Here is a 57,671-nt window from a genome sequence, read left to right as displayed (position 1 = left end):
CGTAAGCTTTAGCATAGACTTCAACAAATTTCATCAATAACAAAGTTGTAATCCACTCATTGGCATGAAAAGATCCATTATAATGGACTTCTTTTTTCCCTTGCCCTATCCTTACAACTGGAATTGAACGGCCCATAACCGTAGTTCCAATGGAATCTACCTTAATGAAAGGATAGCTTTCTCTAAGTGTCTCAAGGTCACTAACCATTTCATTATAACCGTAGCTCTCTCTGGGAATAACGATGGTTCTCTGGGGCGCTGCCTTTGGGACATTTACCACCTGCCCTGGTCTAATCAAGGAAGGGTTTTTTATATTTGGGTTAGCAGCGAGCAGCGAGCTAAGGCTTATTCCATACTTCTGAGCAATAATAAAAAGTGTTTCCCCTTTTCTTACTGTATGTTTTATCACTGGCTCATTGACACCTCCTGAATATTGAATAATTACCCTGTATGTAACTATGGAAAAATATTTATTTTTGACTTATAAGCAGTATATACCCGACTCCGCAACTTCGTGTCAGCACCCTGACTTGCAGTATTAATTTTAGCTCATTATAACCACTTCTCCATGATGAGGCGATGTTCATAGATGATTTCCACATATGCAGTGCGCTCAGATGCACGGACGTATGTAAAGTAAATAAGCCAGTCGCTTCACATCAAAGCAACTGGCTTATAACTTTTTAACTTTTTTACTTTGTAGCTTTTTAATTTTGTAGCTCTTATCTAAATCAAGATCTAAAAATCTAACCATTGAACAATTGATATCCGGGAGATCTGAGCAACTCTCTTAGAAAACATCCTTAACAATTCTCTGTAAATCGCTGGCCGTTCGGCACCGATAGACCTTTGAGCAATTATTTTGATATACTTTCATAACATTATCAGGCTCAGACCATTCCATTACCTCTAAAGGATTCAACCAAAACACCTTACGCACCTTTTCCGAAATCTGGGCAAAATATTCCGGCTGCGCCGGACGATAGTTGTTTTTACCATCTCCCAGTATGATGAGAATAGCTCGTGATGACACTTCTCTAAGTATGTTCTCAGCGAGTTCTTTAAATACCGCTCCATAATCTGAAAACCCCGAACTTGCTTTATGCCCCCAGCTTTTAATCTCTTGTTTCACTCCGCTAAGATCATCATCCCAAACAAACTCACTAACATCCCAGACTGAATCGATAAAAAAGAATACCCGTATTTTTCGAAAACGAGCCCTAAGACACGTCACCAGATGAATTAAAAATTCTACAAATGAGGCCATGGAATTCGAGACATCGCAAAGCACCACCAGTTCGGGAGCACGGGGAACTTTACGCCGGTAGCACAAATGGAAAAGCACCCCCTCCCACTGAACGCTTTGCTGTACAATTCTCCCTATATCAATGGTGCCTTTGTTATAAGATTTCCAACGAGAGCCTGGTCGCAAGGCTAATTTTCGAGCCCATTTTCGAATACTTGTCTTCACGAGTTCTTTTTCTTCTTCAGATAATGAACTTAACGCCTTGAACAACCAGTGTTGCTGCACAAGGGGTTTCCAGCTATTTTCAAGTTTAACTTGGATCATCACTACCTGTTGCTGAATTTCACGCAGGATAAAAGCCCGATTGTTTTGATGGGTATACCATTCGTCCTCAGAAAGAGTACCTCGCTGATAAGCTAAATCAAAGGAATTAATCCACGTATAATAGTCAATATCTGCCAAAACAGTTTTAACAACCTCTTCATACTCTGCCCCACTGCTTGCTAACTCTTCAAGCCGTGAAAATGGAATCAATTTAGAAATGTGACAATGATCAAGAATATCTCCAATTGCAGTCAGGCTGATTCCTCCTGATCCACGCCCTGCTCCTTGGCCTCCAATTCCTTGACTGTCTCTGTTTTCTTCAATATTCTTTTTGTAGGTTGCATCCAGCGAATCGTTCATTTCAGGGGACTCAGCGTTTTCAACAGCGATTTTCCAAACCGTCTCAAATATGCCCGCATCTTGGGGGCGATGAATTAAAAGCGATTTCAATATCTGTTTACATGGTATGTCAGGATATCGAACCAGACAAGTTTGAGCGTCAAGAATATCCTGCGAGGAAATCGGCAAAGAAACCTGCCTGAGAGCGTGAACCAACCTGATAAAAACCCATCCGTCCATAGTCTCCATCCCTTACTGCTCCATTATGCCGGGGTTAAAACCGATTACTCTCAGGATCGCAGTGCTTCGGTTTCCCATTTTTTAAGACGCTCTTCCAGCTTAGCAACATCTTTTGGATATTTCAGCAACACGCTGAGTGTTCCCATTAGGTCTCCATAGTTCAATTCTGCTTTTTGGAGAGCATTCAGCGCACGCGCAAAATCGATGGTTTCAGAAACACTCGGAAGCTTCTGCAAAGGCAACTTTCTTATCTTGGCAACAAACTCACAAACGTCCTTAGATAACCCCCTAGATAGCTCGGGAGCATGCGAACTTAGAATAGATATTTCTCGCTCTAAGGAAGGATAGGTCAGATAGATATGGATACAACGACGTCTTAGGGCATCACTAAAGTCTCGTGAATTGTTGCTGGTTAAGATTACAATAGGTTTAGTTTTTGAAGTAAGAGTTCCCAGTTCAGGAATTGAAACCTGTTGTTCAGCGAGTAACTCCAAGAGAAAGCTTTCAAACTCCTCGTCACTTTTATCTAATTCATCAATCAGCAACAGAACTGGTTCGGGCGAAAGAATTGCTTCCAAGAGAGGCCTGGAAAGCAAAAACTCTTCCGAGTAAAGATCAAATTTTATCTCATCCCAATCTTCTGTCTTGGCAAGTTGCAAGCGCAATAGCTGTTTGGCATAATTCCAATCATATAATGCCTTACTTATGTCCAGGCCTTCATAACACTGCAGCCTTATCAGTCTTCGTTTTTCCGCCCGGGCGAGTGCTAAAGCCAACTGTGTCTTGCCAACCCCCGCCGGACCTTCAATAAGACAAGGTTTTTCCAAGGCCAAAGCAAGGAATAAGGTTGTCGCTGCTTCTTCACCGATAAGATAGCCTTCTTTTTCAAGTTCATGCGCTAAGTCCAAGGGCGATGTCTTCATAATCTCAAATCTCCCTCCATCTCTCCCCAAGGCACTTTACAAAGTCGGTCTCTTACGTTCTGGTACCTTTATCTTCAATAAGCGAACGGACCAAGTTGTAAGAAGAAAATTCTCCGAGACTGAAATAGGCAATAGCAGGCGTTTGTGGAAAGATTCTCTTGACGATTGCTTTAATATCCAGCCCCTTCTGAGAAAGGTTCAAAATTTGGTCTTGCAATTCTTCAAGGTAAGCCAGCTTTTGCTCAACTAAGCGATATCCTTGTTTAATCTCTCCTCCATGAGAACAATATATTGTTTCAAAACTTTCCTTCAACAATGTGCGCAAGGATTCCATGAGTAGGGGTATGTTCTCTTTTCGACGAACAACCCGAGTCTTTTGGTGAAGAAAAAGGTCTCCGCTAAACAACCTGCCTAGCTCCCTGTCCAAAAATACAACATGATCTGTCGTATGCCCAGGAGTTTGAATCACTTCAAAACGAGAATGTTCATTTTCAATAAAGTCAGGCAATGGCTCTGCTTGGAAGCCCATTCTATGCCCCCAAAAAGCTAAACGATAGAAGGGTATATCCCCTTTCTGACGGCAAATACCCAAAGATTCAGGATGAACATAAGCGGGAACTTGGAGTTTTTCTACTAGATATGCTGTATTTCCGGTATGATCTTCGTGAAAATGGGTGTGAACAATTTTATCAGGTTGATTTTGTAGACAAAAATCTAAAATTCCCCTTCGGAGTTTATGGGGACCACTATCAATGAGCATACCGTCAACTATGTAAGCATAAACATTGAGCGTGGTACCAAACATGCGTACTATACTGTTGAAGATTCTTACTTCTTGTTTATCCTGTCCTATGTGACGGGTCAGTATATGGACTGCCATACAAGAAAACCCCATTTCCTCCAGGTTTTACTTAATTATACTATCAGTGAAAAAAAGAGCAATATGAGATTTCCCCCTTACCCTTTCTTCTGTAATTTCTTCCTTACATCGACAATTTTCCCTTGGAGCATTTCTTTAGGACTAAACTTAATCTCAAACGAAGTTTCCAGTCTTCGCAAGTATGAAACTTCTTTTGCGTTGGCAATGGAAATAGCAACTCCCCTATTACCTGCTCTTCCCGTTCTACCGACCCGATGCAGATAAAGCTGGGGATCTTCCGGCAGGTCAAGGTTAAAGACATGGGTAATCCCTTTGATGTCCAATCCTCTCGAAGCAAGGTCTGAAGCCACCAGCAAAGTGCTTTTTCCACTTCTAAAATCATCCATCGCCTTTTTTCGCTCGATCTTATTTGCTCCTCCGTATATTCCTTCTGCATCCAAACCATGAAAATTAAGTTTTTCCACCATTTTTTCGATCTCTTCACTTTTATTAATGAAAATTAAAGCTCGAGTCGGAATAATAATCCGAATCAGCTTCCTAAGAACTTCAACTTTATCTCGCTGTTCTGCTAAGAAGAACATATGCTCAACAGTAGGAGCGATCATTATTTTATCTGTTACCCTAATCACCTCAGGAGTCTTTAATAATTCAGAAGCCCGTTGATAAGTCGTTGGGGGTAATGTCGCTGAAAATAACAAGAGTTGAGTTCTGCTTAAGGTTGTTTTGATCACAGACTTAACATGATGGGCATTATTTTCATCAAGTAAACGATCAGCCTCATCGAGCACTATTGTTTTAATAGTTTGAGCGACAATTTTTTTCTTCTGGATTAACTCTAGAATTCTACCACTGGAACCCACAATAATGTGTGGTTTTTGTTTTAACTTTTCTATCTGGCGCGCTATATTCACGTTCCCGATGATAGCAGTTGACGTGATATCCAGACCAGAGTTTTTTGACAAAGTTTCCATTTCACGTTGAATCTGAATAGCCAGCTCATGTGTCGGTGTGAGAATCATCGCTTGAGTTTCTCGCTTTAAAATATCGATTTTCTGAAAAATCGGGAGCAGATAAGCCAACGTTTTACCCGTGCCTGTTTCTGACTGACCCAATACATCTTTTCCAGTTAAAATAAAGGGTATCGCTTGTTCTTGGATCGCAGTTGGTTCAACAATTCCTTGCAGTTTAAGGGCATTTACCAAAGATTCGTCGAGCCCAAGCTGGTTAAAGGTATTCATGATAATCCATCCTATCTAAATTAAAGTATAAATCCATTATATCCTTTTTCTTGGCATATCAGAAATAAAACGTCATAATAAATTCATTTCTGCTAACATATTCGAAAGGAACCCATCCCACAAGATAGGTTCCTTTGATTTTCTATATCAACCATTATCTATTAGCACATTAGCTACTTTAATGATTTGTCTTATCTTAATTGAGCGTTAAGTTTTTCTTTCTCCATCGAATAGTCCAATCGCTTGATCTCTTGCCCTCTGTCCAATACAACAACTGAAGGCACGATTTTGACATCATACTTTTGGGCAAGATTTTTCTTAGTGGCCGTATCGACTTTCACCACTTTGTAGGGTTCCGACAGTTCTTGATTTGCCTCTTCTAATAAAGTGCTAAACTCCAAGCTTTCATTATTTAAGGCATTGAAGAAAAGCAAGAGCACTTTTTTGTCACTTTTCAATACACTCGTACTAAACGCATTCAGTTCCTCAATATAGCGCTCGGCAGCGACTGCGGCCGTTGCCCCATCACCTGCAGCTGAAACCACTTGCCTTAAATATTTAACCCGATTGTCTCCGACCGCATATACCCCTTCGAGATCCGTTTCCATCAAGTCATTAACGGGAATGTATCCTCTTCTGTCCATCCCAATGCCACTTTCCTTAATAAAATGAGTCGAAGGAATCATCCCAACAAAGAAAAATACGCCCTGGCAAGGAAGTTTAGTCGAACGGCCTGTTTTTAAGTTCTTGATTTTAACCCCCTCGACATTAGCCTCACCCAGGACTTCTTCAATCGTGGAGTTCCATACAAACTCCATCTTTTCATTTTGGAAGGCCCTTTCCGCACTTATTTTATTACAATCGAGAACCGCCTTCATCATGGAGAACAATCACAGTGACTTTGCGAGCAAACTTGGTAATGTACATGCCTTCTTCAATCGCTTGATCTCCGCTGCCAACGACAACAACGTCTTCTCCTTCAAAAAACTCGGCATCACAGGTTGCACAATACGCAACCCCACTGCCCTGAAGCCGCTTTTCACCAGGAATATTTAATAGTCTCGGCTCACTGCCACAAGCAACGATAACCGCCTTGGCAGTGTATTCTTTACCTTTTTTCGTACAGATGATTTTATCTTCTTGAGCAAAATTAACACTCACAACTTCATCTCGTGAAAATTCAACACCAAAGGAATCGGCATGCTTTTTAAAGTCTTTCATAAGATCAGATCCACTGATTTGGCCATAGCCCGGATAATTGACAATTTCTCGTGTAGTATTGACCAAACCGCCAACCGTTCCTTTGTTGATAACCAAAGTTCTCAGCTTCGCTCTTCCCCCATAAATAGCTGCCGTGAGCCCTGCGGGGCCCCCACCGATAATGATTAAATCGTACGTCACATCTCCCATTTTCCTAAATTACTCCCTCTCTTTAGAATGTTTTAGTGATTACGATTCCAGAACCTCCGCAATTTTATCTATGACTTTGTCTTCGTCAACAGCCCCTGCTAGTTTTGCTTGATATTCGCCATCCTTAAAGAAAAGAATCTGAGGAACTCCTTTTAAGGAGAATCTTTGGGACAAGTTTTTATCTTCTTCTACATCCACGTAATAGAATCCAACCCTATCTCGGTATTGCAGTTGAAGCTCCTCCAAAACAGGAACGACCTCTTTACAAACGTGACAGGATTTTCTTGAGAAAATAACGAGACAGGATTCTGCATTATCATAGATGATTTTTTCGAAACTATTAGCATTTAATTGTTCTAAGGACATATCTTCCACTCCTTTAAAATAGTCCATATTAAACATCCATTTATTTTACAAGCTCCTGATTATCTATTTGCTACTTCCTGTATCGACCGTTTTATATTAATCGATTTGGCACGCCGAATATAGAAATCGTTGATAATCTCGAGTTGTTTGTCAGGCTATTGAGTACGGGAGTCAATAAAAGAATAAAGGCAGGCTATTCCACGAAATCAAGTTTATGTGAATTAGCCTGCCTTTTATATTACATTTCTTCGGTTAAAATCTGATAGATTGGTCCACCTTCACAGTGGGCAGGCATTCTTACACCTATTAATGTTGCAATAGTCGGTGCAATATCAACTTGTCTAATGGTTCTAGCTGTTGTAAAGTTTTCTTTAATTCCTGTCCCTGCAGCTAGAAAAATAGGGGAAACAGAAGTATCGAAAGCACCCTCTACAGTGGATAACCCATCACCATGTAAACGGCTAAATCCCTCATCTACAGTGAAGAAGATATCCCCACATTGCGGACCGTTTGTTCCTAATACAACAGCGTCTTTATTCCGCATTGCAAGCCCTATAACACGCTGTCCTTTATATCTATAAGAGTACAGGTCAGACATAATTTTTCTTTCCAGTTCATATTTGTCCGCCGGGTCAACAATGCCATGGGCATCCCGACCCTTTAAGTTAATATAAATATAGTTGCTTCGAGTCTGAACAGCTGTTGTCTTTTCCCAATCTACTTCTTTCAAAGTTTTACCGTTTGCATCCTTTTTCATTACGGTATAACCGAGTTCCTCCATTACCTGTACATTCATGCCGCCATATTCACCAATTTGTGGTGGGAATTCTTCCCCGACCAGTAAACCATGGTCAGCTAGAATCATGATTGTCCATCCTTCATCTAACAGATGTAAGAATTCACCCAAATATTTGTCTGTCTGAATGTAAAACTTCCGGATAAAGTTCTGATTAACTTCAGGGTCAGTATAACTCCAGCGCTCCAGATTTTTAGCTAAATGCCAAAACATATGACCTGCACAGTCAACATTATGCAAATGAGAGAATACTACCTGGTATTCATGTTTTTTAATTAAATGATTTAATGCCTTTGCTTGCCATTGACAATACGAATCCCAGGCTGGTTCATAAACCTTCTCAACCAGGTAAGCATCTTCTCCCCCAACCAAGCTAACAGGCTGAACCGGTCCAACATTTTCTACGACATCTTTTAACAATTCTTTTGGATGCCATAATTTATCCTGGGCAATATCCAATGCATTACTGATCCAAAGTTTCACCGATGTTCCATCCGGAGAAAGTTCTAGGAGTTTCATAGAACGACAGGCGGGTTTTAATACACCCTCTTTATTAATGTCATCTACAATACCGGAAACCATTTTCCCGAGTTCTAATACTACGATTGGCTTCTCTGCCTTCTTATTTTTATAAATTGCTATGCGGTCATAGATGCCATCAGAATTCTTTAAAATCAGGGTGGGTCGTCTTACAATACCATCAGACGTTAAAATAGTAAATTCTTTTGCATCTGCCGGTACAGCTGCCCATCCTTCTGCATTTTTCAACGGGGAATTGACTACATCATAATGAGGAATACTTTCAATGACCATTTCCATGTTTTCTGGTCCCATGATATATTCACGGATTTCACTGCCTGTCATGGCAGCTTCACCATACCATAATTCCATCATATCGGTAGCTGGTTCTTCTTCTTCTTCAGTAATAGCACTCAGATCGGAAATCATGCAGCCAGTACCGGCAGGACGTTCAAGTTTTGGAGCATATATTAATTCTGTAATTTCCTCATTAGCAGCGATAACTTTTTCCCAATCAAGTTGTGCCACACCCATGTTAACAGAACCCGGCTGTGTTCCATCAACAACGTTTAAATTTGGGTTGTCACTGGTCGGAGGCCAAGCGGAACCGGGCCAATGCCATACTAATGTTTTAAGGCCGGCTTCAGTCGTTACGTTCCATAATTGCTCAGCTTCACAGTTTCTGGAATCCATATTATATACAACAGCGTCCAAGCTCTTTGGGGACTGTCGCCAAAAGCAGGTAATACCGTGTGTTCCAGGATAAGCACCTGTCGCTAAGGTCGTCCAGCATGCAGGTGTAATCGTTGGCAGGGCACCTAAGTGGGATAAGTCTTCTCTTGCCGAGCCTTTTTCTATAAATTTTTGTAAGTTTGGCATTATTCCTTCGGCCAAGAACTTCCGGGTTACTTTGGGATCCATCCCGTCGACCCCTAATACCAATAATTTCTGGGTTAATGCTTCTCTTTTCATTATTTAAATCACAACTCCTCAGATGGTTTGAACCGAGTGGAGATTTTCTTACGGGATTGCTTTATGTAGTAATGAGAAGAACTAAAGTAGTTAGCTCGTTCTCCTCATTACTATAATTAATATTTAGCTATTCGGTCATTAACTTAACTATTGACACCATACTCTTTTTCAGTTTCTTCTACTATCGCACGTAATTCAGCTTGAACACTTTCAGACAGGTACTCAGGTTTATAGTTCTCTAAAATTGACCTAGCCACTTCATAGGCCCTTTCCGAAAAATCCTTACCGCCGTCCGCCAGCCAAACATCCCTCATACGACGGTCAATAACATTACTCTTAGATTGTGTACGCATATGTTTGAAGGTGTGCTCTTCGCTAATAAAGTTACCAGCGGTTCCTACCTGCTTAATAACATCTATCGCTAAAGTTTCATCAGACACACTTATACCACAAACAGCCTTTTTAATCATCCTAGCCATCTCATTATCCATTACCATTTGTGCATAGTCATAGGTAATGCCGAGTTCTAACATACCCGCACCATAGATCAGGTTGGACCCTGCCAACGCTGTCAGCATAGCGGTAATTGTAAACTCATGAGATGCCTGGGCATCCGGAAGTTTGCTATCTACCTAGCCACCTGCTACCCAGCTTGGCAGTAAGTAAAACTGGGCAAGTTTCGCCACACCTGCATTGATCATTCCGAGTTCCGGAGATCCAACCGGTGCCGTAGCAAAACGCAGATCCATGATTGTCGTTGAACTGCCATAGATAACTGGTGCTCCCTTGCGGGTTAGCTGGCTTAAGACGATGCCACTTAAAACTTCAGCATTGTGTGTTACAAGACTGCCTGCTAACGTAATTGGAGAGGTAGCTCCAGCCATAGCCATTGATAGTATGTTTACTGCTATACCAGCCCGGGCACCTTCAATAATTACTTCAGTACAGTGGCCTACTAATTGTAACGGGCTTGTCGGGCAAACATTGCACGAGAAGATTGGTCTTTCCCGCAACTTTTCTTCTCCACCGACTATGGCAGCAGCCATCTTCAGAACCTTTTTAAAGTTTTTTCCACCTTCAGTACCGATAAATACATGCTTGGAAGTATTATTGAAGATAACCTCGGCATTATGAACCACAGCAGCCTCTGCCGGTACATCCTGAGGAGCCACCGGACGTAAAACTGCATCCATTTCACTCATTGCATCACAAAAGCGCGAAATATTAGCTACATCCTGCTTAGTAGTCTTCCGATACTCTTTGGTATACGGATCGATGATTGAGACACCTTCACCAAAATTTATGAAATGAACCCTCTTGCCGCCTAAGACAATGTCGTGTTTCGGATTTCGCCCAGCTAATAACACTGTATTAGGAGCAGAGCGAATAGCGTCTTCTACGATGTGAGGAGGTATCTTGACTACGCGAGTTTGAAAATCAACATGAGCTCCCCCTGCCGCAAAAATTTCTAACGCCTCTTTGGATTCCACCTTGATTCCGGTTTTTTCTAATACCTCCAACGTTCCACTGTGGATATCATAAAGTTCATTCTCCGAAAATATATTGAGTCCGAAGCCCTCAAATTTCGAAACTCCTGCTTGAACTTCACTTCTCAATTATTCCACCTCCTATGATTCTTCCTATAAATTTTCGACTCAATATTAGAACCTAATTAGTTTAAGTACATGGTAGCCATTTCTTTAGCTGCCATGGCATCTGCACAATAACCATCAGCTCCAACTTCATCGGCAAAACTTTTAGAAACTGGTGCTCCACCTACAAGAATTTTAACTTCGTCACGCAGACCTTCCTTCTTAATAAGATCAATAGTTACCTTCATATTAAGCATCGTTGTAGTTAAGAGCGCCGATAAACCGACGATTTTAGCATTATGCTCTTTAATAGCAGCCACAAACTTCTCAGGCGATACATCAACACCCAGATCCACTACATTAAAGCCACCGCTCTCCATAATCATCACAACTAAGTTCTTGCCAATGTCATGGAGGTCTCCGGCAACGGTTCCAATGATAATCGTTTTGCTTACAGCAATGTCTGCCCCTGTCAGCAACGGTTTTACTATATTCATACCCTCAGATAGAGCTTTAGCAGACATCATAACTTCCGGTACATACATTTCGCCCGCTTTAAATTTTGGGGTAACAATGTCCATACCAATCAGTAAACCTTTAGAGATAATTTCCATGGGGTTGCCACCAGCATCCACCATTTTTTGGGTTAGGTCTTTTACTGCAGCAGCATTTCCTTTGAATACATAATCGGCCAATTGATCAAAATCACTCATCCTATAATCCTCCTTAAGATTACTAAATAGATCCTCAGCAATTTCTCATACTACAAATTAATAACTCTTACCAAATAAATAATATTATAAATAGATTTCATTGTATAATTCCGTCTATTTATGCCGGGCATAAGTTGAAGTAACCTCAGTGAGAGTTCTATTAATGGACCTTAGCTTTCTCGATAAAATTTAATAAAGCTTTATCGATTGCCGTATCGAGTAAGGATTCAGGCGCATTTTGCAGTATTTGTTTATATCTGCGATTAGCACGAATCACGACATCCTCAGAACCGGAGCCCTTCCAATCACTGTAATTACCCCAGTCCGAAACTGTGGGGGTCCACAGGGAACGGAATTTTTCGAAGGTACTCATGTGGGATAAATAGGTCCCAGTATGCCCCACCTCTTGAATAACATCAACTGACAATGCTTCATCCGAGGTGTCAATCCCCTGAGATATCCGCCTCACTCTTCTGATTAGTTCTTCATCGATTACGAACTTCTCATAGGAGGTAGTCATGATAGCATCTAATACTCCTAAACTTTGTACCGACATCTGAGCTCCGCTCATCATTCCCATCAATAAACTTTGCATAGTTTCATACCCTGCCTGGCAATCCACTGTCTTAGAATGTGTGATTCCTGACATAGTTCTCACTGGCAAGTGGTAGAAATCCAAGCCCATTTGCAAGCTGGCAGTATTGATTAACATAGCTTCTGGCGATCCCGCAGCGTAGGTAGCCTCTTTCATATATCCTGAGGTGGAAGCAGTAGCGTAAACCAAAGGAGTACCAGGATTCACCAATTGAACCAAAACCAATCCCGCGATAGTCTCTGTATTTTGCAAGACCGCTGTCCCCAATAGTGATATTGGTCCGCTGACTCCTGCCATAATACAAGGTGCAAGCAGGATAACTTGATTGCGCTTGGCATATTCAATCATAGTTTCCAAAGTATCAGGAGCATAGGCTAAAGGACTTAAGGAATTTACTAAAACTGCTGTACAGTGGTTCTCTAATAGAAATCCCGGTTGACCCAGAGCAATCTCAACCATATCCAGTTGTTCGCGAACTTGCTGAGTATTAGCGCAGAATCCGATAATTGGTTTCTCTGTGTTTTTCAAAGCCTCGTACATCATAAGTAAATATTTATCGTTGCTGTTAACATCACTGGGATCAACTGGGATTGTGCCTACCAGATCAACCACATCGCTGGCCTGACACAGTTTTTGGATATTGGCATAATCCTCAAGAGTTGCCTCACGACGTCCCCTATCCAAGTCTTGAATATAAACCGGACCTACATTAGGCTGTATTAAAAAACCTTCACCAACGGTGATAGAATATTTTTCATTACGAGCACGCATGCGGAAAGTACGTGGAGCTGTTGCTAAGGCTTGATCTACCATCTCACGAGAAATAAAAACTGTTTTATTTTCAACCCTAGCACCATTTTTCTTGAAGATTTCGACAGCTTCCTCACTATGAAATACTACACCTGTTTCACGAAGAATTTTTAAAGTTGCTTCATGAACCCGCAATAAATCATCCTTCGTTAATACTTCCAGCCTTGATTTTAAAGCCATTATTACACCCTCTCTTATCATAACTTAACGCGAATCTCAAGGTATTAATTGGCCTTAGACCCTTAAAGCCCCTAAGTCAAATTGACTTAAGACAGAGTCAACTTGACTTGCTATAAATATCTTAAGAATTTCCCAAGTTTAGATGTAATTACACCACCTCTCTGTATTCCTTGTTCCAAATATCCCACCGATTCTCTGATAACTGATAACTGATAACTGATTCACTCATTCAGATACATACGATGGTATGGCTTAAACAATTTATTCAATTTAACTCTTAGGGAACTTACATAAATTATAATGCAATTTTCATGCCGTCATAAGATTTTGAATTGCCAAACATAAAAAATGTTCTCATAAGCATAATGACGTTAAATATAAAGCTTAAAGCTCTATTTAGTGTATTATTCCAAACAATATCGTCTAAATAATATCCATTTTTTTGGTTTCAGGCATGAAACGCTAGAATATTCTAAGTCAGACTGACTTATATATTCTAGCGTTGCAGGATTTTGCGTCATCTTAAACGAATAAATCTAATCATCAAATAATTTTGCTTTTTTATACTAACTCTCTATGTAATGACTAGTAAGTGATGAAATACATGTTATTTTCTAATTACGCTTTGATGACATAGCAAAAAGGGAGTTGTCGAAATTGGTAGATATTAACGAAAACAGTTTGGATAGAGAAGAATTAAAAATGATATTAGACAATTCATTTGATGAAATTTTCGTTGTTAACAACAAGGGAATAGTTACCTATGTGAACGAAGTATGCAAGAAACATTATGGTTTAGCCCCTTCCGAGATCATTGGGAAAAACTTTAACTATTTATTAAACGAGGGATACTATTCGCCTGCACTTGCCCCCATTGTTTTTAGAAACAAACAAACTGTTACAGTAGAACAACAAACCAGATCTGGAATCAAACTGGTTGTGACTGCTACTCCAGTTATTAATGAGAGTGGTGAAGTTGACTTCATTGTTATGAACAGTCGCGATATCACTCAAATTGAACAATTGAAACAGGACCTAGATGAAACTAAAAAACTCGTTAAACATTATAAGAACAAAGTTGATGAATTAAGCCAGCAAGTTAGTTATTTTAAAGGATACTCTTTTCGCGATGAGAAAATGAAGTTGTGCTTAGAAGTTGTACAGAGGGTAGCCCTGGTAAATTCAACGGTCTTAATCCTAGGGGAATCTGGGACCGGAAAAAACGTCTTAGCAATGGATATTCATAAAATTAGCGATCGAAAAGAAGGGCCCTTTATTTGTATTAACGGTGCTACTATTCCCGAGCACCTTTTAGAATCAGAGCTATTCGGTTATTGCAGAGGTGCTTTCACAGGAGCAGACAAGTATGGAAAGGTTGGTTTAGTCGAACTGGCAAACGGCGGAACTCTATTTCTTGACGAAATCGGCGAAATTCCCTTGGGAATTCAAGCAAAGTTGTTAGAGCTTATTCAGGAGCATAGATTTATTCCCGTCGGCGGAAAAGAGCATAAGAAAATTAACATACGGATTATTGCAGCAACAAATCGAAATTTAGTTCAATTAATTGAAGAAGGTAAGTTCCGCGAGGATCTATATTACAGGTTGAGCGTTATCGAAATCGATACTCCCCCCTTAAGGGATAGATCCGAGGATATTATTCCATTATTACAGTTCTTCATAAATAAATACGATTTAATGTATAAATACTCTCATAAGTTCGATAAGCAAACTCTTACTATCCTCAAAAATTATTCATGGCCTGGCAACATTCGTGAAATGGAGCACCTAGCAGAACGATTGGTAGTTACAATTCCGGAAGGAAATATTTTACCTGAACATTTACCCAGTAAAATTTTCAAAATACCATCTGTCCCATTAAATGCAAACATGCTGCAAGACGAGCTGTCGAATTGGAAGAATCTCAAGAAATCAAGTGACGAAGAGGCAATCATAATTAGATTATATAACATGCTGGGAAGCTCTTATAAAGTTGCAACCACTTTGAATATCAGCCAGAGTAAAGTAACTAGGATTGTACGTAACTATAAACAAAGCTGTACTACCAGCCAAGAAACTTAAAAGCAATTAAAAGAGTTATACCCAAAACTTGGCTACGACCAAGCCACCAGCGCATGCGGCATCTTTAGAGAGTGCGCCACGGATGGCCAAGTCTTCCGACTTTTTCTAGAAATGAGCTTGGTATGCAGGCGGAGGTATTTTATGAGATTGGAACAATTATCCCTTTTAATCGAAGTAGCTAAATACAACTCTATAACTCTGGCAGCGGAACACGCCTTTATTACCCAACCGGCAGTCAGTTCATCGATTAGCAAACTTGAAGACGAACTAGGGACAGCACTTTTCAAACGTACCACGCAAGGCGCTTACCCGACAGCAATTGGTGAGATGATTATTGAAAAAGCACGTTATATTCTGGATACGGTTGAGGAAATTAAACAGATCGCAAACACCTCGGATTTAACTGGCAGCCTATCGGTCGGGATAATACCTAGTATGGGTGACAAGATAATACCACACGTTTTATATCTCTTGAAAAATAAGCATCCTAATATTAATATTGTCTTGACAGTAGCTGAGTCAATAACTATTCTGCAAAATATCCAATCTGGCAAGAATGATCTTGGGATTGTTCTTTTAACTGAAGAAATCCAAGGAAAAGACATTTGCAGAGAGGAATTATTCTCAGATGAATTTTTGATATATGCTGGAAAAGATTCTCCTCTCTCTGCAAAAGAATCAGTCTCTTTGAAAGAAGCACTTGAATATCCCTTTGTTGCCTATAATGACGAATTTACAAAGAATAATGGGGGCATTACAAGTATATTGAAACAGTACGGCGAACCAAATGTGGTGTTTAGATTCTGTAATTTTGAACTCATCAAAAGAGTCGTTTCTCAAGGAATTGCTATATCCTTCTTTCCCAAGTTCATGTCGACTAACGATATATACTTGCAATCAGGAGAAATAATACCTATTCCCATTAGTGATGTTAGTCTAGGGATAACCGTTGGTTTAATAAGGTCGAACCGATACGCTGTTTCTCAAGTAGAAAAAGAATTTATAGAAGCCCTTAAATCCATGTGTAAAATTGCCGCACCCATTTAAAAATAGCAACTAAAACGTAAGAAGTCTCTTTATCTGTGGAAAGAACACTATAAAGAAAACTTGGCCGGCGCCAAGCCGCAGGCGCAGGCGGTTGCCATAGTTGCACTTATGCTTAGAAAGTATAATAACGAAGTTTTATACTTTCTGATAGTACCAAAAAGAGGATGGCCGTGATCAGCCATCCTCTTTTGGATACTTTTACTTATTCAACCTCGTTATTTATTTGACGGCAAAAGGCGGCTTCTGGCAGAAGCCGCCTTTTGCTATTTTCCGGGCTGGTCTTACTGCGACAGCCCTGTTATGATTAGTCTTCTTCCTGATAATCGACAACTTGCACTTTTGTTTCTTGGCCGAAATCCTCCTTAAGCCACTTGCATAAGGACATCCCTAAGATAATGATAATAAATATAATGGGTACGCTGGTGGCAACAGATGAAAGCTGAACTACGGGTAATCCGCCCACCATCATGATAGCCACCCCGATCACAGCAAGGAGTGCACACCAGAAAAGTCTTGTCCAGCGGGGAGATTCCTGATCATTCCTAACCTCTTTGCTAGAAATCATTGAAATAATATACGCATTGGAATCAATGGTAGTAGCTTGGAAAATAAGCATTACAAATAAGAAATAGGGAATCACTATTCCGGTTAAGGGTAAGGTATGCAAGACTTGGCTAATCATTGCCCCGGCACCGGCCTCCACCATAGTCTTATCAAGTGCTATCCCTTGATTAAGCTGAAGATCTACTGCATAGGTGCCGAACACTAAGAAGAACAGTGAACAGCCGATTGTCGTTATAACCATCATATTTATAACAACGTTTTTTATCGTTCTCCCCTTGGAGATCCTGGCAACAAATAATCCGAAATACATGGCCCATGCTGCCCACCAGGCCCAGTAAAATACTGTCCAGTCTTGAGGAAAACCAGATTTGGTAATCGGATCTGTATATAAACTCATCCGTAAAAAGTTAGTAGCCAAAACCCCTAGGCTGTCAACATAAAAGGATAACATAAATAAGGTGGGGCCTACAAGCATAACAAACGCTAATAATCCCATACATAACCAACTATTTAATTCCGATAACTTTTTAATTCCGCTATTTAAACCGGAGTAAGCGCTATAGGTAAATACCGCTGCAACCACCAGTGTGACCGCAACTTTTACCGTCATAGAATTCTCAATACCCAGCATATCGGCGCTTACAGCCGCCATCATAGGTATAACCGTTCCTAAGGTTGTTCCTAATCCGCCTACCAGACCGATAACAACAAAGATATCGATAGCTCTGCCAAGCCATCCATCAACCCGGTCCCCCAATACTCCCCTGCAAGCATAGCTTGGGTAGAAGTAGGGTTTTTTTCTTACGTGAAGCATGTAGGCAAAGGCGATGGCCCCTGGTACAAAGATAGCCCATGCCGTAATACCCCAGTGAAATATTCCATAAGCAATAGAGAATTGCGCAGCTTGCGCTGAAAATGCCTCACCCCAGAAAGGAGGCCACTTAAGATAAAAAATAGGCTCGGCCATGGACCAATAAACTAAACCTGCTCCGACACCGCCAGTGAACATCATCGATATCCAGCTGAAGTCTGAGAATTCAGGCTTATCATCTTTTCCGCCCAATTTTACATTGCCATATCTGCCAAAAGCCAACCAAAGTGAAAACACTACACAGCCCAAAGCAAATAATAACCATAACCAGTCCATTTTATAGGTTATAGCTTTTAATATGGTTGAAACATAGGGTTGCAGTTCTTTACCAAAAATAAGCATTGGGGCATATAACACAACGCATAAAATAGCACTGCCCCAGAAAACAACAGGATTAATAAGAACAGATTTACCTTTAGATTTAGGTATTTTTTCCAGATTCTCTTGTAACAAGTTTTTCACCCTTTCTTGTGATTTAATCTGAGAACCGGGTTTAAGAAGATACGTCAGCTGATAAATTCCACGTGTCTATCTATAGTATGTGTTACGAAAGCAAATCCTTGGTTATTACCTTCTTGGTATTTTCAGGTCAGTGAAAAACAATCCTCCTATGCTGATGCCCGTTAAGAACCCTAGGTTATCGGCCTTAGTATAGCTATTTTTTACCTCACTAGACTTGCATAAAGTTTAAAATGATTTGTCAAGCAAAGAAATACAAAGATATATCATGAAAAATGAGAATAATACCGTTAATCCTTTACTTTTATTCCTCCTTTGATTCAAATATTTCATTGCCCTGAAATGACCATCAAAACCTCCTTTTATAAAATGCTTAACTTCTGTCCCACAACTTTAATTGCAAATTCTTTGCCAATTATCACATAAATTAATATGTTATCTCAGAAAGTTTAATAGCAGTGGACTATGTACGTATTTCAAGGACTTATGCCAAACTTTCAGGCCCTATTTATCAAACGCTTGAAAATCCTTAACTCAGAGTAATTTAAGGATTAGAACTTTTCCATCACAAATTATTAAGTCTCGGCGACTCATTTAAGTCACCAAGACTTAAACGAGTCACCAAGACTTAATTTTCGGAGTATTGCTATTAGTCAAGAAGATTTAAACTTAAGAGGAGGGGAGCCGGTTCAACAATTCCTTGTTGTTTGAGAGCATTAACCAATGATCCGTCGAGCCCAAGCTGATTGAATGAGAATGCTTAGATAACATTATATCCTTTTTTTCTCTGAAGAGGCAGCTTCTAGGGTTTTGTGTCGGCTCTGTACGACTAAAAGACGCCCTAATAAACCAATAGCACTCACAGCCAATCCCAGAACTAAACCAATCCAATAACCCGTTGCCCCGAGCGTAGTATAACTAGCCATATAGTATCCAGACGGTAATCCAATAACCCAGTAGGAGATACAGGCCATGAGGAACGTAACATTGACATCTTTATAGCCCCGCAGCGCTCCCTGGATTGGAGCTGCAATGGCATCAGATAGTTGGAAGAATAAGGCAAAAACCAGAAAATGCTGGGCCATTTGAATAACTGCAACTTCTCGAGAATATAAAGAAGCCACTTGTTCACTAAAGAGCAAAAGAACTGAGGCACAAATACAGGCCATTCCTATGGACATCCCCATGCCAAGATAGCTGTACTGACGCGCATCCCTATGACGCTTAGCCCCAACTTCAAACCCCACCACAATAGTTAATGCCGAGGAAATGCTAAGGGGTACCATATAGAGCAGTGTAGCGAAATTCATAGCTACCTGATGAGCGGCAATAGTCACAGTATTAAACGTGCTCATCAGTAAAGCAACGACCGCAAAGATACTGGTCTCTACGAAAATTGCAAAACCAATCGGCAGACCAATCTTTAATTGCTCTTTCCATTCCTTGAGCGATATACAATACCAATGTCTGAATACTTGATAGGGTGTGAAGGATTCCTGACGCAGGATAATCGTCAGGGTTATAAGCAACATACACCAATAAGTAAGTGCCGATGCTACACCAGCCCCAACACCGCCTAAGGCTGAAAAACCAATTTTCCCAAAAATAAGAACATAATTCAGGGACACGTTAATTGGTAATGACAATACGGCAATCATCATAGTTACTCTGGTTTTCCCCAACGCATCGATAAATGCCCGCAAAACTTGATATACAAAGAGTGCCGGAATTCCACAGGCAAGTGCCAACAAGTAACTGCGTGAAATTCGAAGTACGTTATCCTCCAACCCCATGAGCGAAAGAATTGGATCTAAAGCAAAGGCCCCTCCAGCTATAACTAGAATTGAAATCAACAATGCTAAATAAATCCCCTGCATTACTTGGAAAGCTATATCTTTTTTATGCCTCGCCCCAATTAATTGAGCAACAATTGGAGTTACAGCTACGAAAATTCCGCCTATACCAGCACCTATTGGCACCCATACGCTGGAACCGATTGCGACTCCCGCCAAATCTGGAGTGCTTGCTTGTCCAGACATGACAGTATCAAAAAAACTCATGGAAAACATTGTAACTTGTGCAACCAGGATAGGCCACAAAATTGCGAACAATTGTCTAATCCTTTGCAGGAGCGAAAATGTCTGTTTCATGAGGTCTCAATTTCAAACTTCAATTTAGCTTCAGACTGATCTTCCCAGATCAAATAGGCCGAGAAAGACTTTCCCGATTTCGATTTAAAACCTTTAATCAACGGAGTCTTCCCCTTCTTCAACAAGCTTTTGATTTGATTTGGAGTAAGCACCTTACCACAGATCGGAGTTTTCCAGAGGACAAAATGACATCCTTGTCTCCAATTCGAACACCCAAACCCCTTCTGGCCTTCGATCACCTCTGCACCGCACTTAGGACAGTTCCCTAATGCTAGCACTTGACTCTTGTTTGTTACTTTATTTTCATCGACCTGCTTCGAGGACTCTCGAACCTTATTTTCTTTCTTACGAGCAGTTCTTGCTCTTGGCTCCTCTTTTCCTTTACCCTTTATTGAAGCATGTGCCGTCGGTGCAAGAGCCAAAGGGGTTTTACCGTGTCGTTGTTCGAAGGAACGCAGTTCCTTAATAATTCGTCCAATTGCATCTTCTACTTCTGTCATATACTGTTCGATGCTTAGTTCCCCTTTTTCCACTTTAGAAAGATCAAACTCCATTTGTCCAGTCATTTCCGCACTAATAAGGAGCTGAGCCTGAGGAAGTTTTTCCTTAATCAGTCGAATAAGTTCGACCCCTTTTTCTGTGGGTTTCAAAGCCTTATGATCCTGCAGTATGTATCCCCTGTCAATTAAGTTTTCCATAATAGCCGGACGAGTCGCCACAGTACCTAACCCTTTCCCTTTCAATTGCTGACGGAGCACCTCATCATCAATCTGCTTGCCTGCACCTTCCATGGCTTTGAGAAGGTCTCCTTGGGTAAAGCGTTTTGGCGGTTTTGTGCTCTTTTCTTCGCTGAAAACACGTTTGGTCTGCACATCTTCCCCCTTACTCAAAGGAGGCAGAGTTGCGTTCTCATCCTCTGTCTGCTCCCGCTTGTCCTTCTTCTTGCCTTTTTTGACACCCTCATCCTCTAAATCATCTGGGTCGTAAATTTTCTTCCATCCCAGGCTTAATAATACCTTGCCTTTGGTTCGAAAAGATTCACCCTCGATCATTGTTACTACATCCGTCTGATGATATTGAGCAGGGGGAAACCAAACAGCCAGAAAACGTCGAACGACTAAATCATAGAGGTTCTGTTCTTCACGATTGAGCTTATGAATGGCGACTTTTTCAGTCGTCGGAATGATGGCATGATGGGCAGTGATCGTATTGATTACGCGTTTACCTTTAGGCACACCTAATAGACTGGCTTCATCTGCCAAATTCGAATAGGGCTCTTGGTGTACCGCTTTAAGATGATCTGGCAACTTTGGAACAATGTCTTCTGAGAGATAAGCACAATCAGTTCGTGGGTAAGTAATAGCTTTTTTCTCATAGAGTGACTGGGCTAATTGGAGAACCTTTTCCGCACTAAACCCATATTTTTTGGAAGCAGCAATCGTCAGCGAGGTTAGATCAAAGAGCAGGGGCGCAGGCTCCTGTACGTTTTTTTGTTCTATTTTAGTAATTCTTCCTAGTTTTCCTTGAGTTCTGGCTACGATCTTCTCGGCAACTTGAGAATCTGTAATCCGTTTTGAGTCCTCGCTTGGATCAAACCATTTACCGAGATACTCCCCATTTGCACTCGAAAATTCAGCCCTGACTTCAAAGAACGGCTGAGCAACGAAGCGTTCAATTTCCCATTCTCGCTCGACAATCAACGCAAGTGTCGGGGTCTGTACTCTCCCTATAGAAATAACATTGGGTTTTTTCCTTACAGCATCGAAGCTCCCAAATAAGGCGGTAAACCCTTCTGTCAAATTCATTCCGAAATCCCAATCTGCAAGCGCGCGGCCATTTCCTGCAGCTGCCAATCCTGCCACCGATTCTGCGGAACGAAGGCTTTTCAATCCTTCTTGTATAGCCGCAGTTGTCAGCGAGGAAATCCACAGCCTCGACAAGGGCTTATTACACTTAGCGGCATCCCATACTTCCTGAAAAAGCAACTGCCCCTCCCGGTCAGCATCCGTTCCACAAATAATCTCTCCAATGTCCGAAGACCTTAACCAATTTTGGATTACTTCATATTGTTTAGCAGCTCCGGGTTTAACCACCCGACGAAAGGCCTGCAAACTGGGTAAGACTGGTAAACGATTTAAACTCCAGCGTTTCCCTACTTGATCCAAATCCATATATGCTTCAGGACGCTCTAGCTCTAAAAGGTGTCCATAGCACCATGTGATCACATATTTTTCATTTTCCAGGTACCCGTCGCCTCTTCCTCTTGCTCCCAGTGCTGCAGCGTATTCACGAGCTTGCGAAGGCTTTTCTGCGACTATAAGTGTTCTTTCCATTCCTAAGCCTCTCTTTATACATTAACTGTCTGTAAACTTGTTACGATATAACATGATGAAGTCTAAATCATATACTGAGCAACATGTTTTAGATATTATAATCTCAAACTATTATATCTTAACACAGAGACATTTTATAGGATATATGGGGCAGCTTTTATCTCCGACCCAATTGATCCGCCCTATCATCGAAAGTGGAACATATAAGAAATAAAAAAACAAAAGGTGCTGATCATATCTCTACGGTCAGGCACCTCTAAATAAGACTTGGCAAACACTACTTTTAAAATATTAAATTATTATTCTAGATACCTCACATCACGCTTCTGAACTCCAAGACCCTAGATAAGCTTCCTGCTCTTCCGTTAATTTATCAATCGATAAACCTAGTGATTGAAGTTTTAACATCGCTACTTTTTCATCTATTTCTGTATTTACTTGATAGACCTTAGGCTCTAACTTCTTATAATTCATTGCAATATATTCTAAAGACAGAGCCTGTAAAGCAAATGTCATATCCATAACTTCTGCAGGATGCCCATCGCCGGCAGCCAGGTTAACCAATCGGCCTTCGGCCAGAACATATAAGTTTTGACCGTTAGGAAGGGTGTACTCTGTAATATTAGTTCGTGCAGTTCTTTCGGAAACAGAGATTTCTTTTAATTGGGCTACATTAACTTCAATATCGAAGTGTCCTGCATTACACATAATCGCTCCAGATTTCATGACAGCAAAGTGCTCCTTATTGATTACATTCATATTGCCGGTAACTGTTATAAAGAAATCTCCGTGCTTTGCTGCTTCAACCATAGGCATTACTTCGAATCCATCCATCAAAGCCTCGTTTGCTTTGATAGGATTAATCTCGCAAATGATTACTCGCGCTCCTAATCCTTTAGCCCGCAGAGCAACTCCTTTACCACACCAGCCATACCCAGCAACAACAGCTGTTTTACCAGCCACTACCAAATTAGTCGTGCGCATGATTCCATCCCAAACGGATTGTCCGGTACCATATCTGTTGTCAAATAAATACTTGCATTGAGCGTCATTGACGGCTACCATCGGAAACTTAAGAACCCCATCTCGAGCCATAGAATGCAAACGTAAAACACCAGTTGTCGTCTCTTCGGCTCCGCCCTTAACTTTTTGCAGGAGTTCAGGACGAGTTGTGTGGATGGTTGAAACTAAGTCTCCCCCATCATCGATGATAAAATCGGGTTCGGTATCGAGCGCCAACTGCAGATGAGAATTATACTCTTCTTCTGTCGCATTGTACCAAGCATGGGCCCCGATCCCACTTTGAACAAGAGCAGCCACAACATCATCTTGAGTAGAAAGAGGATTGCTGGCAACCACAGTCACCTCTGCCCCTCCAGCTTTAATCACCTGTGCGAGATAAGCAGTCTTAGCTTCTAGGTGCAAACAAATTACAACTTTCTTTCCTGCAAAAGGCAATTGTTTTTCAAATTCCTTACGTATACTGTTAAGCACTTGCATTCGAGGAATGATCCAATCAATTTTCCGCTGTCCTTCTGATGCTAATGATAAATCTCGAATAGTATAATTTAAATCCATTCTATGATTACCTTCTTTCTTGATTCGCGTTAAGGAACTAGAATTAAAGTATTTTCAACATTAACTCAATTTCAATTCAGATAAAATACGGTCTGGTAAGTATCTATTATATGCAATTAGATCAATTATGTGTTGTCCTTACTAATTATACTCTAAAATTATGAATTTCTTCAACAATTCTTAGATCACCCTATTGTATACGGCTTATTAGAAATAAACAAGGTGGGAGTCTCCTTTGAATTGATCAATGACTCGTCTGTCACTTTTGACCATAACCTTGAAGATAGAAATTTCGCATTCCGTCAATATCCCCTTGGGATAACTCAATTGCTCCACCCATCATTTGCGCAAGAAGAACGATTTGTGCTGATTTTTCAACAACTTGACATATTTTAAATGCTTCATCCAAATCGCGCCCGACCCCCAACATACCATGATTAGCTAACAACACAGCATTTCGGCCTTCTAGTGCTTTAACGGTATTGATGCCTAGTTGCTCTGTACCAGGTAATGCGTATTCATTGACCCGCACATTGCCGCCTGCTATCTGGACTAAGTCTTCAATTGCTCCCGGAATTTCTTTTCGCGCGACTGCCATTGCAGTTGCATAAGCACTGTGAGTATGTACAATGGCCTTGACATCTTCACGTGCTTTATAAATCGATATATGCAAAGGAACTTCAATAGAAGGCTTTCGAATACCATTAACTATATTTCCTTCTAAGTCCATTACCACGATATCTTCAGGCACTAAGTCATCGTAATTCATTCCGGTAGGAGTGATCGCTATGTAATTCTCTCCAGAAATCCGACAACTAATATTCCCCCAAGTCCCAACCGTTAGGTTCGTTGCAAGTATTTCTATCCCCTTTTCGATCACTTTTTTGCGAGCAGTCAATAGTTGGTTCATTTCTTAACCTCCTTTGAAATACCTTCAAAAAGCTCTCCATTCTTTCATCAGAAAGGAGAGGCTTTTCTTAAATATTGCAATTTATATCCTAAACCGATACCCCGCGCCCCAAACCGTTTCAATGTATTGATAATTTGGCTCTTTTGATGTTCCTTTCGTGCAGTACGTTTCTACATATTGAGGATTAGATAAGTCACTCTCAATTTTTTCGCGTATTCGAGCGATATGAACTGTGACTGTGGCAGAGTCACCTAAAGCATCCAAACCCCAAACACGTTCAAATAACTCCTCACGCCCAAAAACCCTGTTTGGATTTTGAGCTAAATACAAGAGTAAGGCATATTCTTTCTGGGCCAGATTAACTTCCTTGCCGAGAGCAAAAACTCTGCGTGAATCCTTATCGATTTTAAGTCCGCGAATCGTCAAAATGTTTGACTTCTTAACCCCTTCGCTAAACCGAAGTTTGAGCCTCTCATAATTTTCCAAATGGGCTTTTACTCTCGCCACCAGTTCGCCTGGACTAAAGGGTTTCGTTATGTAATCATCAGCCCCTAAACTTAGCCCTTTGATCTTGTCAATTTCTTCTTTTTTAGCGGATACTAAAATAACAGGTACATCTTTATCTTCTTTCAAACTTCGTAAAATCTCTAAACCATCCATTCCCGGCAGCATAATATCCAGAATGAGCAGATCAACCTCATTCTCTTGGAACGCTCTTAATCCTTCAATTCCATTGTCATGGACGCTAACTTCAAAACCGGCAACTTCCAGATAGTCCTTTTGTAACTCTGCAATACTTGAGTCATCTTCAATGATTAATATCTTCTTGTTCATTGCTTTCCCCCATCATCATGACTTACTGAGCGAGATCATGATACTGGTCCCTTCTTTTCCATGGCTGACAGCCCATACCCTTCCATTATGCCCTTCAATGATCTGCTTTGCAATGGCCAGTCCTAACCCGCTGCCTTTGGTTCGAGCTGCATCCGCCCGATAGAATCTATCAAAAATATGAGGTAAATCTCCTTCATTGATCCCGGAACCATTATCACGAAGCTCAACGATGATACTGGCAACAGTTTCTCTGAGAATGATGTTAATATCACCTTGATCATTGCTCATGTACTTACGAGAATTATCCAGAATGTTCATAATGACTCGTTTCATTCTTTCTCGATCTAACAGGACATTTCGCTTATGATTCAGCTCATTGTGAAAGGAAATCACGATATTATTACTTTCTAACTCCGGTTCATTTTCTAGTATACACTGCTGGAAATACTCTGCGATGTCTACTCTCTCAAAATCAAAAGGAATCTGGTTTAAATCCAGTTTGGCATAAAGTAAAAGATCGTCAATCATTTGATCAATTTGGTGAGCCTTTAAGGCTATAGTCTTTAAATAGCGTTCCACTTTATCCGGATTACTGGCTATCCCATCCAAAATACCTTCTACATAGCCTTTGATGGAGGTTACAGGGGTCTTTAAATCATGAGAGATACTAGAAATGAGCAACTTTCGATTATCCTCATACTTCAATTGAGTGTGTACTGACTCTTTTAGCTTAATGCGCATAAGTTCCAAATCACGACACAACTCTTGAATTTCCCGATCCCCTTCCTCAACAATCGAGTAGTCGAGATTCCCTTTAGCTATTTCTGCAGCAGCACTTTGCAAGGTATATAGAGGATTAATAATACTTCGTGAAAATTGATAGGAGACAATAATATTCGTTACCGCAAAGGTAATTAAGAACGTAATAGAAACTAGTGCGATTAAACCCGTAAAACTTGTCTCCCACCGATCTACAGGCACGAGTAACAGCAAACTCCCTTTAGAGCCTTCTTTATACATAAGATCTGTAACAAAGACAGTATATGAAACATCATTGATAACAACAGGCTCGTTCCTTCCCTTAATATTCCCTGCCGCTAAACTTTTGGCCACTTCAATTTTAGAAAACTTCTTGGAGGAAAATTCCACTTCGTCATCCTTGATCAACACAAGCTCCCCATGAATCTCAGCAAGCTGTTCAAGGAGATATTTCATATAACTCTCTTCTTCCAAAACCTCGGGTGTCCGTTTCCAGGTGCTAGTTTCATTGATAAGCTTAACCTTGATCATTGACTGTTTTTGTTGATGTTCATAAGAAATCCCGCTTCCGAATAACTTGTCGAAGACAAAAAAAGCAACCAATGCAACTAGAACAGTAATGATCATAGGAATGATTACTGTCGAAGCATTGGCTAAAATTAGACGTGTTTTGAGTTTCATACCGTCACCTTAAAATTCCTTTTTATCAAAGATATAGAACCCTGCCGTAAACAACATGATCCCAGACCCGAGCATGATTAAAAACTGACGCAAAATCTTTAAGATTGGAAAAGAATTTACCAGAAATAGATTATACCAGTCAAGTTGAGTCGTCAAGAACAAACTTGAATACTGAGAAAAAAGTACACCAAGCACTTTTAAGGCAAGGAATGTTAAAATGGATACAAAAAAGACAGCTATTCCGCTCTTGAAGATATTTGCCAACAGGGCAATAGCTAAGGCCAAAACAGTCAACGGAAGCAAGCTCACGAAGTAGGAAAACACAGTTCTGCCCAATGAATCAAGTGTCGCCGAATTTGTATTAAAGATAAATCCAGCCAGCAGAGAAAAAACAAGGAGCAGAAGAAGAGCTCCCAAGATAAATAAGACAATAGATGTGATTTTTGCTGTGTAGATCTTAAATCGACTGACAGGTCGAGTCAGAGTGATGCGCATACTGTTTTGAGTAAACTCACCTGAGAAACTGTCAATTGCAACTAAGGCTGTAAAAAGTGGCAGAATGGTATTGACCACAACCGATAGAACAAGCATTGGGAATTCTACACTGCCCGTTCCTCTAAGTCCAAATCCGCTTCTTACTCCTACAATCACCAATTGCCCAATAACAATTACTGCAAGAGACAGCAAAATGGCAACTAAGACTTTTTTCTTTTTATAGAGCTTCTCCAGTTCATTAAGAAGCGCTGCTTGAAACACGGCCATTTCTCTCTACCTCACTTACAAAGTAATTCTCAAGTGTCGCATAGTTTTTCAAAATCGTTTGAGTGTTTTCGACATTTAATATTTTTCCATTGTAGATTACCCCGATGCGATTACAGGTTAACTCTACATCATGGATCAAATGACTGGAAATGAAAAATGTAGTCTGTTCCTTTTCCGCTAAATGCTGGATCATCTTGCGAATATCAATCATACCCTCGACATCAAGCCCATTTAAGGGTTCATCAAGAATGACAACCTGAGGTCTCGACAATACGGCTGCTGCAAGTCCCAAGCGCTGTTTCATGCCAAGAGAAAACTTTTTCGACTTTTCATGCTTAAATTTAAGCATTCCCGTCAGTTCAAGAACCTCATCAATTCGTTTATGATCAACACCAGGATAATAGCGTGCTAGTTGTCTTAGATTATCAAAGGCACTCAGATAATGATAAGACTCTGCAATTTCAATCAGACATCCTACCTTTGCCATGGCCTTCTCATACTCTTCCGTTACACTGTGTCCTAAAATTCTAACATCACCCTGTTCAGGTCGGATAAGCCCTGTCATAATCTTCATGGCCGTCGTTTTTCCTGCCCCGTTCGGTCCAAGAAAACCAAAGATATCCCCTTTATAGATGTCCAAATTCAGATCGTAAATTCCGCGACCATTTCCATAAGATTTGGTCAGGTTCATGATCTCAATAACTTTCTCCATGCTCAACCTCCATCGTGAGAAACTAATGCGACTGCCGGGATATATCCCGGCAGTCATCACCTTTTCATTGTGACTTACGCTCTTAATCTAAAACTGGACTAAAGGATGAATTAAACATCAAACCTCTTCCGAAAGATCCATTGAAATTATCAATATTAAAGTTTACTTGGCCTTCATACTCACTCAGATAGATATGACCTCGTACTTTATCTCCAGAATCGTTTGTGCCTTCAAAATTCGCACTCGTTTTTTGCTCTTGTTCAAATTTGGCTTCAAATTTGAAACTGCTCAAACTTGTTGCGTATTCTTCAAATCCGGGCTTAAACTCTGAGTAATATCGGCCCTCAACACTCTTTCCGTCGATTTGAGTAATATCTACAAACCGCTCACCGACTTTGACAAACTTGCTATCTTTCTCAATTATGATGTCGTTTTTGAATTTGCCTACGAACTTCTCTGGATTAGACATTTCAGCATCTCCATATCTGGCAATGTCCTTAACAACTTTCTTCCCCGTAAGATCAGGCTTAGTGACCGTTGTGGTGTTAATGCCCGTCACTTTAACTAGAGCTTCAAGCGATATATCATGGACAGTCCCTTGCTCATCTTTACCCGACAATACTGCAGTTCCCAGGATACTTTCCATCACGCCATCTGCGTTTACTTTTGCTGAACCTTTTACCTCTTTGACAAAGACATCCTTGGTCAGACGAGGCATCTTGCTGTTATTTTGATTGCTATTTTGATTATTAAACTCTTGTTTCAACTGAAACGAAGCAACAGCATTGACTAAAGACGGGATTTGCACCTCTGTTAGAGATCCTGTGATTGCTTTGCTTCCATCCGTATTTTCAGTAACTACGACATGATCTTTAAGACTTCCTACTATCGCATCGACTATTTTTTCAACATCAGCGGCTTCATCTTCCTTGAAAGGATTAGTAAAAGGATCGTCTTTTCTTTCCTTGGTAAATTCAGTCACATAGTAAGTCGGGTCATTCTCACTTACCCGAATCATGGTCGTCTTGTCTGAATAACTCTGAGAAGATCTTTTATCCCCGTTTAAGCTTAAACCTGAAGATATGTTTTCAGAAGCATCCTTTGTTCTATCGACCTTTAGAGTTTCGTTACTAGACTCTAACGTCTTTCCATTATCCTTCAAAGCCATTGAATAATCCAGGGTGAAACTGTCGAACTTTTCACTGGCTTGTTCAGTTGTTAGCTTAATCGCACCCTTAAGTTCATCATACCCGCTTTTACTTGCAATGTCGGCTAGAGCTGTTGTTGCTAACAACAGTGTTCCAACCGTGAAACTTACAAGCATCACTGATTTCTTTTTGAATTTCATCTTGTCAACTCCCTATATATTTTTAAGACCCTATATATATTCTAACCTAGTGGTCTTGATTTTCCCTAAACAGTATATAAACAAATTATAAACTATTCCCTTCCCTCTTAGACATACATTTCAACTGCGGCAAATTAAATTGTTATAGAAAGAAGGCTTCCAAGTCATTAAAGTGAGGGGTCGCTTGGAAGCCTTCCTGATTTCGAAATAATACTTCTTACTCGCAACTGCCTAAAATAATCTAACAGCAGTACAGCATATCACACCTTGTTCCACGGTCCGAGATGAATACAAAAAATCCCGATTAGTAGCTAATTAATGAAGCCATTAAGATCCCAGTTGCTAAGCTTAAACAGAAAGAGAAGAATCCTACAGCAATATTTCCATTCGGAATTTCATGGCGAACTTTGAGCATAGGAGTTAATACCTCAAAGAGCCAGTAAACGATTATCAGGGAGATCGTCCCTGTCAATGTCCAAGCAATCATGTCCCAGATGCCTATAGAGTGGTAAATAGCGGATGCAAGCAAAATGGCTGTTCCTAATACCTTGCCCCCTAAATCAAATGCCACAGCTTTTGCCGCAGAAACTTTGCGATGATTTTCCAGATCATCTCCATCAGCTAGAATTTTAAACTCTTTATAAGGTGTTGTGAATGTAAAAAGCATCACAGAGAAAATCATTAAGGGAATTGTAACTCCTAAATACATTAAAAAGTTTATTAAATACATGAACCCAATTCCACCTCACTCTACTTTTATTCCCGTTGGTAAGAAACACGCCAGATTACCAGTTATTCTCCCTCCGATTCGTGCACTGATGGCCGAAGCTTTACCTCCAACTAAGAAAGATCCCCAAAGTAACCTGCCTGTGAACAGCCCAATTTCTGTATTGCATTCAACGTTTTCCATTTCAACTCGTTTCTGATAAACCATAGGTTGATCCCAATAATCATTGTCTTTGTCCCGTTCTACCAGTGTACCATCCGCTTCATGCAAACAAACAGCACCACCTTCTCGACCAAAGATGGGCTTTGTTACATAAGGATACTTATTTATAAACTGATTTTCCATGTAAGTAGGCAGCATATACTTCTCAATCATCTGGTGTTCCTCAGTGGTATAGAACTCTCCGACTTCATGCAGATTCCAGATAAGGCTAAGGAGTGCTTTCGATTGAGCTACGAACGCTGATGGCGGATTAATGATTGCCAGCTTACCTCTAGCCACGAGATCAAGTACATGGGCACCCGTAGGATATTGATCTTGTTCATCACGTTCCACAGCCAGTTTCTCAAGGGCATGAAGACGATACCAGACGTCAATAGGCACAAGCTGTTCGTCAATTAACGCGCACAAACGATCGCCCGAAATACGCAGATCTTCAAGCGCAACAAATGTTGCCGGCAAACCGGATTGATCCAGCAAATACCTTACTGTATCCCTATCCTCATTGTGCCAGCCTAAAGCACTAAATACTATAGAGTCAGTAGCATAACCTAGCTCCTTGTATGATTCAAGAATTGTCTTAAAGGCTTCTTTGATATGTACTTCCATACCATCATTTATGCTTCTTGCGCCAAAATAGGAGCAGGCTTTATGGTTAGCATAGAAGGCTTCAACAACACTCGTTGGTGTGTCTGAGTTAAACTCAATCATCTTGAGTCCCTCAACCGTATTAATAAAATCAAATCGGCCTATTACCGTGACTATTTCAGGTTTTAGAAGAATACGAGCCGTAGTAAGCACCTCATGAGGTATTCCCAATGCATGTAATAGTGTGTCATCAGCAGTTTGTACCGCATAGACAGTTTTGGCAAAAATTTTACCCAAGGCTTCTGTGGCGAAGGCAATTTCTCCGCGAAATTCTTGAGTAATATAATGAATTCCAGCCAGCCCATATTCTACACCATCCAAGCGATCCCAAGAAAATACAGAACGCATCGGTCCATAAAGTCGTTCTCTGATTTCCTCATAGGACAACTCAGCTTGCACTTGAGCCACCTCCTCCAATCCCGCCATGTGTGCCGCTTGAAATTCCAGTTGAACTCTTTGAACTGCTCCCAGATGAAATACCGGCATTACTATTCGTCGAACCGGGATTATTTGTAGTTCCTGAACTGTCCGTGTTTGGATAACTGGATCCACCGCTAGTAACCCCTGATGGCTGTACAGGACGTATTCTACTGGAAGAATGCTTCCTGGAAAAACCGAACGGGGCTAAAAACATACCAAAAAAGCCATCATCATCGTCATCTTCTTCAACCGTGATTGGATTACCTTCTTGATCAAAAACTTGCTGTTGCTGCGGAGCACATGCAACGGTTCCAAACACTAAAGCAGTTGAAAGAAATAAACTCACCATCTTAGAACTCTTGTTCACCTAGTTTCCCCTTTCAAAATTAATTTAACGTGTTTTAATTGCATAAAGAACATATCTCTGTCGGTCCTCATCGACTTCAAAAGAAGTCTTTTCCCACTCTACACCACCTAATGTTAAGTAATTGCATTGTGCGAGAAGAGCCAAGTCAGATAATGAAGTAAATTCTAAATTTGTTATGATAGGATATTCAGATGCATACTCAATAAATTCTCTTATTTCTAAGACAATATAACCCATAGCCGCTTTCGATAATCGATTGTTTAGTAACGGTTTTTCATCTTCTGAAAGTTTAACATAGATAATATAGAGTGGGACCTCAATTGCATTCGAAGTTTTTTCGTAAACGACACCATCCTTGACCAAGTAATCCGCTAAGAAGCGAACCATAACTTCGTCTTTATCGATAGATTTGAAGTGATAAAGCGCCGGAAAATTCTTTTGCTCGTCGAAGAGCCGATACTCCAGTTGTTCCATATCATTATCCTTTCCCAAACGAGACTATTTTCCTAATATATTCTACATTATAATTGGAAGTCCTGCCCCTCAGGCCACTTTCGAAAATATCGTAAATTCATTTTACAAAATTTTGATGAAAATCACCACCCTTAAAGCTCATCTTAAAAGTATTAATACTATCAATTATCATCTAAAAAAAGAGCCAATCACAAGTGTGATGGCTCTTTTGGTTTGGACTGTAACCGAATAAACAAAACCTAGAGGCTTATACGCAACCGGTTGGTTTAGGAAGTCCAGCAATTTTACAAGCACCTTTTCCTGGGCCAGCTGGGAATAGTTCATAGATTTTCTTTTGGTCATAACCAGTGTCTTTAACCATTTTACGAACCATTGGTGCAACACCAAACTGCTCATAATAGTCACGGAGATAGTTGATCATTTTCCAATGATCTTCAGTAAGTTCTTCAACTTCCTCAGTAGCAGCAAGAGCATGAGCTACATCTTCATTCCATGCTGAATGATCCTCAAGAAAACCGTCTTCGTCCAGTTCAACAGTTAAATCGCCGACTTGTAATTGAGCCATAATTCAAATTCCTCCTTATGTGTGTTTATAAAATTGATACTGTTTGAGCTTAAGTTACCGGATTTTGTACTGTCTATCCACATTCGTGATTTTACAGTTTCAATTCGTGCTGGGACAGCACGTTCTGAATGATAATCCCTCACCCCCCAAACAAGCATCAAAGACCATCAATAGCTAACTTTAGCTTGCTTTCTCTTCTCTAACTGATATTGCAACTTTATAGAGTATTGTGATTAGCAACGCTCCAATAGCATAGACACCTAACGTCACCAATATCTCATTAAGAGTCGGTGCATATTCAATGACTCTTTCAAAGGAATTTGGGACAAAACCTGCAACAATTAGGATCATACCTTTATCAATCCAGTTAGCAGTAATGATTGACAATAGGCCGACAGTTAAGGCTGCTCCATTTTTCCGAGTTGGGAAAACGAGCAACGCAATTCCTAAAAATGCTAAGGCAGTGGCTGTCCACATTATGGGAACCAGACTCGTATGACCGTCTAGGCCAAAGAAGATATACCTTAAAGGTGCACTGTATTCTGGGATATTACTATAGAATGCAGTAAATAACTCTAAAATATAGAAGAATACATTGGCAATCATGGCATATCGAACAATTTTTACAAGGGACTGAATTGCTCCCACACCAGGATCTGGATCAAACTTACTGACCTTTTTAACGATAAAGCATAAAAGAATCAGGATTGCCGGACCAGCTGCGAAGGCAGATGCCAAGAAACGCGCTGCCATAATAGCAGATAACCAGAGATGCCTGCCAGGTAAACCGGCGTATAAGAAGGCTGTAACTGTATGAATACTAACAGCCCAAGGGATTGATAGATAAATGATTGGTTTAACCCATTTTGGTGATGGTGCTCCCTTACGTTCAGCACCGAGAGTCGTCCAGCCAACTACTAAGTTTATGAGAAGATACCCGCATAAGACAATCATATCATAAAACATGACTGATCGTGGACTTGGATGGAGGATTACGTTCATAATCCGCATTGGTTGCCCTAAATCTACGAAGATAAATAAGATACACATTATCACAGCTGGTATTGCTAAAAACTCTCCTAGGATAACCATCTTGCCGAATTTCTTAAAGTCATGCAGATAATATGGTAAAACTAGCATAACGGCAGAAGCAGCGACACCCACAAGGAAAGTAAACTGGGCAATATATAATCCCCATGATACATCCCGGCTCATGCCTGTAACACCTAAACCATTGTTAAACTGATTCATATAAGCAAATAAGCCAACAGCGATAACAGCTAATAACAGTGTAACCCAAATCCAATACCTTTTACTGCCCGACAGTGCTTTCTCAAGCATCTTCGCCACCCCCTACCAGGTAGTAAACACTTGGCTGAGTGCCCAATTCCGGTTTACGTCGAATAGTAAATTTCGTGCTGACAATTTTCCGCACTTCTGAATTAGGATCATCTAAATCTCCAAATATTAATCCACCGTTAGATTTTTCCACACAAGCTGGCATGAGACCGTCTGCCAGACGTTCGTAGCAAAAATTACATTTTTCTACGACACCTGGAGTTCTTGTTGGATAATCCGGAGAAATTTCTCCTTCAATAAAGGGCCTTGGATCTCTAAAGTTAAAGCTTCTCGCTCCGAAGGGACAGGCACCCATACAGAATCTGCATCCTATACAGCGATGAAAGTCCATTGCGACAATACCATCCGGTCTCTGGAACGTAGCCTGAGTAGGACATGCCTTCACGCAAGGAGGATTCTCACAATGATTACATAATACCATAAAAGGACTGTGCAATACATGATCATCCAAATATTCGTTATGCCCACCTGCAAAGGTATGATGATAATCATCTTTCCATATCCATTTAATCTCATCTTTTGTGTTTGGGAATTTAGGAACATTATGAAGCTTATGACAAGCTTCAATAACCCCATTAATATCAGCTTCGGTTTTGAATTTACTCATATCGACAACCATAGCCCAACGTTTAGCCGGTAAATCTTTTGGAGCCTTGGCAAATCCAGCTGCTTCAGCAACCTCTTTTTTACGGAAACCGCTAATTATAAAGGAACTCCCTAGTCCCAAAGCAGTGATCATACCAGCTCTTCTCAGAAATTGTCGTCTATTGATGCTCATTTAGTTGCCTCCTTTGGCTCAAAATGGCAACTCCAACATAACGGCTTCACAGCTGAATAATCGTGGCAGGAGGCACAAAATTCAGGTGACTCGTTTAAAGCCGGATTACTCACTCCTGCGGTAGTCGATACTGGATTGTTCAGAACTGCTGGTTTCGAAGCCGACTCAGTTGCATGACATTTTAGGCACGTATCTTGAAGACTAATTTCGAATTCTTTCCCTTGGCTATTAACATAGACTGTCTGACCATTTCGAACTGCTTCTTCTCTCCATTGATTGAGAAGTTGCATATGATTGGCTCGCATAAATTCCGGTGACTCTACACATTGTTGCTCCGATGCCGGCAGTTGTTGGATAGCGGCAGTATTTAGCGCTACATCCGGTCCAGCATTAACTTTCCCCATATTATAGAAGAACGGTATAGTGAAAAGCGCAGCAAAGATAATGAGTGAAGCAAATATTTTTCCGCCTTTATACATTACTCATTACCCCCTTTTCCTGGCAAGTCTTCAAAGCGAAGGTTAGTAGTTCTCTCTTTTTCGCCTTTCATCACCAAGGCATTTGCAACTAGCTCAGTCACACCGGTGACCCCTACCCCTGGATTCCAGTAGTCCATTAGAGCTGGTAAAGCGGCACGGTCAACAGCGCATATGTTGGCCAGCATGTTAACTCCGTGTTTTTCTTTAACGTACTTAACAGCATTGGCCCTTGGGAATCCGCCTCTCATGCGCTGTTCCATATTTTCAGAGGCGTTAAGTCCCGACCCGCTTCCGCAACAGAATGTTTTTTCTCGGATCGTGTTCTCTGGCATCTCATAGAAATTATTGCAAACAGCCTTAATGATTTCTCGCGGCTCCTCGAGCAGTCCCATACCGCGAGAAGGATTACATGAGTCATGATAGGTAACCTTCAGATGGTCATTGCGAGTGGGGTCTAGGTTTAATTTGTTGTGTTTAATTAAGTCAGCCGTAAATTCGGAAATATGAATCATTTTAGTGGATTTAGCATTTTCAAAGACTGTGCCTGTTATTGGCGATACCGGAACCTCCAGGAAGTCTGCAGGACCATGCCAAGTATCCATATATTGATTCAGGACCCTCCACATATGGCCGCATTCTCCGCCAATAATATATTTTACCCCTAATCTTTTTGCTTCTGCATAAATCTTGTAATTGAGTCTCTTCGCCATGTCATTCGATGTGAAGAAACCGAAGTTTCCACCCTCGGAAGCATACGTGCTCCAAGTATAGTCAAGACCAAGTTCGTGGAAAAGCATGAGATATCCCATACAAGTTTGAATCCCAGGTTCACCTAAAAGGTCGCCTGAGGGAGTGACAAACATTATCTCGGCACCTTTTCTGTTAAAGGTAGGATTAACCCTAATACCCGTTATATCCTCAATATCATCTACCATGGATTCAATGTTTCCAGCAATGGCATGAGGCTCTAAGCCAAGGTGATTACCCTTCATGTAACAGGCTGCAGCAGGTCCTGAAATCCAATCAATGTTCAAACCAACTAAATTTAGAAGCTCTCTGCCAATGATCGTGACCTCTGCTTGGTCGATACCGTAAGGACAAAAAACCGAGCACCGACGACATTCAGTACATTGGAAAAAGTAAGACCACCATTCCTTTAAAACGTTCATGTCCAGTTCTCTGGCTCCTGCTAAACGCCCTAGGAATTTCCCTGATTTCGTAAAATACTTTTTGTAGACGGATCTAATCAGCTCTGCTCTTAGAACCGGCATATTCTTGGGATCACCTGTAGCGATATAAAAATGACATTTATCAGCACAGGCACCACATCTAACGCAAATGTCCATGAAAATCTTGAAAGAGCGATACTTACTGAGTCTTTCAGCCATTCCTTCCAAGATGGTTGTTTCCCAACCCTCTGGTATCTTCCAGTCTTCGTCGGCTGGCGACCACTGTCTTGGGTTAGGTAAGCCTAACGTGAGCAGATCTTTTTCTTTTGATCCCCAGCAAAAGGTACCCGGTTTGAACTCAACTGGTGTATCCATCCAATCCGTTGCCGGTGTCTTAAAATCTATCTTAGATAATTCTCCCGGTTTCGGAAGTTTAACTTTCGGCGCCATCCACGATCACTCCTTTTCTACCGGTATACCAGCTTTTTTCATTTTTTCCCTGAACTCGTCTTCATACTGTTCATAAGTATGAACCTCTACTTCGGGATTCCAGGGATTAATGTGTCTGACCATACGATTGTTACTAATCATGTTGCGCGTTGGGCTCATGAAAATCCCGCCCATGTGCATTAATTTACTCATTGGGAAATAGGCAAAGAGAATACTGACTAAGAAGATATGAATAAAAAACATAGGCCCGATTCCTGTTGGAAGCACTGGTTGAAAAGTAGCTAATCCAATTGCTAATTGCTTAACAGCAACAAGATCTACTTTATAGAAGTAACGCATCAGGATCCCCGAGATTGCTATGCTCATAATCATAAACAGTGGAAAGAAATCTGCAGGAAGTGAGATGTATTTCACCTGTGGAACAAAAATTCTTCTGAGGAACAGATACGTAACTGCGACTAAAATAAAAGCATCTGTTAGATAAATGGCAGGCAACCCGATTTGTAACATTCCGTCAACACTCTCAAGAATTTGCACTGCAAACGGAATAGGCTCTAAGAAAAATCTAAGATGCCTGATGATGATTATGAGGAACGACCAGTGAAAGAACAAACTGCCTAACCAAAGCCATTTTGCCGAGCCGTAGGATAGTTCAGGGCCATTCTGCCCTTCCCTTAATTCAGTCTTAGTATTACGGAACAGCGAGCGAAAAAAGAGGACTTCCATAGCCATTCTGACAATAACACCAAAGGCACTTGTGGGGTTCTCAATCTTATTTTGCTTAATCCAAGGGAGAGATTTTTGCTGACCAATGGTTGTAGGGATACGAAACGGCACTGGAGACCGACCCCATTTAACAACTCGGTAAATAAATCCACCTACAAACATGGCAAAGGCTAAATACGGGATAATAATACCAAAGACAAAATGCAAATTTGTAATAAACGCTCCCATGGTGGCGACTAGAATGAGTAAAATGACTGCGAGGAAAGAAAACAAGACTTTCACTCTACGACCTCCTTCCTTTATTTTTGGTCTTTGTGTTCAAATTCTTGATCTGGAATCTCGGACATTAAATTCGCTTTCTTTAACAGTGAAAAGGTCATTCGTTTTAGCTCATCTGTCCTCAGTTCATAGATCTGTTCTCGGTATTTTACATATATATCAAAGGCAGTAAGCGCCAGATCGTCTATCTTTGATTCAAAATCCAATAATGCATCATAGATCTGGTTCTGCCTTATTTCCTTTCCAAGTTCTTCTCGAACTATTGTTTTGAGTTGGAAGACAAAAGCCATTGCCTTTGCGGGTGTGAAATCCTGAATTGCCCTGACCTTAATAATATCCTCAAGGAATGATACGCTTTCCGAAAAGTCTTCCCCTTTAACGAGTACCTCAATGATGCCTTCAATCCCTATTGTAAATGTGTAACCCACCGGGTTTGCAAACCTGTCTTTTTGATTCATCAAAAAACCTGAGTTGTCATTGGGATACGATGCTATCATTGCATCTAACCATCGACTCGAAATGGCGGTTTTTTTTTCGTTGAATATTTCAATAAACTTTACGTCCAATTTTGACCACTCCTTGTAGTTTAAATAGCAAAATCCATTTTGTCTTTTCTACCAGGAACGTTCAAATCCACCATTTAATACGTCTTTGTAACACAATTCAGTCGATGTTGAATAAAGCTCTGTTCAACATCGACCTATCCTGAGAACGTTTTCACATAAATGGTGTCCTATCTCTCCTTTTAACTATGGCTAACCTCTACTCATAAATAGGAGCGCATCCTCCTTTATCGTTAAACTATTAACAAAGGGGTTAGTAAACCAAAGTTCGAGAAATACATTTGTTCTTATTATCACTATCAGTCTAAGTAATTTTACTTAGCTTGTAAAATTCTTATTTCTTATAGATCAATTAGATAATCGTATTGCGATCATTAATAAGAAAGAGCTACGAAAATATGTAGCTCTTTCTATTACTCGGGCGTCCTTGGCCAGCGTTTATCTTATCCTAAGGCACGTTCCAGGATCTCATTGAGACGATTTACCATTCCCCTGGGGTCTACGATAAGTCCTGCAGCGATTTGAGCATTTTCGAATATCTGTTCTGCAGCAATTTTAGCAAAAGAGTCTTCATTTTTACGAGCAGTATCCAAGCGCTTAATCATGGCATGTGCCGCATTTATTTCTAAGACACTGGGGCCTACATTATTAAGATCCTTATTCATCATTTGCATCATCCGTTGCATACTGTTCGTGCCATACGGACTAAGCACTACTGCCGGACTGTCAACTAAGCGCTTCGACTCTCGCACATCAGTTACCTTACTCCCTAATACTTCTTTGAGCCAACTGGTGAGGTTTGAGACTTCTTCTTCCGAGAGAGCCTCTTCCCTTCTATCCTGCTCTTCGGTATCACCTAAATTCAAATCCGCTTCATCTGCAGAAATAAGTCTTTTTCCCTCATGTTCTCTGATTGCTCCAAAGATATAGTCGTCAATAGCTGCATACGTATATATGACTTCAATCCCTTTGTTTCTGAATACTTCCAGATAGGGGCCAGACTCAATAACTTCACGTGATGGGCCATTGACATAGTAGATTGCTGATTGATCATCTTTCATCCGGCCTGTGTAATCAGCCAGAGACACTAGTTCCCCAGCCTCTGTGTTCGAAGACTCAAAGCGTAATAGTTTAATTAGATCTTTTTGGTGAGTATAATCATTGGCAGCCCCTTCTTTAATGAAGAAGTTAAATTTCTCCCAAAATTCTTTGAACTTCTCCGGCTCTGCTGTCGCTTGGCCGTCCAGAAATTTAAGGAAGCGACTTGTAACAACTTTGTTTAGCTTACTGATCAAGGCACTGTCTTGCATTGTTTCTCTTGAAATATTAAGGGGCAATTCTTCACTGTCTATTACCCCTCTTAAGAAACGCAACCATTCAGGCAAAACCAATGGGGACTTTTCTTGAATAAGAACTTTTTTGCAATAGAGGCTTACCCCAGGCTCCGTTCGTCCAAAACCAAATTGTTCGAGATTCTCCTTAGGAACGAATAATAAAGTATTTATATTTAAAGGAGCATCTGAAGAAAAATGCAATCGAAGGAGTGGTTCATCATGAGCATTAGCAATGAACTTATAGAATTCATTGTAGTCATTGTCTAAAATCTCACTTTTATTTTTGGTCCATAGAGCGTCAACTGTATTTACCTTCTGCTCATTGACCATGATAGGATAAGGTACAAAACTGGAGTACTGCTTAATGACTCGTTTGATAGTTTCTTCCTTGGCAAAGTCATAGGCATCCTCCTTCAGGTGGAGAACCATCTTTGTTCCTCTGACGCGATCCTCCCCTTCAGTAATTGTATAACTTCCGACACCGTCAGATTCCCAAGTAAAGCTTTCACCCTCTTGATGATATGAGCGTGTGTAAATCGTCACTTTATCTGCCACCATAAAGGCTGAATAAAAACCAACTCCGAATTGCCCAATGAGGTTAAGATCCTTTTGATCCCCTTTAGCACTTAAATGTTTAAAGAATTCCTTTGACCCCGAATGAGCAATCGTTCCTAAATTCTCAACTAACTCTTCTTTGGTCATTCCAATTCCGGTATCCGTTATAGTTAATGTATGAGAGTTATCATCCGTATCGATATGGATTTCTAACACTGCGTCTTTATCCTTAACCTCAGGTCCTGTTAACTGCGTGTAACGGAGCTTCTCCATAGCATCGGCGGCATTGGAAATAAGCTCTCTTAAGAAAATCTCGCGATCAGTATAAAGAGAATGAATAACAATGTCCAATAATTGTCTGATTTCTGTTTGGAATTCCTTTGTTTCTACTGCGGTACTCATTGTTTACCTCCATCGTTGTTTAAATATGCAGGGGCACCGACAAGTCGAGCCTCTATCCATAGTTTAATCAAATTTTACCAAAAGTGCAAAGTCTTTTGCAACATTCTAGAGTTAAAGTTCTTGCCCATCGCTAGTAAAGCTTGATTTAAGTACTGCCAGCAGACAGCTTTCAAATTGCAGATCATTTTCAGGCATTCTTTTTTTGGGACCTTTCGTTCTGCCCCCGCTTCTGCGGAATTTCGCTTTGGCCTCTCGTTCCTCCAGTAAAAACTCAATAGTGGAAGGGTTAAACTCTCTTCCTATAGGATTTAAACACTTTACCCCTTTCCCCAATAACATGGCCGCCAGACCCCAATCCTGAGTAACTGCTACATCTCCCCTTTGGGCAAGATTTATAACCCGGATGTCTGCTTCTTGTGAAGAGTTACCTACAACAATATGATTGTCAGATACTATGTTATGGTTAAAACTGGCTACGGTCCAGACAGGGATAGCATAATCACCGGCTAACTTCTGGCAAATCTGTAATACTGCCTTCGGACAAGCATCAGCATCGACGATAATTTTCATAATCTCAACTTCTCTCAACCGATATGTATGAAACACCTCTCGAAACGGACCATATTCTCCTATCGGTTAGGTAATTTTTTCAGACCATCTTCTGTCTGGATCACTTTATTCTCCTTAAGAAGTTTACCTAAAGCTCTTTTGAAGGCTGCCTTACTCATGTTAAGACGACTTTGGATTTCGATGGGACTGCTTTTATCATTAAGTGCTAAAAATCCATCGTGATCTTTAATTCCTTGCAGGATCTTCACGGTATCTGATCCCATTTGAATATGCGAAAGTTCTCTCGGAGACAGGTCAAGCTTGCCATCTTCTCGAACTCGGATCACTCGAGCCTCTACTTGATCCCCTTCTTTTAGTTCTGCGAAATACTCATTAAGAGGAATAAGTCCCATGTACTTATTGTCTACAGCAACAAAAGCCCCAATTTCGGGATTTACGGAGTAGACCGTACCAACAACTTTATCGTCCTTTTGATAAGGCGTACTTGCACTGAGATACTCATAAATTTCTGTCGTAGCACTCAGTCTCTGACTCTTATCTAAATAAACTTTAACTAAATAACTTTTTCCTACTTCAATCGGATACTTCTGTTCCTTAAAAGGCAGAAACAATCCTCTCTCTAAACCCCAATCTAAAAAGGCTCCAATTTTTGTCTTGGCGTTGACCTTAAGGTAGGCTAAATCCCCTAATTTAGCCAGCGGTTTTCTAGTCGTGGCGATTAATCGTTCTTCAGAATCTCGATACATGAAAACCTCTAATTCATCTCCCTCTTTAGCGCCCTCTGGTAATTGTTTAATCGGCAACAAGATATTATCGTGCCTTACGCCTGTACCCGCATCTAAATAGGCACCGAAGGATGTAAAGTTTGCAATCTTAAGTTTATAAAATTTCCCAATTTCAATCATTGTTAGTTTCCTTTCCCTAATGCAATATACCATTCTAATTCTTAGTCCATTAATAGACACACCATGTATTCCCATTCATTATAGCGAAAGGGGGCTCATGGTGCAAAATAATTCAGCTGCCAAAGGTAGTATGTCTTATTTACATATCATTATAATCGTTTAAGTGTTACATTTGCCTTGAAACAGGTTATAAAGCAAAAAGGATTAGCCTAGAGGCTAATCCCAAGTATTTGGATCTATAAAAACATTCTTTTCTGGATCTGAATGACTAATGCTTATGAAAATCCATTATCAAAAGTAATTTGATCTATCAGGCTGCTCGTGACAATTTGGACGACAATATTGACACCCATTGGCGCAACATGGGCCGAATAAACTTAGATTATCTTGTTGTACATTGCGCTCTTCATCACTGAATGACATTCTTGACCATGCTTCTACGGAACTCATTTCGTTCTGATGAGCAAAGGCTTCTTCTTGCAGAGTTTTCATAGACTCAAAATCTCCTTTTCACTAATCTAACATTTAACTTAGAATTGATCGAAGCTATCCATTTTATACTACTAGTATATTTAGTAGGTGAATTAAAATTCTGAATTTTATCAAAAATATTACTATATTGTTAAAATATCACTTTCTTAACCATTGATCAAGAGCAAATTTATTAGTTTCACGATTTAAGTCTGCCAAGCTGGTTGTCAGGGGTATCTCCTTTGGACAGGCACGTACACAGTTTTGCGAATTGCCGCAATCAGCGATTCCACCTTCATCCAGCAACGCCGCCAATCTTTCATGTTTATTCATTTCACCCGTAGGATGGGTATTAAACAGACGAACTTGAGAAATAGCAGACGGACCTATAAACTTAGAACGTGAGTTGACTTGTGGACAGGCTTCCATGCAGCATCCGCAGGTCATACACTTAGATAATTCATAGGCCCACTGTCGCTTCACTTCAGGCATCCTAGGGCCTGAGCCCAAATTATAAGTCCCGTCAATAGGGATCCAAGCATGGACTGTTTTCAAGTGATCGAACATGATCTGCCTGTCAACCATTAGATCGCGTACTAAGGGAAATTTGGTTAATGGTTCAAGAACAATCGGCTGGTCAAGTTGGTCTACCAGTGCTGAACACGCCTGCTTACCCTGTCCATTAATATTCATGGTACAAGCTCCGCAAACTTCCTCTAGACAGTTACATTCCCAAACCACCGGGGTCGTCTTTTTACCAGATGCGGTAACCGGATTTTTCTGAATCTCCATTAAACAAGAAATTACATTTGACTTTTCACGATAGGCTATTTCGAACTCTTCCCAATGGAAGGGTTTATTTGGTCCGTCCTGGCGGCGGATTTTCAAACGTATAGTTTTTTGCTCAGCCATCTTAAACCCCTCCTATTTATCAATATCGTAACGACGGGCACGCAACGGAATCAATGAGACATCAACTGGTTCATAACTTAGTTCTGGGCCGCTCGTTGTCCACGTAGCAATGGTTGTTTTTAACCAGTTTTTATCATCTCTTTCTGGATAATCCGGCTTATAGTGAGCCCCTCTGCTCTCATTACGGTTTAAAGCTCCTAAGGCTATGACTCTGGCTAATTCCAGCATGTTCCAAAGTTGCCGAATAAACGTTCCTTCCTGGGTTCCCCATTCGATGTTGTCACTTCTTCCGATATTATGCCAACGTTTCATGAGACTTTGAAGCACAGCGTCTGTTTCAGCTAATTTATCGTTATAACGTACGACAGTAACGTTCAGAGTCATAATATCACCAAGTTCTTTATGAAGAAGATAAGGGTTTTCCGGCCCTTTCATAGCCTGTATCTTAGCCCATTGATCAACTTGATGTTTCTTTTCTTTCTGAAACGCCGGCTCATGAATGCTAGGAGTCTGTTTTTTATTATTGTTCTTAATATATTCCATCACCTTCGGGCCAGCTACCATACCTCCGTAGATAGCGGAAAGCAACGAGTTAGCCCCAAGACGGTTTGCTCCATGATACTGGTATTCACATTCCCCAGCAGCAAAAAGTCCCGGAATATTTGTCATCTGGTCATAATCCACCCAAAGACCGCCCATAGAGTAGTGAACTGCCGGAAAAATACGCATAGGCACTTTCTTCGGATCATCCCCAACAAACTTCTCATAGATTTCCAGGATTCCACCCAATTTAAGTTGCAGACGGTGCGGATCAATGTGCGACAGATCTAGATAAACCATATTTTCGCCATTAATACCAAGCCCCTTGTCGAAGACCACTTCATAAATCGCACGAGTCGCAATATCCCTTGGAACCAAATTTCCGTAAGCTGGAAACATTTCCTCAAGGAAATACCAAGGTTTCCCGTCTTTATAAGTCCATACGCGTCCACCTTCTCCCCGAGCAGATTCAGACATTAGCCTAAGCTTGTCATCACCCGGGATAGCAGTGGGGTGAATTTGGATAAACTCACCGTTCGCGTACTTCACTCCTTGTTGATATAATGCTGAAACTGCACTTCCGGTACAAATTGTGGAATTTGTGCTTTTGCCAAAGACCGCTCCCGGGCCTCCGGTAGCAATGATCACGGCGTCAGACGCAAATGATTCAATGCCCATATCTCGCAGATTTTGAGCAACGATCCCTTTGCAATCCCCTTCATCAAGCACAACCGAGAGTAATTCCCAGTGTTCGTATTTTTGAACTAATCCTTCAACCTCATAACGTCGAACTTGCTCATCGAGCGCATAGAGAAGTTGCTGACCAGTTGTAGCCCCGGCAAAGGCTGTCCGACAAAACTTTGTTCCACCAAAACGGCGAAAATCAAGAAGCCCCTCAGACGTTCGACTAAACATCACTCCCATTCTGTCCATCAAATGGATAATTCCTGGCGCTTCATCGCACATGGCTTTTACGGGCGGTTGATTAGCGAGAAAGTCTCCTCCATAAATTGAATCATCAAAGTGATTCCATGTAGAGTCTCCCTCTCCTTTGGTATTGACTGCTCCGTTAATTCCCCCTTGGGCACAAACGGAATGCGACCGTTTGACAGGCACTAAAGAAAATAAGTCGACGTGCGTACCAGCCTCGGCCATCTTAATCGTGGCCATAAGTCCTGCTAAGCCGCCTCCCACTACGATGACTTTACTCATCCCCTGACCCTCCACTCTTTCATGTCAATTTTGTGCAGATGATATTGATACCGGTGTCTAAGCAATTTGCTATTATTTTAGAAAAGCAAAGATATCCGACATTCCGATTGCAGACAGGAGAACAAAAACAACTCCTAACGTATATAACCAAACTTTCTGTGAATGCGGTCCAATGGTCAAACCCCATGTAATCGCAAAAGCCCATAGACCGTTAGTGAAATGAAAGATTGAGAACAATACGCCCAAAACGTAAAAGAGCAGTCCCAGAGGCTGACTCAAAAATTGTGACAACGCTGAAAAATTTGCTTCTCCGAAACGCAAAAGATAAACATGAATAATTACAAAGACAAAAGTGTAAAGACCAGAAATTCTTTGGATAATATAGAACCAATTTCGGGCGTATTTATATCTTAAAATATTGGCCTGCCCGGTATAGACCACCCATGTTCCATATATCGCATGCACGGCGATAGGTATAAATATGACGACAAGTTCAATAATGAAAATCCCCGAGAAACTCTGCATGGTACTTATAATCAGGTCATACTGTTTTGCCCCCCCAAGGGCTGTTAAATTAAGAATCAAGTGAAAGGTCAGAAAGAATCCGATTGGCACCAAACCTAAAATAGAATGAACTCGTCGAATTAAAAAGTGGTAAGGGCTTTGTGTCGTACTCATATTCTCAATCCTCTCTTCCGAACTCATTTGTCGAGTAATTCAAGTATTTTTTCTGTAGAGTGAACATCTTTGTCTAATCCTCCATTTATGTTTTTGCTTCTATATCTATAGATAGCAATCTCCGTGCCAAATAGATAGAATATAATCACTTTTCTGATTTTTATTAGTAAAAATTTTTTTATCCTTTTGTTTAGCTGATTCCAGTTATACTTTGAAGTAATATAATTTTGATTCAAAGTACAACTGCAACTTTAAATGAATAGCTGGCAACAAAATAGTTTATAAATTCTAGAATCTATAAAAGATAGTTCTAAAAATTATAATAGTAAATTATATATTTTTGTACCTAGGTCATCATCTTCAGTTTATTATAAAGAGTTGCCAAGGAGATCCTTAAGGCCTTAGCTGCTTGCTTCTTTCCTTCTACAGAGTTACCATAACGCTCCAAGGCCATGCGGATTAGTTGCTTTTCCATTTCTTCAATGGGGATAAGTCCTTCGATTGTATGCTCTTGCTGTGAGGTTAAAGGAAAATCCACAAGATTAAGGAGTTGTTTATGGGTAATTATTTCTTCATCTACCGTTACCATAGCCCGTTCTATGACATTTTGAAGTTCACGAATATTGCCTGGCCAGTCGTATTGCATTAACACTTCTTCTGCTCGTGTTGTTAGTCCTTTAACGTGTTTTCCAAACTTTCGGTTAAACTTAGCTATAAGGGAATGCACATAAGCTGGAATATCATCCTTATGATTTCGAAGTGATGGCAAACGCAATTCTAAAACATTGAGACGGTAATAAAGATCTTCTCGAAAATCCCCTTGTTTGACCATCTCGAGCAAATTGCGATTAGTTGCAGCAATTACGCGAACATCCACTTTGATTGTTTGTGACCCACCTACCCTTTCAAACTCCATTTCCTGGATGACTCGCAATAACTTAGCTTGTAAATAAAGGTTCATATCACCAATCTCATCTAAAAAGATGGTTCCACCATTAGCTAACTCCATCTTTCCCAGTTTTGTTTTCAACGCCCCTGTAAATGCACCCTTTTCATGTCCAAAAAACTCACTCTCGAGCAGTGTTTCCGGAATAGCAGCACAGTTGACCTTGATAAATGGTTTGTCAAGACGCAAACTTGTGCCATGAATTGCGTGAGCAAACAACTCTTTTCCAGTACCGGATTCTCCTGTAATAAGAATTGTTGTATTGCTTTTGGCAGCCTTTCGAGCCAAATCCAAAGCGCTTTCGAATTCAGGATGACTTCCAATTAGATCATCAAAGGTATACGAGCTGGTGGAGATCTGATTAATGCGGGTTTGTAAATCGTCAATCACTCGATTGGATGCTTTCAACTGTTCCATTAATTTATAGATATCCGTCAGAGGTTGAAAAACGACGACAGCACCTTCCATTTTGCCTTCAACGACTATTGGAGATGCATTAGCGACTACCTCTACATTAGCTCCTCCGACAACTGCACGATGAGCAAATACTGCTTCATGCGTACGAAGAGAGCGAGCTAGAGCACCATTGGGAGAGACTTCAAAAATATTGTTGCCTATTCTGCGACTTGCGGGAATTGAAGTTACGCGACTAAACGACGGGTTGACATATTTGATGCTCCCATCAATACCAGCTACTTCGATGGCTTCCTGGACAGAGTTCAGAATAGCATCGAGTTCGCCTTTTAAACGTTTAATATCCGCTAACTTTTCCTTTTCTTCAATAAGAGACATCATTAGATTAGCTCCTTGAGCTTCAATCACTGCACAAGATTTTTCTTTATCTCGTTCTATTTGTTTTTGAACATCTTCAATTCCCGTAGCCTCAATAATTACATCAAGATTGGGGACCTTTAAAAAGTCTCGAAGGGATAAACAAGTAGATATGCCATCAAGCTGTGCAATCTTAATCCCCTGAGCATTTTCACGACAATCACATACTGCTGTAATCTCAATATGTTCTATGCTGCGTAACGTCTTATAAATGGATGCCCCCCCTTGGCCCATTCCAACAATACCTACTTTTACTTTATGAGCCATCAGTTAAACCTCCAAAATATTCAACGATACTTTTATTCACTGCATTTTCTTATTAAAATTATTCGATCCTTAGGCTTAAAATCCTGCTGTTATTTTGTAATTTTTAGAATTATTCGACATATTGATCATCGGATACATCTAATAAAATTTCGCCTCTTCTTAAGGTGAAATCTCTTGAAAATACAAACCCGGTCGTTAATACGACCAGGTTCAGCGACTTGTTAGCTTTTTGCCTGACGGCCTAACGAAAGCTTTAAATAAGGCGTCTATGGGAATAACAATTAATCCATTAATACGCGTGGGATATAGAGCGACAGCTCGGGGAAAATAACAAACAGGATCATTGCGGCAATCATCAAAACTATAAAAGGAATGACCCCTCTAACAACTTCTCCTAAAGGTTCCCTAGCCATTGAACTGACAACAAATAGATTTAAGCCTACAGGCGGAGTGATCATCGCTAATTCCATATTTACAGTCATGACAATAGCAAAATGAATCGGATCAATGCCTAATTGCTTAATAATCGGTAATAAGATTGGCAAAGTAATTAAAATAACCGATACTGCTTCTAAGAAAGTGCCCATTACAAAGAAAACGAGTTGAGTGACCATAAAAAACAAGAAAATATTTAGATTTGCATTACTTATCCAATCAGCGACTTTATTAGGTATTTGATTATTTGTTAAATAGAGTGCAAAGACTAAAGCTGCAGCGATGATCAGAAAGATCATCGAAGATGTATTTATTGTTTCCCTTAAAATCCCACGAATGTCTTTAAAGTGAAGTTCTCGATATATGAAGATGGAAACAACTAGAGTATAAAAGACGGCAACCACCGCTGCTTCTGTCGGGGTACAAATTCCAGAGTATATACTTCCTAAAATAACCACAGGCAACAGAGCCGCAGGTATGGCCTTTAGAGAAGCCTTCCATCGTTCAGACCAAGTGTATTTTTTCCCATGCCCATAGTTGTGCTTTTTAGCATAGATTATGGCAGAAACTACTAAGATACTTCCTAAAATCAAACCAGGTATTACTCCAGCCATAAACAACTTTCCAATTGATTCATCCGCAGTAACACCATAAACAATCAAAGGTATGCTGGGTGGAAGCAATATACCAAGAGTCCCGGCTGCTGCAATTAGTCCCATTGCATAGCGTTTTGGATAACCGCCTGCCACCATAGCCGGAAGCATTATAGCTCCGATGGCTGCCGCAGTCGCAGGACTAGATCCAGATATCGCTGCAAAAATCATGCAAGCCAAAATAGTAACTACAGATAACCCCCCGGGTAAATGCCCAATCCAAGACCGCAAACTCTCAATTAAGTATTTTGAGACTCCCCCGCGAGACATCAAAACTCCAGCTAAAATATAGCCTGGTATCGCCATTAATGTCGCCGAATTCAGTCCAGCGAACATCCGTTGAGGAATCATCATTAAATTAAACGTTTCCGTAGTGACAATAAGCGCAATTGTCGACATTGCCAAGCTTATGGCAATAGGAACGTTCAATAAGAAGAAAACAACGAAAAGCATAAACAATAACGCTACTAACATCTTATTACATCCTTTCCGCCACTTTACCGGCCCCGCCGGTATTACGTGAAGCTTCATAGAGTTTGATTACAAAGCGAAACGTTAATAGTGCTCCAGTCAGCGGAAGAATACTGTAAACCATATACAGAGGAATTCCTACGTCTGTAGACACTTGCCCTGTATTGTGCGTGAACGAGACCAATTTATAGCCATAATAACCCAGGAAAAGACTGAACGTGATTCCAACCGTATGTGCAAACAAGGTTACATAGTACTGCACCCTTTTCGACAAGACATTAAATAACATATCTACCTTGATGTGATGATCATTGCGCAAGGCGACACTTGTGCCAATTAACGTCCCCCAGATAATCATGTATTGAGAAATCTCATCAACCCAAGAACGTGCATCATTAAACACATAGCGCATGATAACCCCGTAGAAAATCATCGTAACACCAACCGAAAGCAGGCCCCCAGAAACGATGTCCTCCAAGAATTCAAAGACTCGCCAAAACTTTCTCATTCATTTCACCTCAAATCTTATGCGATCACACTGGGATAACTTTTGATAAAAAAGGGTTCTCGCAAGAAGAACCCTCTTTATCTCTTTAGAATTCGAAGAGACTTGCCTTATTTCTGTCCGGCTTTAATGGCAGCATCGATTAACTCTTTGCTGAGGACACTTTCAAATTGGGCATAAACTGGTTTCATCGTTTCTCGGAAAACTCCCAGTTGAGCAGGAGTTAGCTCTGTGAACTGCATTTTCCCACTATTTTTTAGGTTATCCATACTTTTTTTATCAAGAAGTTCTGCTTGTTCAACTGCATATTTGGTTGCTTCAGCCATCGAATCATCTAATGCTTTGCGGATATCCGGCTCTAGTCCTGACCAAAAACTCTTATTGACAATGATCATATAATCGAGCCGGCCATGATTTGTGACTGTAAGATGCTTTTGAATTTCTTGATATTTCTGAGTATCAATATTATTAAAGGTATTCTCTTGTCCGTCCACCGTGCCTTGTTGCAGGGCAGCATAGGTTTCACCAAAAGCAATGGTCGCAGAACCAGCTCCTAACGATTTAAACTGAGCTTCCAAAACTTTTCCTGCCTGAGTTCTGAACTTTAAACCTTTAAAATCTTCCGGGCTTACTAATGGACGCTTATTATTGGTAAATTGCTTAAAGCCATTTGGCCAGACAGCTAACCCTTGCAGATCATATTTATCTAAGGAATTCATGAGTGCTTTCATTTGATCTGAAGCAAAGAATTTATAAACAGCTTCATTATTTGGGAATAAGAACGGAAGATCAGTATATTGGAATTTGGGGTTCAACCCGACTAATTTTGTAACTGATGGTGCAATGATTTGCACATTACCTGACTGAGCTGCCTCCAATTCCTCCTTATCTCCATAGAGCTGAGATGAGGGATATACTTCGACTATTACTTTTCCATTCGTTTTTTGTTCTGCTAATTCCTTAAACTTTAAAGCTGCCTGCCCCTTTGGGGTATCGGGAGTCACAACATGAGCAAATTTAACGATGATCGGTTTCACTTCTTTATCCCCAGCGGTAGTAGCGGGCTTTCCTCCACATCCAACTAAAGAAAGTGTTAAGACAAGCACAGTGCTTAACGCTAAAGCCATTGGTTTTTTTCTAAACATTTTCTCTCCCCCTCTTATTTATTCATACAGTCATTACCTGAATTTCTATGTTCCGTTACCAGCCTCACCTCCCAATCTAATTTTTAAAATCTTCTCTTTCGGCTCACTCCATTTCTTTACTTAATTTCTTTACTTCGGTAAGAAATTCTGACCCATTTTCATTTTCAAATTTGGTATAAACAGAGGAGAAGTCTTTTTTCCAAATCACTTTTTCCTGAGGGGTTAAAGAGTAGATATTGAGCATCTTCGATTTTTTAATTTCCTCTAATTGTTCTCTGTCTAATTCTTTCGCAGTCTCTCTTTCCCAAAGTGTTACTTCTGACATAGTTTTCTCTATAAGTTCACGTGCTTGACTTGGCAGTTGATCCCAAAAATCCGCATTCACGATTACGGCGTACCCCATAAAACCATGTTGACTGAGGGTTAAATATTTCTGAACTTCGCTGAATTTTTTTGTATAAATATTGGAAATAGTATTTTCTTGGCCTTCCACGCTGCCTTCTCTTAAGGCCTCATATACATCATTAAAGGGAAGAATAATAGCATTTGCTCCAAAATTGAAAAATTGTTCCTGCAAAATCCCCGGAGACATGACTCTAAACCTTAAGCCTTTTAAATCACTGAGTTTGATAATTGGATGAATGTTATTTGTTAGATGTTTAAAGCCGTTATCCCACATGGCCAGTCCACGCATATTTTTCTCTTCTAACTGCTCAAGTAAGGTTTTTCCCAGGGGACCGTCCATTATTTGATGAACACTTTCAAGATCAGAAAACAAATACGGAAGATCCCATATCTGCCACTGAGGAAATAGTTGGGACATCTTAGAGGTGGCTGGAGCAATCATTTGTACATCTCCCCTACTTAAAGCCTCGAATTCTTCGCCATCTTTAAATAATTGGGAGTTCGGAAAAACTTGAACTTCAATTGAGCCCCGTGACCGTTCCTTAATGAGCTGGGCAAAGCGTATGGCGGCCAGTCCCTTAGGCGTATTTTCCTCAACAACATGTGAAAACTTAATGACTATTTTTTCTTCCTTATTGACTTGCTGCCCATCTACAATTCTGTTACTACAACCCGATAATCCTAGAAAAAGGATCATCATTAAGCAAATCCAGCTCTTCCTAGCCATATGGTACGATCCCTTCATTTATTAGTTTGAATGTTTTTAGTTTATTTTATATTCTGATAATTCACAATACTTTAGGTCCTTTTGATATTTATGGTCTTATTGGTCAAAAAGTAAAATTGTACCTAAAGTACAATTTTATATTTGTTGATAGGCCTGCCTACCGATCCATATTGAGTTTCCAGTATAACTCTCTCATTCTTTTCCAGATACTCTAAATACCTGCGTGCTGTAACTCGCGCCAACCCAACACCTTCAGCCACTACCTCTGCCGACAGCCCTACACGGCTCTCTTTAAGAAAGTTATAAACTTGTTGAAGGGTAATTTCTCTTAATCCCTTTGGTAATTCCTCCCTGATCCGATTAGATGGATTTTCCTGACTAGGGAGAATTTTAATCAACCTGTCCAGATCCTCTTGATTCATTTCTCCGCGATTTCTAAATTGCTCCGAGTAAGTCCGATAATTGTTTAAGGCTGTATTGATCCGTTCAAATTTAAAGGGTTTTATGATATAGTCTACAACTCCAAAACGCAAACCTGCTTGAACTGTTGCAACATCTTGAGCTGCAGTGATTAAGATAATATCTGTGGGAATCCCTTGACGCCGTATCTCTCGAAGAATCTGAATTCCATTGAAATCAGGCAGGTAAATATCTAAAATGACTAAGCGAGGCCGCAGCTCTTGAATAATTTCGAGTGCTCGCTTCCCTGTTTTTGCTTTACCACAAATTCGAAATCCACCGATTCTTTTAATAAATCCTTCATTGACCTCCATTACCATGGGATCATCTTCTACTAAGACTAAGTCAATAGGATTCATTTTTGTCACCCTCCTAACGAACTTCAAATTAAGTGTTCCTACCGTCACTAGAACTTTTGCGAATAATTAAGAGGGATCTTCACTCCAAAGCGCGTACCCCAGCTTCCTGACTCCAGATCCAGGGTACCTCCAAGCCTTTCGATCGTCTGTTTAACTAAGGGCAGACCAATTCCTCGATTCCCAGTTCCTTTTGTTGAAAATCCCCACTGAAATATCTTAGCTTGGTTCTCTGGAGTTATCCCTCCCCCAGTATCCTCGATACTAAGAATCAATTCTGTCTCCTCTTGTTTGATACGACAGTGCACTTCACATAACGCCTTTCCCACCACCGCTTCCATGGCATTTTCCAGTAAGTTCCCTAAGATAATTGTTAGCGAGTTAGTATCCAAGGTCTCAGGTAACTCCCCTAAGCAGGAATCCTGATCAAAAAAGACGTCAACTTTAAGTTCTTTACCACGGTTGTATTTCCCTAAAAGTAAGCCAGCCACACTTGGATGTTTCATCTTATGGCTTAAGAATCTCGTAACTTCTTGTTGTTCCTCAGTCACTTTGTAAACGTAATCCATAGCTTCTTGAGCCTTATTTAGCTGAATCAACCCTGAAATAGTGTGCAATTTATTTAATGATTCATGATTTTGGACTCTTAAGGCTTCTATAAAGGTCTTAACTCCCGTTAATTCCTCAGCCATTTTACGCACTTCTGTTTTGTCTTTAATTGTAATGACATGCCCTACGATCTGATCGTTAACCTTCACCTTTAGAAAATTAATAAGAACCCACGTTTGATTAAGGAGCAGTTCCGTGGTTTCCGAAGAACTGTTTGCTTCTAGAAGGTCAGCAAGAACATAAAGCACTTCCAAATCATCTAAACGAACTCCTAGAACCTTTCTATTTATACCAGCAATTCGATAAGCTTTATCATTAATCACCGTAATGCGGTTTTCGATATCTAATGCTACGACCCCTTCATCCATGGATTGGAAAATAGCTACACGTTCTTCTAGTATCCTGGCAATCTCATTAGGTTCAAGGGAAAACATATTCTTTTTTATGTTTCTCGCTAAATAAAATGAGCCTATGATTCCAAGCGCTAATCCTACTAACAAGGAAGAATAAAGTTGGATTCTTAATGTACCCACTATATCTCTAATTGTCGGCACGAGAATTCCCACCGCTACTACTCCAACTTGTCGGGTTCCTTCATCAGTCAGAACTGGCACAAACGCACGTATTGATGGGCCCATTACCCCAACCGCTTGAGAAAGATATTCTTTTCTTTCTAAGGATGGTCCCTCGTCTCCATCATTAAAAACAGTTCCTATCCGATCTAAATACGGATGAGAATAACGCATTCTTTCCATATTAAAGATCACTATATATTCAACTCCAGTTGCAATTCGTATTCGCTCAGCAAGCGGTTGAATCCACTTAAAGCCTTCTTGCTTATTTAGATTTTCTTGAACTTCCTGTAATTGAGCCACAGTACGAGAGATTGCCATAGCCCTATGTCCAATCTCTTGTTCCATCTTACCCGAAATACGGTTGACTATAACCACTCCAGCTAAAACCACAGACAATAAAACTAAAATAAAAGAGAGGATAGCAATTTTCGTTCCCAATTTTAAATGAGGTACTTTCAAGAACCGCTCTCCTTTCTTTGATATTTCTGAATATACATATTAATTCGTCAATTCAATTAAAATCCCTTCTAAATATTGGCCTGTAATCTCTTCAAATTTTATACTGTATACATATAAATTTTTCTCTTGTCAACGGTTCAATAAAATGTTAAGTTTATATCATATTCAAATAGAGCAATGACGCTCTTTGAAGATTTATTGTATAATCTTTGAGGGGAGCGTTTTTTTGTTTTTTACAAAAAAGCTAAAACTAGAAGGAGGCAATGATCAATGGATATTTTTGGGGAAAACGTCTTTAGTGACGCAATAATGAGAGAGCGTTTACCAAAAGCTACTTACAAATCTTTACGCAATACAATTGAAGAGGGACTCCCTCTAGACCCTGATGTAGCTGAAGTTGTGGCCAACAGTATGAAAGATTGGGCCATTGAAAAGGGAGCAACCCATTTTACCCATTGGTTTCAACCTATGACCGGAATCACTGCGGAAAAGCATGATTCTTTCATCTCTCCTACCCAAGATGGCCGCGTGGTTATGGAGTTTTCTGGTAAGGAATTAATAAAGGGTGAGCCGGATGCATCGTCCTTCCCAAGTGGCGGGATTCGCGCTACGTTTGAAGCAAGAGGTTATACTGCTTGGGACTGTACATCTCCAGCCTTTCTTAAAGAAGATGGCGGTGTCTTAACCTTATGTATTCCAACAGCCTTCTGCTCATACACTGGTGAAGCACTCGACAAAAAAACCCCTCTCTTGCGCTCTATGCAAACCCTCTCTACACAAGCTTTGCGTTTATTACGACTCTTCGGCAATACAACCTCTACCCGTGTCACCAGCACAGTCGGTGCAGAGCAAGAGTATTTTCTCGTTGACAAGAAATTCTTCGACCAACGTATGGACCTTATGCTCACAGGCCGGACTCTTTTCGGAGCGATGTCAGCAAAGGGGCAAGAACTTGAAGATCATTACTTCGGTAGTTTAAAAGCTCGGGTAGCTGCCTTTATGCATGACTTAAATATTGATTTATGGAAGCTGGGCGTTCTTGCCAAAACTCAACATAACGAGGTGGCTCCAGGACAATTTGAGTTGGCTCCTATATTTGGAACAACAAATATTGCCACCGACCACAACCAAATTGTCATGGATACCATGAAAAAAGTTGCCCTGCGTCATGACATGGTTTGCTTGCTTCATGAAAAACCCTTTGCTGGAGTCAATGGGTCTGGCAAGCACAACAACTGGTCAATGTCCACCAACGATGGACTTAACCTCTTGGATCCCGGTAAGACTCCCCATGAAAACTTGCAATTCCTAACGATTTTATGTGCTATTGTTAAAGCTGTTGATGATTATGCAGAATTACTGAGATTTTCAGCAGCCACTCCCGGAAATGACCACCGACTTGGTGCAAACGAAGCCCCTCCAGCCATCATCTCTGTTTTCCTAGGCGAACAACTCTCAGATATTTTTAAGCAGTTGCAAAATGGGGAAGTCACTCGTTCCCTTCAAGGGGAGAGATTAGCCAGCGGTGTAATCACCCTGCCCGCCTTCCGTAAAGACTCTACAGACCGTAATCGCACTTCCCCCTTCGCTTTTACCGGCAACAAATTTGAATTCAGAATGGTAGCATCTTCTCAATCCATCTCAGGTCCTAACGTAGTACTCAATACTATATTTGCTGAAGTCTTCTCCCAATTTGCAGATCGCCTCGAAAAAGCAACCGACTTCGATCAAGCCCTCCTTGAGCTTCTTAAGGAGACAGCTACTAAGCACAATCGAATCCTCTTCGATGGAAATGG

Annotated in this window: 46 protein-coding genes and 2 pseudogenes (1 of these 48 running past the window's edge); 3 read left to right on the top strand and 45 right to left on the bottom strand. The window is 40.6% G+C overall.

Translation table 11 applies throughout. The annotated features are described in order from the left end of the window. The 11 genes and pseudogenes from M8E35_RS16325 to M8E35_RS16275 all read right to left on the bottom strand — a co-directional run. Nucleotides 1-409, bottom strand: the 5' portion of a protein-coding gene (locus M8E35_RS16325; protein ID WP_252470280.1) for a M14 family zinc carboxypeptidase. The gene continues 644 nt to the left of window position 1, outside the view; the window shows 409 of its 1,053 coding nt (coding positions 1-409); it begins with the start codon at nucleotides 407-409; its stop codon lies off the left edge, out of view. Nucleotides 410-790: 381 nt separating this feature from the next. Continuing rightward, nucleotides 791-2,149, bottom strand: a complete 1,359-nt coding sequence (locus M8E35_RS16320) for a VWA domain-containing protein (RefSeq protein WP_252470278.1) — start codon at nucleotides 2,147-2,149, stop codon at nucleotides 791-793. A 50-nt stretch (nucleotides 2,150-2,199) separates the two neighbouring features. Beyond that, nucleotides 2,200-3,072, bottom strand: coding sequence for an AAA family ATPase (locus tag M8E35_RS16315; protein WP_252470277.1), 873 nt, complete (start codon nucleotides 3,070-3,072; stop codon nucleotides 2,200-2,202). 52 nt (nucleotides 3,073-3,124) lie between these two features. Then, nucleotides 3,125-3,952, bottom strand: a complete 828-nt coding sequence (locus M8E35_RS16310) for an MBL fold metallo-hydrolase (protein ID WP_252470276.1) — start codon at nucleotides 3,950-3,952, stop codon at nucleotides 3,125-3,127. A gap of 77 nt (nucleotides 3,953-4,029) precedes the next feature. Then, complete coding sequence (locus M8E35_RS16305) at nucleotides 4,030-5,190, bottom strand: DEAD/DEAH box helicase (protein ID WP_252470275.1); 1,161 nt, start codon at nucleotides 5,188-5,190, stop codon at nucleotides 4,030-4,032. A 191-nt stretch (nucleotides 5,191-5,381) separates the two neighbouring features. After that, a pseudogene (gene trxB / locus M8E35_RS16300) lies at nucleotides 5,382-6,600 on the bottom strand (thioredoxin-disulfide reductase). 39 nt (nucleotides 6,601-6,639) lie between these two features. Then, nucleotides 6,640-6,966: a thioredoxin family protein gene (locus tag M8E35_RS16295; RefSeq protein ID WP_252470336.1), complete on the bottom strand. Its 327-nt coding sequence runs from the start codon at nucleotides 6,964-6,966 to the stop codon at nucleotides 6,640-6,642. Nucleotides 6,967-7,204: 238 nt separating this feature from the next. After that, nucleotides 7,205-9,253 carry an alkaline phosphatase family protein gene (locus M8E35_RS16290; RefSeq protein WP_252470274.1) on the bottom strand — a complete coding sequence of 683 codons (2,049 nt, stop codon included), beginning with the start codon at nucleotides 9,251-9,253 and terminating at the stop codon, nucleotides 7,205-7,207. 143 nt (nucleotides 9,254-9,396) lie between these two features. Beyond that, a pseudogene (gene mttB, locus M8E35_RS16285) lies at nucleotides 9,397-10,869 on the bottom strand ([trimethylamine--corrinoid protein] Co-methyltransferase). A 56-nt stretch (nucleotides 10,870-10,925) separates the two neighbouring features. Beyond that, nucleotides 10,926-11,558 carry a cobalamin B12-binding domain-containing protein gene (locus M8E35_RS16280; RefSeq protein WP_252470273.1) on the bottom strand — a complete coding sequence of 211 codons (633 nt, stop codon included), beginning with the start codon at nucleotides 11,556-11,558 and terminating at the stop codon, nucleotides 10,926-10,928. Between the two features lie 160 nt (nucleotides 11,559-11,718). Next, nucleotides 11,719-13,143, bottom strand: a complete 1,425-nt coding sequence (locus tag M8E35_RS16275) for a trimethylamine methyltransferase family protein (protein WP_252470272.1) — start codon at nucleotides 13,141-13,143, stop codon at nucleotides 11,719-11,721. 657 nt (nucleotides 13,144-13,800) lie between these two features. On the opposite strand from M8E35_RS16275, the gene M8E35_RS16270 reads away from it, so the two are divergent. Together M8E35_RS16270 and M8E35_RS16265 are read left to right on the top strand one after the other, a co-directional pair. After that, nucleotides 13,801-15,222 (top strand): sigma-54 interaction domain-containing protein, encoded by a 1,422-nt coding sequence (locus M8E35_RS16270; protein WP_252470271.1) that lies wholly within the window; start codon nucleotides 13,801-13,803, stop codon nucleotides 15,220-15,222. Nucleotides 15,223-15,363: 141 nt separating this feature from the next. Then, nucleotides 15,364-16,269: a LysR family transcriptional regulator gene (locus M8E35_RS16265; RefSeq protein WP_252470270.1), complete on the top strand. Its 906-nt coding sequence runs from the start codon at nucleotides 15,364-15,366 to the stop codon at nucleotides 16,267-16,269. A 304-nt stretch (nucleotides 16,270-16,573) separates the two neighbouring features. Here M8E35_RS16265 and M8E35_RS16260 read toward each other — a convergent pair whose 3' ends face one another. From M8E35_RS16260 to M8E35_RS16095, 34 genes are all read right to left on the bottom strand, one after another. Further along, nucleotides 16,574-18,157 (bottom strand): BCCT family transporter, encoded by a 1,584-nt coding sequence (locus tag M8E35_RS16260; protein WP_289710875.1) that lies wholly within the window; start codon nucleotides 18,155-18,157, stop codon nucleotides 16,574-16,576. 776 nt (nucleotides 18,158-18,933) lie between these two features. Beyond that, on the bottom strand, nucleotides 18,934-20,274 hold the full coding sequence (locus M8E35_RS16255; RefSeq protein ID WP_309446477.1) for an MATE family efflux transporter: 1,341 nt from the start codon (nucleotides 20,272-20,274) through the stop codon (nucleotides 18,934-18,936). A gap of 35 nt (nucleotides 20,275-20,309) precedes the next feature. Beyond that, complete coding sequence (locus M8E35_RS16250) at nucleotides 20,310-22,646, bottom strand: type IA DNA topoisomerase (RefSeq protein ID WP_252470266.1); 2,337 nt, start codon at nucleotides 22,644-22,646, stop codon at nucleotides 20,310-20,312. Between the two features lie 318 nt (nucleotides 22,647-22,964). Then, on the bottom strand, nucleotides 22,965-24,224 hold the full coding sequence (locus M8E35_RS16245) for an adenosylhomocysteinase (RefSeq protein ID WP_252470264.1): 1,260 nt from the start codon (nucleotides 24,222-24,224) through the stop codon (nucleotides 22,965-22,967). A gap of 259 nt (nucleotides 24,225-24,483) precedes the next feature. Beyond that, complete coding sequence (locus tag M8E35_RS16240) at nucleotides 24,484-25,134, bottom strand: class II aldolase/adducin family protein (RefSeq protein ID WP_252470262.1); 651 nt, start codon at nucleotides 25,132-25,134, stop codon at nucleotides 24,484-24,486. 81 nt (nucleotides 25,135-25,215) lie between these two features. Then, a complete protein-coding gene (locus M8E35_RS16235; RefSeq protein ID WP_252470260.1) occupies nucleotides 25,216-25,968 on the bottom strand; it encodes a response regulator transcription factor in 753 nt (250 codons plus the stop codon). A gap of 15 nt (nucleotides 25,969-25,983) precedes the next feature. Continuing rightward, a complete protein-coding gene (locus tag M8E35_RS16230; protein WP_252470258.1) occupies nucleotides 25,984-27,408 on the bottom strand; it encodes a sensor histidine kinase in 1,425 nt (474 codons plus the stop codon). 9 nt (nucleotides 27,409-27,417) lie between these two features. Continuing rightward, the gene (locus tag M8E35_RS16225) at nucleotides 27,418-28,170 is read right to left on the bottom strand and encodes a DUF2705 family protein (RefSeq protein WP_252470256.1); all 753 of its coding nucleotides are present in this window, start codon (nucleotides 28,168-28,170) and stop codon (nucleotides 27,418-27,420) included. Then, nucleotides 28,142-28,882: an ABC transporter ATP-binding protein gene (locus M8E35_RS16220; RefSeq protein WP_073031540.1), complete on the bottom strand. Its 741-nt coding sequence runs from the start codon at nucleotides 28,880-28,882 to the stop codon at nucleotides 28,142-28,144. The genes M8E35_RS16225 and M8E35_RS16220 overlap by 29 nt, the downstream gene beginning before the upstream one ends. Before the next feature lie 82 nt (nucleotides 28,883-28,964). Further along, entirely contained in the window at nucleotides 28,965-30,230 is a 1,266-nt protein-coding gene (locus M8E35_RS16215; RefSeq protein WP_252470254.1) for a hypothetical protein, read from the bottom strand. Between the two features lie 304 nt (nucleotides 30,231-30,534). Continuing rightward, a complete protein-coding gene (locus M8E35_RS16210) occupies nucleotides 30,535-30,960 on the bottom strand; it encodes a DUF350 domain-containing protein (RefSeq protein ID WP_252470252.1) in 426 nt (141 codons plus the stop codon). Between the two features lie 15 nt (nucleotides 30,961-30,975). Beyond that, a complete protein-coding gene (locus tag M8E35_RS16205) occupies nucleotides 30,976-32,223 on the bottom strand; it encodes a glutathionylspermidine synthase family protein (RefSeq protein WP_252470251.1) in 1,248 nt (415 codons plus the stop codon). Further along, nucleotides 32,213-32,611, bottom strand: coding sequence for a hypothetical protein (locus M8E35_RS16200; protein WP_252470250.1), 399 nt, complete (start codon nucleotides 32,609-32,611; stop codon nucleotides 32,213-32,215). Before M8E35_RS16200 ends, M8E35_RS16205 begins: the two co-directional genes overlap by 11 nt. Nucleotides 32,612-32,635: 24 nt before the next feature. Continuing rightward, nucleotides 32,636-33,103, bottom strand: coding sequence for a hypothetical protein (locus tag M8E35_RS16195; protein WP_252470249.1), 468 nt, complete (start codon nucleotides 33,101-33,103; stop codon nucleotides 32,636-32,638). 229 nt (nucleotides 33,104-33,332) lie between these two features. Continuing rightward, on the bottom strand, nucleotides 33,333-33,650 hold the full coding sequence (locus tag M8E35_RS16190) for a TusE/DsrC/DsvC family sulfur relay protein (RefSeq protein ID WP_073031526.1): 318 nt from the start codon (nucleotides 33,648-33,650) through the stop codon (nucleotides 33,333-33,335). Nucleotides 33,651-33,830: 180 nt separating this feature from the next. Continuing rightward, nucleotides 33,831-34,991 (bottom strand): sulfate reduction electron transfer complex DsrMKJOP subunit DsrP, encoded by a 1,161-nt coding sequence (dsrP, locus tag M8E35_RS16185; RefSeq protein ID WP_252470248.1) that lies wholly within the window; start codon nucleotides 34,989-34,991, stop codon nucleotides 33,831-33,833. After that, on the bottom strand, nucleotides 34,984-35,787 hold the full coding sequence (gene dsrO / locus M8E35_RS16180) for a sulfate reduction electron transfer complex DsrMKJOP subunit DsrO (protein WP_252470247.1): 804 nt from the start codon (nucleotides 35,785-35,787) through the stop codon (nucleotides 34,984-34,986). The genes dsrP and dsrO overlap by 8 nt, the downstream gene beginning before the upstream one ends. Further along, complete coding sequence (gene dsrJ / locus M8E35_RS16175; protein WP_073031523.1) at nucleotides 35,784-36,266, bottom strand: sulfate reduction electron transfer complex DsrMKJOP subunit DsrJ; 483 nt, start codon at nucleotides 36,264-36,266, stop codon at nucleotides 35,784-35,786. The genes dsrO and dsrJ overlap by 4 nt, the downstream gene beginning before the upstream one ends. Next, nucleotides 36,266-37,885: a sulfate reduction electron transfer complex DsrMKJOP subunit DsrK gene (gene dsrK, locus M8E35_RS16170; protein WP_252470246.1), complete on the bottom strand. Its 1,620-nt coding sequence runs from the start codon at nucleotides 37,883-37,885 to the stop codon at nucleotides 36,266-36,268. Before dsrK ends, dsrJ begins: the two co-directional genes overlap by 1 nt. Before the next feature lie 6 nt (nucleotides 37,886-37,891). After that, nucleotides 37,892-38,893 carry a sulfate reduction electron transfer complex DsrMKJOP subunit DsrM gene (gene dsrM, locus M8E35_RS16165; RefSeq protein ID WP_252470245.1) on the bottom strand — a complete coding sequence of 334 codons (1,002 nt, stop codon included), beginning with the start codon at nucleotides 38,891-38,893 and terminating at the stop codon, nucleotides 37,892-37,894. Between the two features lie 17 nt (nucleotides 38,894-38,910). Beyond that, nucleotides 38,911-39,456, bottom strand: a complete 546-nt coding sequence (locus M8E35_RS16160) for an RsbRD N-terminal domain-containing protein (protein ID WP_252470244.1) — start codon at nucleotides 39,454-39,456, stop codon at nucleotides 38,911-38,913. 440 nt (nucleotides 39,457-39,896) lie between these two features. Next, the gene (htpG, locus tag M8E35_RS16155; protein ID WP_252470243.1) at nucleotides 39,897-41,744 is read right to left on the bottom strand and encodes a molecular chaperone HtpG; all 1,848 of its coding nucleotides are present in this window, start codon (nucleotides 41,742-41,744) and stop codon (nucleotides 39,897-39,899) included. A 111-nt stretch (nucleotides 41,745-41,855) separates the two neighbouring features. After that, entirely contained in the window at nucleotides 41,856-42,314 is a 459-nt protein-coding gene (locus M8E35_RS16150; RefSeq protein ID WP_252470242.1) for a YaiI/YqxD family protein, read from the bottom strand. A gap of 59 nt (nucleotides 42,315-42,373) precedes the next feature. Next, on the bottom strand, nucleotides 42,374-43,219 hold the full coding sequence (locus tag M8E35_RS16145) for a CvfB family protein (RefSeq protein WP_073031510.1): 846 nt from the start codon (nucleotides 43,217-43,219) through the stop codon (nucleotides 42,374-42,376). A 630-nt stretch (nucleotides 43,220-43,849) separates the two neighbouring features. Then, a complete protein-coding gene (gene sdhB, locus M8E35_RS16140) occupies nucleotides 43,850-44,602 on the bottom strand; it encodes a succinate dehydrogenase iron-sulfur subunit (protein WP_073031505.1) in 753 nt (250 codons plus the stop codon). A gap of 12 nt (nucleotides 44,603-44,614) precedes the next feature. Next, the gene (gene sdhA, locus M8E35_RS16135; protein ID WP_252470240.1) at nucleotides 44,615-46,354 is read right to left on the bottom strand and encodes a succinate dehydrogenase flavoprotein subunit; all 1,740 of its coding nucleotides are present in this window, start codon (nucleotides 46,352-46,354) and stop codon (nucleotides 44,615-44,617) included. A 72-nt stretch (nucleotides 46,355-46,426) separates the two neighbouring features. Next, nucleotides 46,427-47,032, bottom strand: coding sequence for a succinate dehydrogenase/fumarate reductase transmembrane subunit (locus M8E35_RS16130; protein ID WP_252470238.1), 606 nt, complete (start codon nucleotides 47,030-47,032; stop codon nucleotides 46,427-46,429). Nucleotides 47,033-47,378: 346 nt separating this feature from the next. Then, nucleotides 47,379-49,076: a sigma 54-interacting transcriptional regulator gene (locus M8E35_RS16125; protein ID WP_252470236.1), complete on the bottom strand. Its 1,698-nt coding sequence runs from the start codon at nucleotides 49,074-49,076 to the stop codon at nucleotides 47,379-47,381. 281 nt (nucleotides 49,077-49,357) lie between these two features. Further along, a complete protein-coding gene (locus M8E35_RS16120; RefSeq protein WP_252470234.1) occupies nucleotides 49,358-50,638 on the bottom strand; it encodes a TRAP transporter large permease in 1,281 nt (426 codons plus the stop codon). A gap of 4 nt (nucleotides 50,639-50,642) precedes the next feature. Beyond that, on the bottom strand, nucleotides 50,643-51,143 hold the full coding sequence (locus M8E35_RS16115; protein ID WP_252470233.1) for a TRAP transporter small permease: 501 nt from the start codon (nucleotides 51,141-51,143) through the stop codon (nucleotides 50,643-50,645). 107 nt (nucleotides 51,144-51,250) lie between these two features. Beyond that, nucleotides 51,251-52,285, bottom strand: coding sequence for a DctP family TRAP transporter solute-binding subunit (locus M8E35_RS16110; protein ID WP_252470232.1), 1,035 nt, complete (start codon nucleotides 52,283-52,285; stop codon nucleotides 51,251-51,253). Nucleotides 52,286-52,388: 103 nt separating this feature from the next. Then, a complete protein-coding gene (locus tag M8E35_RS16105) occupies nucleotides 52,389-53,417 on the bottom strand; it encodes a DctP family TRAP transporter solute-binding subunit (protein ID WP_252470231.1) in 1,029 nt (342 codons plus the stop codon). A gap of 122 nt (nucleotides 53,418-53,539) precedes the next feature. Further along, entirely contained in the window at nucleotides 53,540-54,235 is a 696-nt protein-coding gene (locus tag M8E35_RS16100) for a response regulator (protein ID WP_252470230.1), read from the bottom strand. Nucleotides 54,236-54,282: 47 nt separating this feature from the next. Further along, a complete protein-coding gene (locus M8E35_RS16095; RefSeq protein WP_252470229.1) occupies nucleotides 54,283-55,875 on the bottom strand; it encodes an ATP-binding protein in 1,593 nt (530 codons plus the stop codon). A 270-nt stretch (nucleotides 55,876-56,145) separates the two neighbouring features. On the opposite strand from M8E35_RS16095, the gene M8E35_RS16090 reads away from it, so the two are divergent. Further along, nucleotides 56,146-57,671 (top strand): glutamine synthetase III family protein (locus M8E35_RS16090; RefSeq protein ID WP_252470228.1); only part of this gene is annotated, 1,526 nt, incomplete at its 3' end.

The sequence above is a fragment of the Desulfosporosinus nitroreducens genome (assembly GCF_023897015.1).
In the GTDB taxonomy this organism is placed as follows: domain Bacteria; phylum Bacillota; class Desulfitobacteriia; order Desulfitobacteriales; family Desulfitobacteriaceae; genus Desulfosporosinus; species Desulfosporosinus nitroreducens.
The sequence above is the reverse complement of the archived record's forward strand: the minus strand, read 5'-3'. Positions and strand labels throughout refer to the sequence as shown.

Excerpts from the sequence above, each read along its gene's own strand:
- M8E35_RS16275 (WP_252470272.1), bottom strand. The coding sequence starts at position 13,143 with ATGGCTTTAAAATCAAGGCTGGAAGTATTAACGAAGGATGATTTATTG.
- dsrJ (WP_073031523.1), bottom strand. The coding sequence starts at position 36,266 with ATGTATAAAGGCGGAAAAATATTTGCTTCACTCATTATCTTTGCTGCG.
- M8E35_RS16295 (WP_252470336.1), bottom strand. The coding sequence starts at position 6,966 with ATGTCCTTAGAACAATTAAATGCTAATAGTTTCGAAAAAATCATCTAT.
- M8E35_RS16240 (WP_252470262.1), bottom strand. The coding sequence starts at position 25,134 with ATGAACCAACTATTGACTGCTCGCAAAAAAGTGATCGAAAAGGGGATA.
- M8E35_RS16130 (WP_252470238.1), bottom strand. The coding sequence starts at position 47,032 with ATGAGTACGACACAAAGCCCTTACCACTTTTTAATTCGACGAGTTCAT.
- M8E35_RS16310 (WP_252470276.1), bottom strand. The coding sequence starts at position 3,952 with ATGGCAGTCCATATACTGACCCGTCACATAGGACAGGATAAACAAGAA.
- M8E35_RS16235 (WP_252470260.1), bottom strand. The coding sequence starts at position 25,968 with ATGAACAAGAAGATATTAATCATTGAAGATGACTCAAGTATTGCAGAG.
- M8E35_RS16225 (WP_252470256.1), bottom strand. The coding sequence starts at position 28,170 with ATGGCCGTGTTTCAAGCAGCGCTTCTTAATGAACTGGAGAAGCTCTAT.
- M8E35_RS16250 (WP_252470266.1), bottom strand. The coding sequence starts at position 22,646 with ATGGAAAGAACACTTATAGTCGCAGAAAAGCCTTCGCAAGCTCGTGAA.
- M8E35_RS16220 (WP_073031540.1), bottom strand. The coding sequence starts at position 28,882 with ATGGAGAAAGTTATTGAGATCATGAACCTGACCAAATCTTATGGAAAT.
- M8E35_RS16230 (WP_252470258.1), bottom strand. The coding sequence starts at position 27,408 with ATGAAACTCAAAACACGTCTAATTTTAGCCAATGCTTCGACAGTAATC.
- htpG (WP_252470243.1), bottom strand. The coding sequence starts at position 41,744 with ATGAGTACCGCAGTAGAAACAAAGGAATTCCAAACAGAAATCAGACAA.
- M8E35_RS16120 (WP_252470234.1), bottom strand. The coding sequence starts at position 50,638 with ATGTTAGTAGCGTTATTGTTTATGCTTTTCGTTGTTTTCTTCTTATTG.
- sdhB (WP_073031505.1), bottom strand. The coding sequence starts at position 44,602 with ATGGCTGAGCAAAAAACTATACGTTTGAAAATCCGCCGCCAGGACGGA.
- dsrO (WP_252470247.1), bottom strand. The coding sequence starts at position 35,787 with ATGAGCATCAATAGACGACAATTTCTGAGAAGAGCTGGTATGATCACT.
- M8E35_RS16125 (WP_252470236.1), bottom strand. The coding sequence starts at position 49,076 with ATGGCTCATAAAGTAAAAGTAGGTATTGTTGGAATGGGCCAAGGGGGG.
- M8E35_RS16290 (WP_252470274.1), bottom strand. The coding sequence starts at position 9,253 with ATGAAAAGAGAAGCATTAACCCAGAAATTATTGGTATTAGGGGTCGAC.
- M8E35_RS16190 (WP_073031526.1), bottom strand. The coding sequence starts at position 33,650 with ATGGCTCAATTACAAGTCGGCGATTTAACTGTTGAACTGGACGAAGAC.
- M8E35_RS16145 (WP_073031510.1), bottom strand. The coding sequence starts at position 43,219 with ATGATTGAAATTGGGAAATTTTATAAACTTAAGATTGCAAACTTTACA.
- dsrK (WP_252470246.1), bottom strand. The coding sequence starts at position 37,885 with ATGGCGCCGAAAGTTAAACTTCCGAAACCGGGAGAATTATCTAAGATA.
- M8E35_RS16315 (WP_252470277.1), bottom strand. The coding sequence starts at position 3,072 with ATGAAGACATCGCCCTTGGACTTAGCGCATGAACTTGAAAAAGAAGGC.
- M8E35_RS16280 (WP_252470273.1), bottom strand. The coding sequence starts at position 11,558 with ATGAGTGATTTTGATCAATTGGCCGATTATGTATTCAAAGGAAATGCT.
- M8E35_RS16210 (WP_252470252.1), bottom strand. The coding sequence starts at position 30,960 with ATGTATTTAATAAACTTTTTAATGTATTTAGGAGTTACAATTCCCTTA.
- M8E35_RS16105 (WP_252470231.1), bottom strand. The coding sequence starts at position 53,417 with ATGGCTAGGAAGAGCTGGATTTGCTTAATGATGATCCTTTTTCTAGGA.
- M8E35_RS16100 (WP_252470230.1), bottom strand. The coding sequence starts at position 54,235 with ATGAATCCTATTGACTTAGTCTTAGTAGAAGATGATCCCATGGTAATG.
- sdhA (WP_252470240.1), bottom strand. The coding sequence starts at position 46,354 with ATGAGTAAAGTCATCGTAGTGGGAGGCGGCTTAGCAGGACTTATGGCC.
- dsrP (WP_252470248.1), bottom strand. The coding sequence starts at position 34,991 with ATGCTTGAGAAAGCACTGTCGGGCAGTAAAAGGTATTGGATTTGGGTT.
- M8E35_RS16110 (WP_252470232.1), bottom strand. The coding sequence starts at position 52,285 with ATGTTTAGAAAAAAACCAATGGCTTTAGCGTTAAGCACTGTGCTTGTC.
- M8E35_RS16265 (WP_252470270.1), top strand. The coding sequence starts at position 15,364 with ATGAGATTGGAACAATTATCCCTTTTAATCGAAGTAGCTAAATACAAC.
- M8E35_RS16150 (WP_252470242.1), bottom strand. The coding sequence starts at position 42,314 with ATGAAAATTATCGTCGATGCTGATGCTTGTCCGAAGGCAGTATTACAG.
- M8E35_RS16215 (WP_252470254.1), bottom strand. The coding sequence starts at position 30,230 with ATGAAATTCAAAAAGAAATCAGTGATGCTTGTAAGTTTCACGGTTGGA.
- M8E35_RS16115 (WP_252470233.1), bottom strand. The coding sequence starts at position 51,143 with ATGAGAAAGTTTTGGCGAGTCTTTGAATTCTTGGAGGACATCGTTTCT.
- M8E35_RS16305 (WP_252470275.1), bottom strand. The coding sequence starts at position 5,190 with ATGAATACCTTTAACCAGCTTGGGCTCGACGAATCTTTGGTAAATGCC.
- M8E35_RS16245 (WP_252470264.1), bottom strand. The coding sequence starts at position 24,224 with ATGGATTTAAATTATACTATTCGAGATTTATCATTAGCATCAGAAGGA.
- M8E35_RS16320 (WP_252470278.1), bottom strand. The coding sequence starts at position 2,149 with ATGGACGGATGGGTTTTTATCAGGTTGGTTCACGCTCTCAGGCAGGTT.